Annotated in this window: 45 protein-coding genes (1 of these 45 running past the window's edge); 18 read left to right on the forward strand and 27 right to left on the reverse strand. The window is 72.5% G+C overall.

Annotated features, from left to right (window positions below):
• From alc to uraD, 9 genes are all read right to left on the reverse strand, one after another.
• A protein-coding gene (alc, locus tag ACGFIV_RS13445; RefSeq protein ID WP_358560436.1) for an allantoicase crosses the window boundary here: on the reverse strand, positions 1-191 show its 5' portion. It extends 784 nt beyond the left edge of the window; the window shows 191 of its 975 coding nt (coding positions 1-191); the start codon lies at positions 189-191; its stop codon lies beyond the left edge, outside the window.
• A 51-nt stretch (positions 192-242) separates the two neighbouring features.
• The gene (allB, locus tag ACGFIV_RS13450; protein ID WP_358560434.1) at positions 243-1,541 is read right to left on the reverse strand and encodes an allantoinase AllB; all 1,299 of its coding nucleotides are present in this window, start codon (positions 1,539-1,541) and stop codon (positions 243-245) included.
• 21 nt (positions 1,542-1,562) lie between these two features.
• A complete protein-coding gene (locus tag ACGFIV_RS13455; protein ID WP_358560433.1) occupies positions 1,563-2,711 on the reverse strand; it encodes a glycerate kinase in 1,149 nt (382 codons plus the stop codon).
• Between the two features lie 96 nt (positions 2,712-2,807).
• On the reverse strand, positions 2,808-4,187 hold the full coding sequence (locus tag ACGFIV_RS13460; protein WP_392834798.1) for an 8-oxoguanine deaminase: 1,380 nt from the start codon (positions 4,185-4,187) through the stop codon (positions 2,808-2,810).
• A gap of 2 nt (positions 4,188-4,189) precedes the next feature.
• Positions 4,190-4,663, reverse strand: coding sequence for a (2Fe-2S)-binding protein (locus ACGFIV_RS13465; RefSeq protein WP_358560431.1), 474 nt, complete (start codon positions 4,661-4,663; stop codon positions 4,190-4,192).
• Complete coding sequence (locus tag ACGFIV_RS13470) at positions 4,654-5,529, reverse strand: FAD binding domain-containing protein (RefSeq protein ID WP_358560429.1); 876 nt, start codon at positions 5,527-5,529, stop codon at positions 4,654-4,656. The genes ACGFIV_RS13465 and ACGFIV_RS13470 overlap by 10 nt, the downstream gene beginning before the upstream one ends.
• Positions 5,530-5,539: 10 nt before the next feature.
• Entirely contained in the window at positions 5,540-6,442 is a 903-nt protein-coding gene (pucL, locus tag ACGFIV_RS13475) for a factor-independent urate hydroxylase (RefSeq protein WP_358560427.1), read from the reverse strand.
• A gap of 2 nt (positions 6,443-6,444) precedes the next feature.
• Positions 6,445-6,768 carry a hydroxyisourate hydrolase gene (uraH, locus tag ACGFIV_RS13480; RefSeq protein ID WP_358560425.1) on the reverse strand — a complete coding sequence of 108 codons (324 nt, stop codon included), beginning with the start codon at positions 6,766-6,768 and terminating at the stop codon, positions 6,445-6,447.
• Between the two features lie 64 nt (positions 6,769-6,832).
• Positions 6,833-7,381: a 2-oxo-4-hydroxy-4-carboxy-5-ureidoimidazoline decarboxylase gene (gene uraD, locus ACGFIV_RS13485; protein WP_392834668.1), complete on the reverse strand. Its 549-nt coding sequence runs from the start codon at positions 7,379-7,381 to the stop codon at positions 6,833-6,835.
• A 165-nt stretch (positions 7,382-7,546) separates the two neighbouring features.
• On the opposite strand from uraD, the gene ACGFIV_RS13490 reads away from it, so the two are divergent.
• Positions 7,547-8,389, forward strand: coding sequence for a deoxyribonuclease IV (locus ACGFIV_RS13490; RefSeq protein ID WP_358559486.1), 843 nt, complete (start codon positions 7,547-7,549; stop codon positions 8,387-8,389).
• 541 nt (positions 8,390-8,930) lie between these two features.
• On the opposite strand, the gene ACGFIV_RS13495 is transcribed toward ACGFIV_RS13490, so the two are convergent.
• The 3 genes from ACGFIV_RS13495 to ACGFIV_RS13505 form a co-directional block, all read right to left on the reverse strand.
• Positions 8,931-9,743 carry a LytTR family DNA-binding domain-containing protein gene (locus tag ACGFIV_RS13495; RefSeq protein WP_358559488.1) on the reverse strand — a complete coding sequence of 271 codons (813 nt, stop codon included), beginning with the start codon at positions 9,741-9,743 and terminating at the stop codon, positions 8,931-8,933.
• A gap of 73 nt (positions 9,744-9,816) precedes the next feature.
• Positions 9,817-11,007, reverse strand: coding sequence for a histidine kinase (locus ACGFIV_RS13500; protein WP_358559490.1), 1,191 nt, complete (start codon positions 11,005-11,007; stop codon positions 9,817-9,819).
• A 54-nt stretch (positions 11,008-11,061) separates the two neighbouring features.
• On the reverse strand, positions 11,062-11,670 hold the full coding sequence (locus tag ACGFIV_RS13505; protein WP_358559492.1) for a molybdopterin-dependent oxidoreductase: 609 nt from the start codon (positions 11,668-11,670) through the stop codon (positions 11,062-11,064).
• Between the two features lie 272 nt (positions 11,671-11,942).
• Here ACGFIV_RS13505 and aroF point away from each other — a divergent pair, with 272 nt between their 5' ends.
• Positions 11,943-12,977, forward strand: coding sequence for a 3-deoxy-7-phosphoheptulonate synthase (gene aroF / locus ACGFIV_RS13510; RefSeq protein ID WP_358559494.1), 1,035 nt, complete (start codon positions 11,943-11,945; stop codon positions 12,975-12,977).
• Between the two features lie 55 nt (positions 12,978-13,032).
• Here the strand turns inward: aroF and thiI are convergent, their stop codons facing one another.
• The 3 genes from thiI to ACGFIV_RS13525 form a co-directional block, all read right to left on the reverse strand.
• On the reverse strand, positions 13,033-14,301 hold the full coding sequence (thiI, locus tag ACGFIV_RS13515) for a tRNA uracil 4-sulfurtransferase ThiI (protein WP_358559496.1): 1,269 nt from the start codon (positions 14,299-14,301) through the stop codon (positions 13,033-13,035).
• A gap of 249 nt (positions 14,302-14,550) precedes the next feature.
• The gene (locus ACGFIV_RS13520) at positions 14,551-15,576 is read right to left on the reverse strand and encodes a 6-phosphofructokinase (RefSeq protein WP_358559498.1); all 1,026 of its coding nucleotides are present in this window, start codon (positions 15,574-15,576) and stop codon (positions 14,551-14,553) included.
• Positions 15,577-15,726: 150 nt separating this feature from the next.
• Positions 15,727-16,731, reverse strand: coding sequence for a lactonase family protein (locus tag ACGFIV_RS13525; protein WP_358559500.1), 1,005 nt, complete (start codon positions 16,729-16,731; stop codon positions 15,727-15,729).
• 184 nt (positions 16,732-16,915) lie between these two features.
• Here ACGFIV_RS13525 and ACGFIV_RS13530 point away from each other — a divergent pair, with 184 nt between their 5' ends.
• Both ACGFIV_RS13530 and ACGFIV_RS13535 read left to right on the forward strand, forming a co-directional pair.
• Positions 16,916-17,827 carry a bifunctional helix-turn-helix transcriptional regulator/GNAT family N-acetyltransferase gene (locus ACGFIV_RS13530; RefSeq protein WP_358559502.1) on the forward strand — a complete coding sequence of 304 codons (912 nt, stop codon included), beginning with the start codon at positions 16,916-16,918 and terminating at the stop codon, positions 17,825-17,827.
• 268 nt (positions 17,828-18,095) lie between these two features.
• Positions 18,096-21,143: a P-loop NTPase fold protein gene (locus ACGFIV_RS13535; RefSeq protein ID WP_392834681.1), complete on the forward strand. Its 3,048-nt coding sequence runs from the start codon at positions 18,096-18,098 to the stop codon at positions 21,141-21,143.
• Between the two features lie 72 nt (positions 21,144-21,215).
• Here ACGFIV_RS13535 and ACGFIV_RS13540 read toward each other — a convergent pair whose 3' ends face one another.
• Entirely contained in the window at positions 21,216-21,683 is a 468-nt protein-coding gene (locus tag ACGFIV_RS13540) for a DNA starvation/stationary phase protection protein (RefSeq protein ID WP_358560318.1), read from the reverse strand.
• Between the two features lie 112 nt (positions 21,684-21,795).
• On the opposite strand from ACGFIV_RS13540, the gene ACGFIV_RS13545 reads away from it, so the two are divergent.
• From ACGFIV_RS13545 to ACGFIV_RS13555, 3 genes are all read left to right on the forward strand, one after another.
• The gene (locus tag ACGFIV_RS13545; RefSeq protein WP_358560319.1) at positions 21,796-22,506 is read left to right on the forward strand and encodes a MerR family transcriptional regulator; all 711 of its coding nucleotides are present in this window, start codon (positions 21,796-21,798) and stop codon (positions 22,504-22,506) included.
• Positions 22,503-24,965, forward strand: coding sequence for a VIT domain-containing protein (locus ACGFIV_RS13550; RefSeq protein WP_358560321.1), 2,463 nt, complete (start codon positions 22,503-22,505; stop codon positions 24,963-24,965). The genes ACGFIV_RS13545 and ACGFIV_RS13550 overlap by 4 nt, the downstream gene beginning before the upstream one ends.
• Before the next feature lie 314 nt (positions 24,966-25,279).
• A complete protein-coding gene (locus tag ACGFIV_RS13555; RefSeq protein WP_358560323.1) occupies positions 25,280-26,659 on the forward strand; it encodes a discoidin domain-containing protein in 1,380 nt (459 codons plus the stop codon).
• 184 nt (positions 26,660-26,843) lie between these two features.
• On the opposite strand, the gene ACGFIV_RS13560 is transcribed toward ACGFIV_RS13555, so the two are convergent.
• Together ACGFIV_RS13560 and ACGFIV_RS13565 are read right to left on the reverse strand one after the other, a co-directional pair.
• A complete protein-coding gene (locus tag ACGFIV_RS13560; protein ID WP_358560325.1) occupies positions 26,844-27,665 on the reverse strand; it encodes an SWIM zinc finger family protein in 822 nt (273 codons plus the stop codon).
• A 1-nt stretch (position 27,666) separates the two neighbouring features.
• Positions 27,667-30,675, reverse strand: coding sequence for a DEAD/DEAH box helicase (locus tag ACGFIV_RS13565; protein ID WP_392834687.1), 3,009 nt, complete (start codon positions 30,673-30,675; stop codon positions 27,667-27,669).
• 272 nt (positions 30,676-30,947) lie between these two features.
• On the opposite strand from ACGFIV_RS13565, the gene mmuM reads away from it, so the two are divergent.
• From mmuM to ACGFIV_RS13580, 3 genes are all read left to right on the forward strand, one after another.
• Entirely contained in the window at positions 30,948-31,832 is an 885-nt protein-coding gene (mmuM, locus tag ACGFIV_RS13570; protein WP_358555638.1) for a homocysteine S-methyltransferase, read from the forward strand.
• A 137-nt stretch (positions 31,833-31,969) separates the two neighbouring features.
• Positions 31,970-32,707 (forward strand): hypothetical protein, encoded by a 738-nt coding sequence (locus tag ACGFIV_RS13575; RefSeq protein ID WP_358555635.1) that lies wholly within the window; start codon positions 31,970-31,972, stop codon positions 32,705-32,707.
• Positions 32,707-34,017: an FMN-binding glutamate synthase family protein gene (locus ACGFIV_RS13580; RefSeq protein ID WP_392834691.1), complete on the forward strand. Its 1,311-nt coding sequence runs from the start codon at positions 32,707-32,709 to the stop codon at positions 34,015-34,017. The genes ACGFIV_RS13575 and ACGFIV_RS13580 overlap by 1 nt, the downstream gene beginning before the upstream one ends.
• 14 nt (positions 34,018-34,031) lie before the next feature.
• Here the strand turns inward: ACGFIV_RS13580 and ACGFIV_RS13585 are convergent, their stop codons facing one another.
• From ACGFIV_RS13585 to ACGFIV_RS13615, 7 genes are all read right to left on the reverse strand, one after another.
• Positions 34,032-35,495: an MFS transporter gene (locus ACGFIV_RS13585; RefSeq protein ID WP_358555629.1), complete on the reverse strand. Its 1,464-nt coding sequence runs from the start codon at positions 35,493-35,495 to the stop codon at positions 34,032-34,034.
• A 246-nt stretch (positions 35,496-35,741) separates the two neighbouring features.
• Positions 35,742-37,772, reverse strand: a complete 2,031-nt coding sequence (locus ACGFIV_RS13590; protein WP_358555627.1) for a bifunctional aldolase/short-chain dehydrogenase — start codon at positions 37,770-37,772, stop codon at positions 35,742-35,744.
• A gap of 2 nt (positions 37,773-37,774) precedes the next feature.
• The gene (gene rhaI, locus ACGFIV_RS13595) at positions 37,775-38,929 is read right to left on the reverse strand and encodes an L-rhamnose isomerase (protein ID WP_358555624.1); all 1,155 of its coding nucleotides are present in this window, start codon (positions 38,927-38,929) and stop codon (positions 37,775-37,777) included.
• A 129-nt stretch (positions 38,930-39,058) separates the two neighbouring features.
• Entirely contained in the window at positions 39,059-40,144 is a 1,086-nt protein-coding gene (gene rhaS / locus ACGFIV_RS13600; protein WP_358555621.1) for a rhamnose ABC transporter substrate-binding protein, read from the reverse strand.
• On the reverse strand, positions 40,144-41,208 hold the full coding sequence (locus ACGFIV_RS13605; RefSeq protein ID WP_358555618.1) for an ABC transporter permease: 1,065 nt from the start codon (positions 41,206-41,208) through the stop codon (positions 40,144-40,146). Before ACGFIV_RS13605 ends, rhaS begins: the two co-directional genes overlap by 1 nt.
• Positions 41,198-42,241: an ABC transporter permease gene (locus ACGFIV_RS13610; protein ID WP_358555615.1), complete on the reverse strand. Its 1,044-nt coding sequence runs from the start codon at positions 42,239-42,241 to the stop codon at positions 41,198-41,200. Before ACGFIV_RS13610 ends, ACGFIV_RS13605 begins: the two co-directional genes overlap by 11 nt.
• A gap of 85 nt (positions 42,242-42,326) precedes the next feature.
• Positions 42,327-43,820, reverse strand: coding sequence for a sugar ABC transporter ATP-binding protein (locus ACGFIV_RS13615; RefSeq protein WP_358555644.1), 1,494 nt, complete (start codon positions 43,818-43,820; stop codon positions 42,327-42,329).
• Positions 43,821-44,125: 305 nt separating this feature from the next.
• Here ACGFIV_RS13615 and ACGFIV_RS13620 point away from each other — a divergent pair, with 305 nt between their 5' ends.
• From ACGFIV_RS13620 to hypF, 4 genes are all read left to right on the forward strand, one after another.
• A complete protein-coding gene (locus tag ACGFIV_RS13620; protein WP_358555612.1) occupies positions 44,126-45,157 on the forward strand; it encodes a substrate-binding domain-containing protein in 1,032 nt (343 codons plus the stop codon).
• 135 nt (positions 45,158-45,292) lie between these two features.
• Entirely contained in the window at positions 45,293-46,717 is a 1,425-nt protein-coding gene (locus ACGFIV_RS13625; protein WP_358555641.1) for a rhamnulokinase family protein, read from the forward strand.
• Positions 46,718-46,916: 199 nt separating this feature from the next.
• Positions 46,917-47,909 (forward strand): Gfo/Idh/MocA family oxidoreductase, encoded by a 993-nt coding sequence (locus ACGFIV_RS13630; protein WP_358555609.1) that lies wholly within the window; start codon positions 46,917-46,919, stop codon positions 47,907-47,909.
• A gap of 4 nt (positions 47,910-47,913) precedes the next feature.
• Positions 47,914-50,232, forward strand: a complete 2,319-nt coding sequence (hypF, locus tag ACGFIV_RS13635; protein WP_358555606.1) for a carbamoyltransferase HypF — start codon at positions 47,914-47,916, stop codon at positions 50,230-50,232.
• Positions 50,233-50,262: 30 nt separating this feature from the next.
• Here the strand turns inward: hypF and ACGFIV_RS13640 are convergent, their stop codons facing one another.
• On the reverse strand, positions 50,263-50,967 hold the full coding sequence (locus tag ACGFIV_RS13640) for a lysophospholipid acyltransferase family protein (RefSeq protein WP_358555603.1): 705 nt from the start codon (positions 50,965-50,967) through the stop codon (positions 50,263-50,265).
• A gap of 204 nt (positions 50,968-51,171) precedes the next feature.
• Between ACGFIV_RS13640 and ACGFIV_RS13645 the strand changes: the two genes are divergently transcribed.
• The 4 genes from ACGFIV_RS13645 (at position 51,172) to ACGFIV_RS13660 (ending at position 56,550) form a co-directional block, all read left to right on the forward strand.
• On the forward strand, positions 51,172-51,933 hold the full coding sequence (locus tag ACGFIV_RS13645) for an alpha/beta fold hydrolase (protein WP_358555600.1): 762 nt from the start codon (positions 51,172-51,174) through the stop codon (positions 51,931-51,933).
• A gap of 62 nt (positions 51,934-51,995) precedes the next feature.
• Positions 51,996-52,454, forward strand: a complete 459-nt coding sequence (locus ACGFIV_RS13650) for a hypothetical protein (RefSeq protein ID WP_358555597.1) — start codon at positions 51,996-51,998, stop codon at positions 52,452-52,454.
• 149 nt (positions 52,455-52,603) lie between these two features.
• Positions 52,604-55,723: a BTAD domain-containing putative transcriptional regulator gene (locus ACGFIV_RS13655; RefSeq protein ID WP_392834701.1), complete on the forward strand. Its 3,120-nt coding sequence runs from the start codon at positions 52,604-52,606 to the stop codon at positions 55,721-55,723.
• A gap of 161 nt (positions 55,724-55,884) precedes the next feature.
• Complete coding sequence (locus tag ACGFIV_RS13660; protein ID WP_358558333.1) at positions 55,885-56,550, forward strand: M15 family metallopeptidase; 666 nt, start codon at positions 55,885-55,887, stop codon at positions 56,548-56,550.
• Between the two features lie 247 nt (positions 56,551-56,797).
• On the opposite strand, the gene ACGFIV_RS13665 is transcribed toward ACGFIV_RS13660, so the two are convergent.
• The coding region (locus tag ACGFIV_RS13665) for a hypothetical protein (RefSeq protein WP_358558335.1) at positions 56,798-57,154 on the reverse strand (357 nt) is incomplete at its 5' end.

The raw sequence follows: 57,154 nt of genomic DNA on the forward strand, positions 1-57,154 counted from the left end.
GGCTCGCGGCGCCGCCGGGTCTCCCAGCCGTCGTAGACCTGGCCCCGGGGGCCGAAGGTGCCGGGCTGGAACGCGGGCGCGCCGGGCCTGATCAGTGCCTGCCGCTCGGCGAAGGACTCGTCGCTCGCCGCCACGACCGACCCGCCGCAGGTGCGCAGCGCCAGGTCGGGCAGGCGCGTGAGGTCACTCACCGGCACCGCCGGTGCTCGCGGGGATCGGGTGGCAGCCGGCCGGAAGGTCGTTCAAAGAAGCACTCCAAAAGGTGGGACGGTGTCGGACACGGGCCGGCCGCGCAGCCAGGTGGTGCGCACCACTCCGGTCAGCGTGCGGCCGTGGTAGGGCGTCACCGGGTTGCGGTGGCGCAGGTCTGTGGCGTTCACGGTGAACCCGGCCGCGTCGTCGAAGGCCACCAGGTCGGCGTCGAGGCCCACGGCGATGCCGCCCTTGGCGGTCAGGCCGGCCAGCTCCGCAGGACGCGCGGACATCCACTCGGCGACGCGCGTCAGGCCGTACCCGCGCGAGCGTGCCTCGGTCCACACGGCGGGCAGGCCGATCTGCAGCGAGGAGATCCCTCCCCAGGCGGCGGCGAAGTCGGGCACCTTCAGGTCGGGGGTGGACGGCGAGTGGTCGGAGACGACGCAGCTCAGCACGCCCGCCGCGAGGCCCTTCCACAGTTCGTCGCGGTTGCCGCCGTCCCTGATCGGGGGGCAGCACTTGTACTCGGGGCCGCGCACCTGCTCGGCGGTGAGCGTCAGGTAGTGGGGGCAGGTCTCGGCGGTGATCCGCACCCCGTCGCGCCGCGCGGCGTCCAGCGGTTCGAGGCAGGAGGCCGAGGACACGTGCAGGATGTGGACGCGCGCGCCGGTCTCGCGGGCGGCGGCGATGACCCGCTCGACGGCCCGGCGCTCCGACTCCCCCGGCCGCGAGTCGAGAAATTCCGGGTATGTCGGGCCGAGGGGCTCGGTGAGCAGCGCGGGGTCCTCCGCGTGCACCACCATGAGCCCGTCGAACGCGGCCACCTCGCGCAGGGCCGTACCCAGGCCCGCGGCGTCCAGCGGCGGGAACTCCTCCACCCCGGACGGCGACAGGAAGCACTTGAAGCCGTACACGCCCGCCTCGTGCAGCGCGCGCAGCTCGGCGGCGTTCCCGGGGATCGCGCCGCCCCAGAAGCCCACGTCGACGGCGCACTGACCGGCCGCCGCCGCCCGCTTGACCGCGAGCGCGCCCGCGTTCACCGTGGGCGGCAGCGAGTTGAGCGGCATGTCGACGATCGTCGTCACGCCTCCGGCCGCCGCCGCCCTGGTGGCGGTGGCGAACCCCTCCCACTCGGTGCGGCCGGGCTCGTTGACGTGGACGTGGGTGTCGACCAGGCCGGGCAGCAGGCACACCTCGCCGAGGTCCACCCGCTCGGCCGCCGGTGCCGGGTCGTCGTAGGGCAGGAGCGCCGCGATCACGCCGTCCCGCACGGCCACGGCCAGGGGGCGCTCGCCATCGGGCAGCACCGCCCGCCGGGAGCGCACCACCAGATCGAAATCGCTCACAGTCCTCCGTCCAACCGGGTGTCAGTCATGGGCGTGGGCGGGCGCCTGGGGGAGCCATTCGGCGGCCAGCGTGGCGGAGAGCCGGGTGAGGAGCGGGCCCGCCTCCGCCATGCAGCGTCGCACGTCGTCCTCGATGCCGGTCAGCGCGAAGGCGGCCTGGATGCCCGCCGCGCGCAACTGCTCGCCGGTCAGCGCGCACCGGCCGCACACGGCGACCACGGGCACCCCCGCCTCGGCGGCCGCCGACGCCACCCCGGCCGGGGCCTTGCCGCGCAGGGTCTGGTCGTCGAGCGAGCCCTCCCCCGTGATCACGAGTCTCGCGCCGGAGAGCCGCGCGGAGAAGCCGAGCAGGTCGAGCAGAAGGCGGATGCCCGGCCTGATCTCGGCGCCGAGGAAAGCCATGGCCGCGAACCCGACGCCGCCCGCCGCCCCCGCGCCCGGGGTGTCGCGCGCCCGTACGCCGAGGTCGCGCTCGGCGAGGTCGGCCCAGCGGGCCAGGCCCTCCTCCAGCCTCGGCAGATCGGCCGGTCCCGCCCCCTTCTGCGGGCCGTAGACCGCGGCCGCGCCTTCGGGGCCGAGCAGCGGGTTGTCCACGTCGCTGGCGACGACGAACGTCGTGCCGGCGGGCGGCGCGAACCCCGAGAGGTCAAGGGAGCGCAGGCCGGCCAGGGACCCGCCCCCGGGCGGCAGGTCGCGGCCCCGCGCGTCGAGCAGGCGCACGCCGAGCGCGCGCATCATGCCGGAGCCACCGTCGGTGCAGGCGCTGCCGCCGAGGCCGAGCACCACCTCCCGGGGACCCTGGCGCAGGGCCGCCGCGATCAGGTCGCCGGTGCCGTCGCTCCCGGCCGTGAGGGGCGCGAGCCGCCCGCCGGGGAGCCGGTGCAGGCCGGACGCCTCGGCGAGCTCGACCACCGCCACGCCGTCCAGGAAGCCGTAGGCGGCGCTCACGGGCTCACCGGTAGGGCCGGCGACGACGGCCTCGACGCGGTGGAACCCGCAGGCGACGGCGGCCTCCACGGTGCCGTCCCCTCCGTCGGCCACCGGCAGTGTCACGACCGTGAGGTCCGGCCGGGCGGCGCGCAGGCCCGCCGCCACCCGGCCGGCGACCTCGACGGCGCTGAGCGAGCCCTTGAACTTGTCCGGCGCGATCAGCACGTGCCCCGGCGTCACGCGCGGGCCTCCGGGTGGGCGTGCCCCGGCGTCATGCGAGGGCCTCTTGGTGGGCGTGCCCCGACCCAGGGGCCTCTCGGCGTGCGGGTCCCGGCCTCAAGCGCCGACCTCCCTGTTCACGCTGAATCCCCTGTCGGCGGCGAGCCGGGTCAGGCGGCGGTGTGCCTCGACGCCGGCCCGTCCCGCGGCGTCGTGCGACACCGTGCGCAGCTCGCCGTCCTCCACCACGGTCTCTCCGCCGACCAGCACGCGGGCCACGGGCGGCGTCGCGCCGAAGACCAGCGCGCAGACCGGGTCCTCGACGGCCGCCGCGAAGCCGTCGACCCGCCACAGGACGATGTCGGCGAGCTTCCCCGGCTCCAGAGAGCCGATCTCGTCCTGCCGGCCGAGGCACCGGGCGCCGCCCAGGGTGCCGATCTCCAGCGCCTGGCGGGCGGTGAGCGCCGCCGGCCCGTACCTCGCGCGCTGGAACAGCAGGGCCTGCCGCATCTCGCCCGCCAGGGGCGTGAGCTCGCTGGAGGCGCTGCCGTCGACGCCGAGGCCGACGATCGCACCGCCCCGCAGCATCTCGGACACGCGGGCGATGCCCGCGCCGAGGCGGCCGTTGGAGCTCGGGCAGTGGGCGGAGCCGGTGCCGGTCTCGGCGAAGCGCCGGATGTCGCGATCGTGGAGGTGGACGGCGTGGGCCACCCAGACGTCGGGGCCGAGCCAGCCCAGCTTCTCCATGTAGTCGACCGGGGTGCAGCCCATCTGCGCCAGGCAGTGCTCCTCCTCGTCGCGCGTCTCGCACAGGTGGGTGTGGAGGCGCACGCCCTTGTCGCGGGCCAGCGCCGCCGCCTCGGTCATCAGGTCGGCGCTGACCGAGAACGGCGAGCACGGCGCCACGGCGACGCGGAGCTTCGAGCCGAAAGAGGGGTCGTGGTAGGCGTCGACGGCCTCGGCGGTGGCGGCGAGGATCTCCTCCAGCCCCTCGACCACCTCGTCCGGGGGCAGGCCGCCCTGCGAGACGCCCCGGTCCATCGACCCCCGGCACGGATGGAAGCGGATCCCGAGGTCGCGGGCCGCCTCGATCTCGGCGGCGAACAGGTCGCCCCGGCCCTTGGGGAAGATGTAGTGGTGGTCGGTGGTCGTGGTGCAGCCCGACAGCGCGAGCCAGCCGAGCCCGGCGGTGGCCGCGCCCTTCACGACCTCGGCGTCCATGGCCGCCCACACCTGGTAGAGAGCGGTGAGCCACTCGAACAGCGTGGCGTCCTGGGCGACTCCCTGGGAGGCCCACTGGTACAGGTGGTGGTGGGTGTTGACCAGGCCGGGGGTCGCCAGGCAGCCCGAGCCGTCGATCCGCGTGGCGCCGGGGACGTCGGGGGCCGGGCCCGCGCCGAGCGCGGCGATGCGGCCGTCCTCGACGTGGATGTACCCGCGGCCGATCTCGGGCCCCACCACCGGGGCGATCGCGACGTTCTCGATGAGGGTTCCCACGGTCACGCCACCCCGGCCTTCCTGGCGGCGGCGAGCCGCACCGCGTCGAGGATCTTCTCGTACCCGGTGCAGCGGCACAGGTTGCCCGCCAGGGCCTCGCGGATCTCGGCGTCGCTGGGCTCGGCGTTGCGCTCGATCAGGTCGTGCGCCTGGACGAGCAGGCCCGGCGTGCAGAACCCGCACTGCACGGCTCCGCACTCGACGAAGGCCTCCTGGATCGGGTCGAGCCGGTCCCCCTGCGCCAGCCCCTCGACCGTGCGCACCTCGCGGCCCTCGGCCTGCCCTGCGGCGACCAGGCACGCGCACACCGGCAGGCCGTCGAGGTAGACCGTGCAGGAGCCGCATTCGCCCTGCTCGCAGGCGTTCTTCGAGCCGGGCAGGCCGACGCGCTCGCGCAGGACGTAGAGCAGGCTCTCGCCCTCCCAGACGCCGTCGACCGCCTCGGGCCTGCCGTTGACGGTGAAGTTCACGCGCATGCCGCCGCCTCCTCGCGATAGTCGTTCCAGGCCCAGGTGAGCGTGCGGCGGGCCATCACCGCGACCGCGTGGCGCCGGTAGTCGGCGGTGCCCCGGACGTCGTCGATGGGTGAGGCCGCCTGGGCCGCCAGCTCGCCGAACCGCGCCAGCAGCGCGGCGTCGAGGGGGCCGGACCCGGTCCAGTCGAGCTCGGCCGCGAGGAACTCCTCCGCGGCGAGTGCCCGGCGCGGGGTCGGGGCCGCCGAGCCCACGCCGGTACGGGCGCGGCGCTCCTGTGGGTGCAGCGCTATCGCGAAGGAGCACACGGCGATGACCATGGCGTTGCGGGTGCCGACCTTGGAGAAGTACTGCGGGCCCTCGGCGGGCGCCATCCAGAAGGCGCGGATCAGCTCGTCGGGTTCCAGCGCGCTGCGCTTCACCCCGAGGTAGAACTCGGCGGCCGGGATCATGCGCGTGCCCCGCGCGGCGGACTCGACCTCGATCACCGCGTCGCCGGCGAGCAGGGGCGGGTGGCTGTCGCCCGCGGGGGAGGCGGCGCCGAGGTTGCCGCCGACCGAGCCCCGGTTGCGGATCTGCGGGGAGCCGACCGTGCGGGAGGCCTGGGCCAGCCCGGGGAGCCGGTCCCCCAGCTCGGAGATGATCCGCGCGTACGGCACCCCGGCGCCGACGCGGAGCCGCCCGTCGGACATGGGCTCCCAGCCGGCGAGGTCGGTGACCTGGTTCAGGTCCAGCAGCGCCACCGGGCGGCGCACGTCGAAGTTGATCTCGACCATGACGTCGGTGCCGCCCTGGATGGGCACCGCGTCCGGCCGTTCCGCCTTGGCGGCCAGCGCCTCGCCCCAGGTGGTGGGTCGCAGGAACTCCATCTGTACTCCCCTAGTCCCAGGCCGGGCCGGCGTCCGGCGCGTCGTCGTGGAGCACGGCGCCCTCGATCAGCCCGTACGGGCGATCGGCGGCGAAGTAGACCTCGTTGTCGTTGTCCAAGCCGAAAGGAGTGAGATCGACAAGGAAGTGGTGCTTGTTCGGGAGCTCCAGCCGCACCTCGCAGACCTCCTCGCGCGTGGCCAGCACGCGGCCGCCCATGGAGAAGAGCGTCTGCTGCAGTGACAGGCTGTGGGTGTCGGCGAACGCCTCCAGCAAGGATCTCCGCACTTCATCGTACGATTTCCCGAAATCATACGAATTGGCGAGTTCGGACGCGCCGGCGGGATCCGGGAGCGCGGGCGGCGCGGTGTGGCGCCAGCGCGCGGTCACGGCGGTGGCGAGGACGCGGTCGGTGGCCGGCGGCAGCGTGGTGTACTCGTCCTCGATGAACCCGTGGAACTCCGAGCCCGTCGAGTTCAGCAGCACCAGATCGCGCAGCCCCGACACCACCGTGGAGGTGCCGTCGCGGTCGTGGTGGACCACGCACGTGCGCGTCTCGGCGGCCGAGCGCAGGAAGGAATGCGGCCCCCGGCGCTCCCAGGAGTACTCCTCCACCGCCACCCGGGCGTGGTGGATCGTGGGCTGCGAGCCGACGAAGTGCCGGGCGAGCAGCAGGGCGAACTCTTCGATCTGCCCGATGCCGTGCTTCTTGGCGAAGGCGTAGACCGTGTTCTTCTGCGAGTCGGTGGGCAGCACGGCGGCGTTGCCGCCGTTCCTGTGCACGTCCTCCATCGCCCCGGAGAGCGAGATGGAGACGTTGCAGTCCTTGAGGTGGTGGACCTCGCCGTCGCGGGTGACGCGGACGACGCGGGTCTCCGCCTTGCCGTAGCGGTTGGGCCCGAGGACGACGGTCATCGCTAGCTCCCTCGGTAGGTCGAGTAGGCGAACGGGCTCAGCAGCAACGGCACGTGGTAGTGCGCCTCCGGGTCGTCCACGAAGAAGGTCACGACGACCTCCGGGTAGAACGCCGTCACCCCCGACCGGGCGAAGTAGGCGCCGGTCTCGAAGACCAGGCGGTGGACGCCCTTGCCCGGCTCCCCCTCGGGCAGCCAGTCGCGCAGGCGGCCGTCCTGGTCGGTCACGCCCTTGCCGGCCAGGCGGTCCCCCTGGAACAGGCTCACGGCCATGCCCTCGGCCGGGCGGCCGTTGCCGGAGTCCAGCACATGGGTGGAAAGGCTCATCTCTCCTCCTCTGCGCGGCCGGCCCGCGCGCGCATGGACGGGGTGGACGGGGTGATCAAGTTGGTCATGCGCCGCCCTCGCCCCTGCCCTCGCCCTCCGCGAGGAGTTTGGCCACCCGCAGGCGCGTGATCTTGGCGAGCTCCTCCCGTACGACGGCCCGCTCGGCCTCCTCGTCGTTCAGCAGGCGGCCGGCGAGCCGGTCGAGCATCTCCCCCGCCGACAGGCCCGTGGCGCAGATCAGGTAGACGTGGCCGAACCGCTGCTCGTACACCGCGTTGCGGGCGGCCAGCTCCGCGAGCACCCGCCGATCGGCTCCCGCCGTACCGGACTGCTCCTCGCGCGACCACGAGGACTCCCGGCCCGCCCCGGCGGCGCGATCGCCGATCCGCGGGTGTGCGCTCAGCGCCTCCAGCACGTCCGCCCAGCCCAGCGCGAGGACGGCCGCCTCGGCGGCGTCGCCCAGCCCGCCGGGATCGTCGTACGGGCGCAGGGCGGCGACGCGGCGGGCGAACGCGCGCGAGGCGCAGCAGCTCAGCAGCTCCTCCTCGGCCTCCGGAGGGCTGAGCGCGTTGAAGCCTGCCAGGCCGCGTCGAGCGGGTGTCACTTTCGGCATGCCAGCAAGTAGACCGCCACCGGCGGGCGTGGTCCAGCGGCGGGAGCTCCCAAGTGGCCCAACGCATCGTCACGACTTTTCGTGTCATGCTCCAAGTGGTCCGGCCACGAGCCCGGAAAACGGCTTTCCGGACATCCGGCGACCTCCCCTAAGCTGGGTATCACCATGACCGAAACCTCACTCATCGGCGGGCACGCGCTGGTCACAGGCGGTCTGGCCACCGGCGGCCTGCGCTACGCCGCCGAGATCGAAGCGGAGATCATCCAGGTCTTCGTGACCAACCCCCGCGGCTGGGCGCTCGCCGAGGGCAGGGCCGCCGAGGACGCCGCGCTGCGCGAGTCGGGCGTCCCGATGTTCATCCACACGCCCTATCTGGTCAACATGGGCTCCCCGAACGCCGACACCCTGGAGCGGTCCGTCCTGACCATCCGGCACTCGCTCCGGCGGGGCGCCGAGACCGGCGCGCGCGGGGTCGTCGTGCACACCGGCTCGGCGGTGACCCAGCCGAGGGACGCCGCGATGCGCCAGCTCCGCGAGCACCTGCTGCCGCTCCTGGACGAGATCCCGGAGGACGGTCCCGACCTGCTGCTGGAGCCGATGGCGGGCCAGGGCCAGATGCTCTGCGCCACCGTCCAGGACCTTGAGCCCTACCTGTCGGCGCTGGAGTTCCACCCGCGCGCGAACCTCTGCCTGGACACCTGCCACGCCTTCGCCGCCGGGCACGACCTGGCGGCCCCCGGAGGCATGGGGCTCATGCTCGACGCCCTCCACGCGCTCGCTCCGGGGCGGCTCAAGCTGCTCCACGTGAACGACTCCAAGGACGTCTGCGGGTCCAAGAAGGACCGTCACGAGAACATCGGCGCCGGGCACATCGGCGTGGGCGCCTTCGCCGAGCTCCTGCGCCACCCGGTCGCGGCCGGGGTCCCGCTCTGCATCGAGACCCCCGGCAAGGCCGAGAAGCATCGCGAGGACATCGCTCTGCTGAAGAAGCTCCGCGACGGGGGCTGAGCCGCACGGGGGACCCGTACCGCGATGGCGGGGTGCTCGCTCAGGGGATCCGGCCGCCCCCCTTTGGGCCGGATCACCTGTGGGGCCTCGCGGCCGTCCGGCGAACACCCCGCCTCGCCGAGGCCGACGGGCCCTACCCCCCGGTAAGGGCCCGGCGACCTTTGGCGACCGCCGGATGCGCGCGTGGGCGCGGAAGTCCGGCGATCGCCATCGGTTCCGCGTATCCAAGGTCTTTCCGGCCCATGGGGCGGGTGTCCCCCCCGGTTACGCAGTGTGGCTCTTCGACGCGGATGACATTACGGTGGGTCATCGGGGTCATGTGGCCCGCTTGGACGGCCTCTCGCCAAGCGGTCAGTAGCCAGCGATATGCGGAACGTGCCGGCGCGACGAGCGGCGCCTCCGCACCGACGAGCGGCACACCGGGGGCTCGCGTCGGACCTTCTCACAGGCCCGGAGGACGCGGACGTCCTCACGGGTCGCGGGAAAATCGGTCACGGACCCGGGGAGACGCGGACGTCCTCACGGGTCGCGGCGGAGACGGTCACGGGCCCGGTGCGACCGGGTGGGCGCCGAACGGCAGGGCGCCGGCCGCGAGCGCGTCTGCACCCATCGGCAGGGCGGCGCGGGACTGCCGTACGAGCTGCTCGCGGACGCGGCGGGTGTGCCTCCGGCTCACGGGCAGGGTCGTGGCGCCGACGCGGAGCACGATGCGGCCCTCGTCGAAGCGCATCTCGGTGACGTGACGCGCCGACACGAGCGTGCTGCGATGGATCCGGATGAAGCCCGATGAGCCCCAGCGGCGCTCCAGTGCGGCCAGGGACATGCGCACCAGATGGGTGCCCTCGGCGGTGTGCAGGCGCACGTAGTCGCCGCTGGCCTCGGCGTAGGTGACGGCGTGCTGGGGGACGAAGCTGGTGCGCCCGCTCAGCTCGACCGGGATCACGTCGTCCATCGCGGCCTCGGCCGCCGACGGGCCGTACGTGGCCGATTCGAGGCGCCTGACGGCCTCGGCGACCCGGTCGGGCCTGAGCGGCTTCAGCAGATAGTCGACGGCCTCCAGCTCGAACGCCTGCACCGCGCGGTCGTCGTGCGCGGTGACGAACACCAGCTTCGGCGGGCTCGGGAAGGCGCCGATCAGCCTGGCCAGGTCGAGGCCGTCGAGACCGGGCATGCGTATGTCGAGGAACACGCTGTCGAGCCGCTCTCCGGCGCCGATCATGGCGACCATGTCCTGCAGCGCGGCGACGCCGTCTGAGGCCGTGAGCACCTGCTCGACGCGGTTGTCCTGCCGGAGCAGGTAGGCCAGCTCCGACAGCGCGTGCACTTCATCGTCAACCGCCAGGACACGGAGCATGAGGACAACGCTGCCGCCCGGAGCACCTCCCGGGCAAGCCCCATCTCAACATTGTGTGATGGTCTGAATCCGTTTAGTTGTGTCTTGGTCGGATTTTCGGGACGCGCATGCGGACCGTCGTCCCCTCGCCGGGAGCGGTGTCGATGACCAGCCCGTACTCCTGGCCGTAGATCTGGCGCAGCCGCACGTCGACGTTCGCCAGGCCGATTCCCCCGCTGTCGCCGCTCGGCGGCTCGCCGTCGAGCATCTCCCTGATCCGCTCGGGGTCCATGCCCGCGCCGTCGTCCTCGACGGTGATGTGGACCTCGTTGCCCACGTCGCGGACCACCACGCTCACCTCGCCCGACCCGCCGCCGCGGCGTATGCCGTGGGTGATGGCGTTCTCGACGAGCGGCTGGAGGCACAGGAACGGCACGGGCACCGGCAGCACCTCGCGCATGACGTCCACGACGAAGCGCAGCTTGTCGCCGAACCGCGCCCGCTCCAGCAGAAGGTAGCGGTCGACGCAGGTCAGCTCGTCGGACAGGGTGGTGAAGTCGCCCGCGCGGCGCAGGGCGTGCCGCGCGAAGTCGGCGAAGTCCAGCAGCAGCTCGCGGGCCCGGTCGGGGTCGGTCCTGGTGAACGAGGCGATCGTGGCCAGCGAGTTGCAGACGAAGTGCGGCGAGATCTGCGCCCGCAGGGCCCGTGTCTCGGCGTCCAGCGCCCGCCGCCGCGTGGCGTCCAGCTCGGCGAGCTCCAGCTGGCCCGACGCCCACTGCCCCACCTCGGTCGCCGCCCGTACGAGCGCCGCGCTCACCTGGGAGTCGTAGGCGGCCAGGGAGCCGATGACCCGCCCGTCGACGGTGAGCGGCACCACGACGCCGCTGCGGATGGCGCAGTCCTCCGCCTCGCAGAACAGCTCGTCGCCCGCGACCAGGTGCGGCCTCCCGCCGGCCAGGACGCCGTGCACGTGGCCCAGCAGGTCGCGGGTGCGCGCCTCGCCCGGGGCCTCCCAGGCGCCGTCCCAGGCCAGCACCTGATCGGTGGTGGTCACGGCGAGGCCCTCGGTGCCGAGAAGGGCGCGCAGGTGGCGTACGGCCCTGCGGGCGGAGTCGCGGGCGAGACCGGCCCTGAGGTAGGGCGCGGCCATCGCGGCGAGGTGAAGAGTGGTGAAGGTGGCGTTGTCGGCCTGGTCGTCGTGCCCGGCGTCGGCGCCGCGGCGGCCCAGGGCGTACCCCGCGAGACCGCTCAGAACGCATAACAGTGCCCAGCCGGTAAGGAACATGCGGGCAACCGTAATAGGTCACCTGATGTGATCGTGCCCGAACTCTGCGGAACCCTACGAAGGACCGTCTCCGGGGTCCTCCTGGTAGGCATAACGCTGTTCACGCCACGGATCGCCCAGGTTGTGGTAGCCGCGCTCCTCCCAGAACCCCCGGCGGTCGGCCAGCAGGTACTCCACGGCACGCACCCATTTCACGCTCTTCCAGGCGTAGAGGTGGGGGACCACGACGCGGACCGGAAACCCGCGCTCGGACGTCAGCGGCTTCTCGTCGAGCTCCATGGCGAAGATCGTGGAATCGCGGTCGAAGTCGTCGATGCGGAGGTTGGCGCTGTAGCCGTACTCCCCCCAGATCATGATGTGGCTGACCCCCGCCGCCGGAGGGGCCGCCTCCATCAGGGTCTTGGCCGACACGCCGCCCCATTCGTTCCCCATGATCGAGAACTTGGTGACGCAGTGGAAGTCGGCGACGACGGTCACGCGGGGCAGGGCGGAGAACTCGGGCCAGGTGAACCGGATCTCCTCGCCCGAGGCGGTGGCCCCGAACACCGACATGTTCCAGCGCTCGGGCCGGAACTGCGGAACCCGGCCGTAGTGGATGACCGGGCGGCCACGTGGGATGTACTGCCCGGGGGGCAGTCGGGTTTCCTCGGTTGGATCCGGCACGCAGCAATCCTGCCACCGCGCTCTTGACCGCGTGTCATCGGCACCCCGCGGATTCCCGGCGCCGGGTGCGCGATTTGGGCCGATGAGGCATGCGCTATGATTTTGGCGATGCGTACTGTATTCGAGTTTTGGTATGGCGACGGACCCGTGGAGCGGACCGTTCGCCGTCGGATGCTGCGCTGACAGGCAAACGTCGACGAAGGCCCCGGGTCCCAAAGGACCCGGGGCCTTCGTCGTTCTCCAGGCGGTTCTCATCGAGAAGGGGCACCATCATGGTCATCGTCATGTCTCCCGAAGCCGGTCAACGGGAAGTCGACGCCGTCGTCGACCTGGTCGTCACGGCGGGAGGCGAGGCCTTCGTCAGCCGTGGCGTGAACCGCACGATCATCGGCCTCGTCGGGGACATAACGCAGTTCGGCACCCTGAACCTGGGAGGCATGCCCGGCGTGGCCGACGTCATCCGCGTGTCGGTGCCCTACAAGCTGGTGAGCCGGGAGAACCACCCCGACAGATCGACCGTGCGGGTGGCGGGGGTGCCGATCGGGCCCGACACCGTCACCCTGATCGCCGGCCCCTGCGCGGTCGAGACGCACCAGCAGACGCTGGAGGCGGCGCGCATGGCCAGGGCGGCGGGGGCCAGCCTGCTGCGCGGCGGCGCGTACAAGCCCCGCACGTCCCCGTACGCCTTCCAGGGGCTCGGCGAGGCGGGCCTGCGGATCCTCGCCGACGTGCGCGAGGAGACCGGCCTGCCCATCGTCACCGAGGTCGTGGACGCCCACGACGTCGAGCTGGTCGCCTCCTACGCCGACATGCTCCAGGTCGGCACCCGCAATGCCCAGAACTTCGCGCTGCTGCAGGCCGTCGGGGCGGTCGGCAAGCCGGTCATGCTCAAGCGCGGCATGAACGCCACCATCGAGGAGTGGCTCATGGCGGCCGAGTACATCGCCCAGCGCGGCAACCTCGACATCGTGCTGTGCGAGCGCGGCATCCGCACCTTCGAGACCGCCACCCGCAACACCCTGGACGTCTCCGCCGTGCCGGTGGCCCAGCGGCTGTCGCACCTGCCGGTCATCGTCGACCCATCGCACTCCGGCGGTCGCCGCGACCTGGTGCTCCCGCTGACGCGCTCCGCGATCGCCGTCGGGGCCGACGGGGTGATCATCGACGTCCACCCGCGTCCCGAGCAGGCCCTCTGCGACGGCCCTCAGGCGCTCGTGGACGGCGACCTGGAGGAGCTGGCCCGCGTCATGCGCGACTTCCCGCCCCTGATGAACCGCGTGGCCGCCGCGCTCACCCCGGTAGCGTAGGCGTCCGCCCCGCGAGGGGGCGGCCCCGGGGCGCCCTCCCGCGCCGCTCGCCGCGCTAGGCGCCGTCCGCGCCCATGGCCACAGCGGCCCCGGCCAGCTCGGGCCTGGGGCCGGAGTCCTCGATCTTGTACTCCTGGACGGAGTCGGCGAGCTGGACCGCGAGCTCCTCGGCGTCCAGGCGCTTCTCGATCTGCCGCAGGTCGGCGATGCGGGCGTGGGTCTCGACCCGGCGCGGGGTGAGCAGGGTGCAGCAGTCCTCGTCGGGGAGCTCGGAGATCTCCAGGGTGCCGATGCGGCGGGCCTCCGCCATGATCTCGGACTTGTCCATGCCGATGAGGGGCCGCAGGATCGGCATGCTCACGGCGTCGTCGAGCGCGGTGATGTTCTGCAGGGTCTGCGAGGAGACCTGGCCCAGCGAGTCGCCGGTGACCAGCACGGCGCGCCGCAGGCGGTGGGCGACCTCCTCGGCGGTCTTGAGCATGAGACGCCGCTGGGCGACCACCTGGAGGCGGTCGGCGCCGGAGGTCTTCAGCGACTGCTGCGCCTTGCCGAACGGCACCACGAACAGCCGGGCCCTCACCTGGTACTTGCTCAGCGCGCGCACCAGGGCGTACGCCTTGTAGATCGACTCGGACGTGGTGAACGGGATGCCCGAGAAGTGCAGGAAGTCGACCTGGAGCCCTCGGCGGAGCATGCGGTAGGCGGCGACCGGCGAGTCGATGCCGCCCGACATCAGCACGAGGCCGCGCCCGCTGGTGCCCACCGGAAGACCGCCCTGGCCCGGAAGGCCGTCGGTGAAGACGAACACCTCGTCCCTGTCGACCTCGATGTGGACGGTGAGCTCGGGGTTCTTCAGGCGGACGGGCAGGCCGTACTTGTCGTTGATCTCGCCGCCGACCATGCGGTCGAGCTCGTTGGAGCGGAGGGGGAAGCGCTTGTCGCGGCGGCGCGAGCGCACCGCGAACGTCGCCTTGCGCTCGACCTCGGGGCGGCCGGCGACCAGTTCCAGGGCGGCGGCGGTGACGGCGTCGGGGTCCTTGGCGACCCGCCAGGCGCGGTGGATCCACACCAGGCCCATCACGTCGGTGAGCCGCGCGGCGATGGCGTCGGCCGTCTCGACGCCCGTGCCCTCGGGCAGCAGGATCGCGATGACACCGTGGCGCTGGCGGACGTCGACCTTCACGCCGGAGCTCTTCAGCGCGGACTTGATGTTCATCTGCAACTGCCGCTCGAACAGCTCGCGGTTCTTGCCCTTGAGGACGACCTCACCCAGTTTGAGCAGGACGCAGGGCTCGCCCAGAGCTGACGGGGGCACGACGGACATGGGGTTGCCTCCGGGCGGTGGTGGGAGTCGGAGTCGGGCTGCGTGCCGCGCGGAAGGTCGTTCCTGCGCAGGGCACCCTTCAATTTATCCCGGATGGCGGGGTCCCGGACCCCTCACACCGGATCCGCGCCCCCGCGCGCCCCTTCCTCGCCCCCCGGAAGACCCCGCCGTCAGGCCCGTACGCCCGAGGGCCCGGAGCACCGCCCCCGGCCGTCACGGCACGGGGGTGGTGCGGATGAGGCGGGACGATCAGCCGAAGAAGACCTCGGCCTCCTCGTAACGGGACGGGGGCACGGTCTTGAGCTCGGAGGTCGCGGCGTCCAGGCTCACCCGGACGATGTCAGTGCCGCGCAGCGCGACCATCTTGCCGAAGTCGCCGTCGTTGGCGGCGTCGATGGCCTGCAGGCCGAAGCGGGTGGCGAGCACCCGGTCGAACGCGCTCGGGGTGCCACCACGCTGGACGTGGCCGAGCACCGTGGTGCGGGCCTCCTTGCCGGTGCGCTTCTCGATCTCGTGGGCGAGCAGCTCGCCGATGCCGCCGAGGCGGACGTGGCCGAACGCGTCGAGCTCGCCGGCCTGGAGCGCCATCTGGCCCTCGATCGGGTGCGCGCCCTCGGCGACCACGATGATGGGCGAGTAGCGGGTCTTGAAGCGGCTCTCGACGTACTCGCAGACCTTGTCGATGTCGAAGGGCTTCTCGGGGATCAGGATGACGTTGGCGCCACCGGCCATGCCGGCGTGCAGCGCGATCCAGCCCGCGTGGCGGCCCATGACCTCGCAGATCAGCGCGCGGTGGTGCGACTCGGCCGTGGTGTGCAGGCGGTCGATCGCCTCGGTGGCGATGTTGACGGCCGTGTCGAAGCCGAAGGTGTAGTCGGTCGCGTTGAGGTCGTTGTCGATCGTCTTCGGCACGCCGACGACGTTGACGCCGAGGTCGAACAGCTGCTTGGCCACGCCCAGCGTGTCCTCGCCGCCGATGGCGATCAGCGCGTCGACCCCGCCGTCGGCGAGGTTCTTCTTGATGCGGTCGACGCCGCCCTCGATCTTGATGGGGTTGGTGCGCGAGGAGCCCAGGATCGTGCCGCCGCGCGGGAGGATGCCCCGCACGGTCTGGATCTCCAGCGGCATCGTCTCGCCCGAAAGGGGGCCGCGCCAGCCGTCGCGGAACCCCACGAACTCGTGGCCGTAGACGCCGATGCCCTTGCGGACGACGGCACGGATGACGGCGTTGAGCCCGGGGCAGTCGCCGCCCCCTGTAAGCACTCCGATACGCATGGCGGGTTCCTCCCGATGGGGTACACAGTCAGACTATGTTGAGCTCCGCGGGCTCCAGAATGCTTTCGTCGCATCGCCGGCGCGGCCACCAACGCAGAGCATTGTGCCCCAGCGGCCAACATTGGTCTAGACCAAGTGGTGGAGCGGCGTCTACACCGCCACGGCGAGCACGCACGAGGGGCTGCCGACCTTGAACGTCTCACCGGTGGGGGTGGGGACGCCGTCGTCGATCTGGAGCGTCGCCACGGCGTCGGAGCGCTGGTTGGCGACATACATGTGCTCCCCCGCGACCGCGAAGTGCCGGGGCCACAGCCCGCCCGAGTCTACCTCGGCCACCCGGGACGGCACGGCGTCCTCCACTCCGAAGACGGCGATGGTGTCGGGGCCGCGGTTGGCGACGTAGAGGTGGCGGCCGTCCGCCGACATCTCGATGTGGGAGACGTGGTTCGGGCCCTTCGCCTCGCTGGCCGGCACGCGTCCGATCGCGCGCCACTCGGCGTCGTAGACCGTGATCATGCCGTCGAGCTCGCCCGCGACGTACCACCGGCCCTCGTGGTGGACCATGTGGCGCGGGCCGCTGCCGGGCGCCAGCCGTGCCGGGCCCTCGGGATGCAGGTCGGGCTCGGTGCCGAGAAGGTAGCGGCGGACCTCGTCGGTGCCGAGGTCGGAGACGTGGAGCGCCCGGCCGGGGCCGAAGACGGCCTGGTGGGCGTGGGGCTCGGCCTGACGGGAGGGGTCGGGCCCATGACCCTGGTGGGGGAAGAGCCTCGGCCGCCCGTCGAACAGGCCCGAACTGCCGAGCCGGTACATCGCGAGCGTGCCGTCGCCGTAGTTGGCGACCGCGAGCCAGGTGCCGGTGGGGTCGACGGCCAGATGGCAGGGATAGGACCCGCCGCTCGTGCCGTCGGCGAGCAGGCCGGGGCCGTACGGGTCGGCGGAGTAGGCGGCCACGCCGCCCTCCTCGCGCTCCAGCACCGCGTACAGCACGGGCAGCCGGGGGTGCAGGGCGAGGAAGGACGGGCCGGGCGCGGCGGTCTCGGCCAGCGCCTTGAGCACGCCGCCCTCCTCCCTGCGGACCACGGTCAGCCCGGTACCCGACCCGCCGGTCTCGGGTGTGTATCCGCCGATGTAGAGCACGTCGTACCCCGAAGTCATGTGATCGACAATAGCGCCTTGGACCTACTTCGATCTTGACAGGGGCGCGCCGGGGCCCTCGCCACGGTCCCGATTCTCGGTGCGGGGGCCCAAGTGGCACAAGTCGCCCGGTCCGCGTCACGGTCTGGATCTTCGAGCCCGGACATGCTTGACTGAGGCAACAAATCAGTTGATCGGAGCAACGATGGACGAGCTCGTCACCGGGATCCGCGCCTTCAACCGCTTCTACACCCGCGTCATCGGGGTGCTCGGGGCCGGGATGCACGACACCCCGTACTCCCTGACGGAGGCGAGGGTCCTGTTCGAGCTGGACCGGCGGGACGAGATGGAGACCGGCGAGCTGCGGCGGCTGCTCGGCCTGGACGGCGGGCACCTCAGCCGGATGCTCGCCCGTTTCGAGGCCGGCGGGCTGGTTACGCGGGAGCGCTCGGCCGCGGACGCCCGGCGCCAGGTCGTCCGGCTGAGCGAGGCGGGCAAGGTCACCTTCGGGGCGCTCGACGAGGCCTCGGCCGCCGCGGTCCGCGACATGATCTCGCCGCTGGGCGAGGAGGACCGCCGCCGCCTGATGTCCGCCATGACCACCGTCCAGGAGATCCTCGGCGAGGCCCCCAAGCCGGAGCCGTACGTCATCCGCCCGCCGCGCGCGGGCGACCTCGGCTGGGTGGTACACCGGCACGGCGTGCTGTACGCCCAGGAGTACGGCTGGGACGAGACGTTCGAGGCCATGACCGCCCGCATCGTCGCCGACTACGTCCACGGCCACGACCCGAAGCGCGAGGCGGGCTGGATCGCCGAGGTCGGGGGCGAGCCCGCCGGGTCGATCTTCTGCGTCCGGAGGGACGACCGCACGGCCCAGCTCCGGCTGCTGCTGGTCGAGCCGTCCGCGCGTGGCATGGGAGTCGGCGGACGGCTCGTCGAGGAGTGCCTGGCGTTCGCCGGCAGGGCCGGGTACGAGCGCGTCGTCCTCGTCACCGTCGACGTGCTGGCGGGGGCGCGGCGCATCTACGAGCGGGCGGGCTTCCGGCTCGACGAGCAGCACACCGAGCACGACTGGGGGGCTGAGCTGACGATCCAGACCTGGTCCCGCGACCTCTGAAGCACCTGGCCGGGACCCGAAGCACCACGGCGAGCCCCCGAAGCACCGGAAGCGGGACTCGGAGCGCCACGGCGAGGCTCCGCGGAAAGACCGGGCAAAGGGCGGGTCTCGCCCGTTCGCGGCGCGCCCGGGACCGGCCCGGCGTCTGAGACCATCCAGCGAGCCCCGATCAGCACGGCACCAGCACGAGACCAGCCAGCAGGGCGGGCACCGCGCCGGCACGGCCCGGCGGTCGAGGGGCGCGGAGCCCGGCCAGGGGAGCCCGCCGATGACCTCGATGATCGTTTCCGCTCCGCCCGCTCCGGCGATCAGGAAGCGCAAGGCCCTCGTCTTCCTCGATCGCGAGAGCGGGCCTGGACCGGGACCGGCGGGCGGGCCCGACCGCAGGCTGGTCCACGCCCTCACCGCCCAGGGGTACGCGGTCGAGACCGCCGGCTGCGACGCGGGCGACCACCGGCGGGTCGGCTCCTTCCTGGACGCCGTCGAGCCCGGCGACCTGCTCCTGGTCCGCTGGTCCACCGAGTCGGGGTGGGGGCGGCGCGAGTTCGGCGCGCTGATGGGCGAGTTCTCCCGCCGGGTCGAGCGGTCGGACGGCGCGGCGCTGCTGCTGGTCGTCGACTTCGGGTGGCTGATCACGGCGAACCCCGGCCGGCCCCACGAGACCCGGGGCCGCCTGCGGGTCAGCGGCGAGCCCGTGGCGGCCGCCGCCGCCCTGACCACGAGCGCGACCATGCCGGGGGAACGGCCCGGCCGCACGGTCTCCCTCACCGAGATCATGGCCGACGGCATCCTGTCGGGCGAGGCGGACCTCGACCGGGACGGCACCGTCTCGGTCGGCGACCTCTACCGGTACGCGGAGGAGCGGTGCGCGGAGCTCGGCGCCGACCGGCGGCCCTACCTGCTCACCTACGGCGAGGGCGAGCTGATCGGCGTCGCCTCCGCGCGTGAGTCCGTAAACGACCTCGGCGCCGCCTTCGGGACCGCTCTCGCCCGCCTCGCCGTCGCGGGCGACGCCGTGCCGCCCGTCTCGGCCGCCGAGCTGGTGAGCAGGATCTACGACGTCCACCTCGGCGAGGACGCCAGGCGGCTGCTGCGCCGCGCGACCCTGCTGGCCGAGGACGAGCCGCTCACGTCCGAGATCGCCGCGTTGCTCGACGAGGGCGCCGCCTCCGGCGAGGCGGTGCGGGAGCTGGCGCGGTGGGGCCTGCTCGGGCAGGGCCGGCCGTTCTCCGACCCCGCGGTCCGCGGGGCCGTCACCGGACGGCTGGACCCCGAGGAGCTGTCGCGGGTGTCCGGCCTGCTGCGCCGGTGGCGTGCCGCCCGCCGCGGCGCGCGGCCCCGCACCCGGCTGACCGGCGACCGGTGGACCATCAACGACAGGCTCGGCCATCGGGTCCACGCCGAGGCCATCGCGGCGTTCGTCCGCCATCCCGACACGCGGCCCCCGCTGACCATCGGCATCAAGGGGCCCTGGGGGGCGGGCAAGACCTCGCTGATGCGCATGGTGCAGGATCTGCTGGATCCGGGCGCCGCCGAGGACCGGCCCGCCGAGATCCACCTCAACCGGCACCGCCGTACGCCGGAGGAGGTGACCAACGCGGAGGTGCTCGCGCGGTCCAAGGTCCCCGAGGAGGGCCGCGCGGAGTACGCGGTGCCCGGCGAGCTGCCGCTGCGGCACGCCGACTGGCGGCCGACCGTCTGGTTCAACCCGTGGATGTACCAGAGCGGCGAGCAGGTCTGGGCGGGGCTGGCCCACGAGATCATCACCCAGGTCACCGGCCGACTGCCCCGAGGCGAGCGCGAGCGCTTCTGGCTGACGCTCAACCTGTCGCGGATCGACAGGGAGGCCGTCCGGAGGCGGGCCTACCGGCTGGCCGCCACCCGCCTGCTGCCGGTGGCCCTGGCGTTCTGCGCCACCCTGCTGTTCTGCGCCGCCGCCCTGGCCGCCGGGGCCCTGGTGCCCGCGCTGGGCTCCTTCCTGCGCGGCACGGCGGCGGCCGTCGGGTCCGGGGGCTCGCTGGTCCTGCTGGCCGCGACGGCCGTACGGCTGGCGCGGTTCCTCGGCGAGTCGGCCGACACCGCGTTCCGCAGGCTGGTCCGCCAGCCGGACCTGCTGGGCGTGTCCCCCGAGCTGGTCAAGGAGCTGACCCCCGACCCTGGCTACCGGTCCAGGACCGGGTTCCTGCACCTGGTGCAGACGGACATGCGCAGCGTGCTCGGCATGGTGGCCACCGAGGAGCGGCCCCTGGTGGTGTTCGTGGACGACCTCGACAGGTGCTCGCCCGGTACGGTCGCGCAGGTCATCGAGGCGGTGAACCTGTTCCTGGCCGGGGAGTTCCCCAACTGCGTGTTCGTGCTGGCCATGGAGCCCGAGGTCGTGGCGGCGCACGTGGAGGTGGCCTACCGCGACCTCGCCCGCACGCTGCCCGCGGCCATGGAGGAGCGTTCGGGTCTCGGGTGGCGGTTCCTGGAGAAGATCGTGCAGTTGCCGCTCAGCGTGCCGCTGCTGGACGACGGGGAACGGGTCCCCGCCTTCCTCCGCACCCTGCTCGACGTCCCCGCCGCGCCGTACGGCGGGCGGGCGGGCGCCCAGGACGGCGGCGAGGGCCCCGCCGGGCAGGCCCGTCCCCCGCAGCCCGATCCGGAGCTGGTCGACCGCCTTGAGGCGGCCATCAGGGCGCAGGGCCCGACCGCCGACGACCTCGACGCGGTCGCGCGCACGGTCCAGGAGACGGTGGCCGCCGCCCCCGCCTCACCGGGGCGGGCCGGGTACGACGACGCCATCGGCGGGCTGTCGGCCGCCGCGCGGCTCGCCGCCGACCGCGTCTACGACGAGCTCTACAGCGACCAGAACGCGTACGCCGCCATCGAGCGGGCTCTTCCCGCGCTCACGCTGAGCAATCCGCGGGAGCTCAAGAGGTATGTGAACGTGTTCCGGTTCTACTCCTTCGTCACCTACAGGCGCGCCCTGGCCGGAGCGCCACGGGCGAGCGACGAGGAGGTGGCCAAGCTCGCGGTGCTGACGATCCGCTGGCCGCATCTGCTCTCCCTGCTGGCACGGGAAGCGGACAGCGTGGGACACGCGCGGCCGCAGGCCTCCCCCGAGCCGGGCGGGCCACAGCGCGGGAGCGGTCAGACGGTGCTCGACCGGCTGGAGCGCGCGGCGGCCGGCGCGAGAGATGACGAATGGGCGGGCGCCCTCACCGAGGCGGGGCTGCTGAGTAACGCGAGGGCCGGCACGGCCCGCTGGGACGCGCTGCGCGCCCTGCTGTCCGCCCGGCCCTCGATCGCCTACCTCGCGCGCGACCTGCTCTGACGCCCTGCTCCGGCGCTGCCGGAACGGATGGACGGCCTCCGGGCCTTGACCACCCGGAGAGCCCGAAATCGCTCAGCGCTGCGCCTGGATCATCCAGTGCTGCTTCTCCAGGTCCTGGGTGATCTCGATGAGGAGGTCCTGCGTGACCGGATCGGCCTCTTCCGTCGTGTTCACACGCTCGCGCATGCGCGAGATGACGGCTCCGAGGATGTCGGTGAACGCCGCGACGACCTTCCCGTCGTCGATGTAGCCCGCGTCGAGCGGGTGGATCTGGGTGTCGCGGGCGACGGTGGCCACGCGCCCGTCGGGGTTGACCCCGAGGGCCACGGCACGCTCCGCCGCGTCGTCGGCGCGGTTCCTCGCGATGCCGACGATCTCGTCCAGCTGCAGGTGCAGCGACCGGAAGTTGCGCCCGATCAGATTCCAGTGAGCCTGCTTGCCCGCCAGCGAGAGGTCGAGCAGGTCGATGAGCGCGCCCTGGAGGGCCTCACCGGTGATCTTCTGGTTGTCGCCTGAAAGAGGGCTGGTGATCTGGGCCATGAAGTTTCTCCCCCTCAAGAGTCGTTTATGGCCTTCGTACCTAGAACGCCCTAACCGGTCTGCGTCGTTCTAAACGTTGACACTGTAATGATTGCAGTGTCATTATCGAGGTATGAGTGACACCTGGACCATCGGCGAGCTGGCGGAGCGGGCGGCGACCACACTGCGCCCCACGCAGCGGCCCAACGGCCGGGTTCGCGACGTGCCCAACGAGCGGCTCATCCGGTGGTACACGACGATCGGCCTGCTCGACCCGCCGCTGACCCGCCGGGGCAGGGTCGCGCTGTACGGCAGGCGCCACCTCCTCCAGCTGATCGCGGTCAAACGCCGGCAGGCCGACGGTCGTTCCATCGCCGACATCCAGGCCGAGCTGGCGGGCGCGGCCGACTCCACGCTCGAAGCCATCGCGAACATCCCCGCGGACGGCCTCCCGCCCGGTGGCACCGGCCCCGACGGCGACCTCGACGGGAAGCCGGGCCTTCCGGCCGCCCGCCCGCGCTTCTGGGCGCAACGGCCGGCGGCCCCCGCCGAGGCCGCCCCGGAGCCCGCCGCCGCAGCCGTGCCCGCGGGCCTGCCCGGCCTCGACGGCGACGCCCCTCCAGGCGCGCGCCTCCCCGGGCTCGTCCACGGCGTGCGGCTCGCGCCGGGGGTCACTCTGCTGCTCGAAGGGCGGGCGGCCGGGCCCGGCGACATCGCCGCGATCCAGGAGGCCGCCGCGCCACTTCTCGCCGTACTCCGCGACCGGGGCCTGTCCGGCTCGGCCGCCGCCCATCCCGTCAACCCCGACCTCGACCGATCCCCGTCCGAAGGGATGCAATCATGACTGTTCAGATCACCGCGTTGAAGCCCGGTGAGTACACCCCGCTGCCCGACGCGGGGCTGGGCGCGCTGCGGACCGGGAAGGGGAACCTCCCGCTGGAGAGCGTCGAGGTGGACGCCCGGATCACCGCCCTCACCTGCGGCGTGGAGGTCGCCCAGGGATTCCGCAACCCCTACGACGTGCCGCTTGAGGCGACCTACGTCTTCCCGCTGCCCGACAGGGCGGCGGTGACCGCCTTCCGCATGGAGGCGGACGGGCGGGTGGTCGAGGGCGTCCTGAAGGAGCGCGGCCAGGCCCGGCAGGACTACGACCAGGCCGTTTCCGAGGGGCGGCGGGCCGCCATCGCCGAGGAGGAGCGCCCGGACGTCTTCACCATGCGGGTCGGCAACATCGTGCCCGGCGAGCGGGTGACGGTGCGGCTGACGCTCAGCCAGCCGCTTCCGTACGAGGACGGCGCCGCGACCTTCCGCTTCCCTCTCGTCGTGGCGCCCCGTTACATCCCGGGCACCCCGCTCGACGGCCACTCGGCGGGGGACGGCGTGGCCCCCGACACCGACGCCGTGCCGGACGCGTCGCGGATCACTCCCCCGGTGCTGCTTCCCGGCTTCCCCGACCCGGTGCGGCTGTCGCTCACGGCCCGCGTGGACCCGGGCGGGCTCGACCTGCGGGAGATGCGGTCCAGCCTGCACGTGGTCACCGAGGAGGAGGGCGTCGTCCGGCTCCAGCCTGGCGAGCGGCTCGACCGCGACTTCGTCCTGCGCCTGGAGTTCACCGCCTCCAGCTCGCTCACGCTCGTACCGGACCGCGAGACAGGCGGACCCGGTGACGGCGACGGTGACGGCGACGGCACCTTCACGCTCACCGTGCTGCCGCCGGAGCAGGACGGGCGGGCGGCGCGGCGGCCGAGGGACGTGACGCTGCTCCTCGACCGCTCCGGCAGCATGGGCGGATGGAAGATCGTCGCCGCCCGCCGCGCGGCGGCGCGCATCGTCGACACGCTGACCTCGGTCGACCGGTTCGCGGTGCTGTCGTTCGACAGCGTCGTCGAACGGCCCGACAGCCTCGACGCCGGGCTCGTCCCCGCGACCGACCGCAACCGCTACCGCGCGGTCGAGCACCTCGCCCGGCTGGAGGCCCGGGGCGGCACCGAGATCCTGGAACCGATGGAGCAGGCGCTCGGCCTGCTGGACGACTCCACCAGGGAGCGGGTGCTCGTCCTGGTCACCGACGGCCAGGTCGGCAACGAGGACCAGATCCTCCAACTCCTCGGCACGCGGCTGGCCGCCGTGCGGGTCCACACCGTCGGCATCGACCGGGCCGTCAACGCGGGCTTCCTCGGCAGGCTCGCGGGCCTCGGCTCGGGCCGCTGCGAGCTGGTGGAGTCCGAGGACCGCCTGGACGAGGCGATGGAACACATCCACCACCGGATCGGCTCCCCGCTGGTCACCGGCCTGTCGCTCAAGGCCGACGGGCTCGATGTGCTCCCGGGCACGGTGACCCACCTCGGGTCGCTGTACTCCGGCGTGCCCCTGACCGTGTCGGGGAGGTTCCGGGGTCCCGCTCGCGGGGCGGTGACCGTGCACGGCCTCGCCGAGGACGGGCAGCCGTGGGAGCGGCGGCTGGAGGGGGCGGCGGCCGAGGGAGACGCGGCCAGGGCCATCTGGGCGCGGGCGCACCTGCGCCGCCTGGAGGACCGCTACGCGACCGGCGAGCACGGCCTGGAGCGGGAGATCGTCGAGACCTCGCTCAGGCACGGGGTGCTGTGCCGGTTCACCGCCTTCGTGGCCGTGGACACGCGCGTCGTCGCCGACGGCGGGCCGGGGCACCGGGTCATCCAGCCCGTGGAGCCGCCGAGCGGCTGGGACATGCCCGGCCCGGTCACCGCCGCTCCGATGATGGCCGCCGCCCCGGTCGCGTACACCAGGGACGCCGCACCGGCGATCCTCACTCTCGGCGCGCACGAGAGCGGTCCCGTGGCGGCCGGCGGCGCGCCCGGCGCTCCCAAGGCGTTCCCCCGCCCGGCTCCCCGTGGCGGTCTGTTCGCCCGCGCGGCGAGCCCGAAGATGGCCCCGACCGCCCCGCCGGTCCCGCATTCGCCCGACCTGGTACGGCCTCAGCTGGTGGAGGAGCTCGCGCGGCTGCGCGAGCGGGAGTCGCTTCCCACGCCCGAGCGGCGGCTCTACCTGGCCGACCTCGGCAGCCGCCTGGCCGCCCTCGCGGCGTACGTCGGCGGCGGCGACACCGAGCTGTCGGTCCTGGCCCGCGAGCTGTCGGCGTGCGAGGCGCCGGGCGCGGACGTGGACCGCCTGTGGCTCCGCGCGGTCACGGTGCTCGGCGAGCTGACCGGCACCACGGCGGGTTCCGCTGACGCGGCGGGCTCCGGTCACGCGGCGGGCTCCGGTCACGCGGGCGGGCAGGACGCGCCGCACGGCCGCCGTCCGCCGTTCTGGAAGCGTTCCTAGCGCTTTCGGGGCCCGGGGGCCGGGCGCCCCCGGGCCCTTCTCCGTTTCACCGAGGTGAACGGGCCGATTCACGCTCGGCCTGTTTCCGGAAAGTTACGGACCTATTGACGAGCCGTCGTGAAGTGATGATACTTCTCGGCGGAGAGCGCTCTCTCACTGTAGTTCGACCGATCTGCTACCCCCGGCACGCACCGGTGATCGATGGCCGGTGCGCTCATCCCCCTCGTCCCTGTCTCGGCGGACAGAAAACGCGACACCACCTGGACCCGGGACCGCCGTCGTTCGCCGATCGGTCTTCCACCAAGGGAGAGACGATGTTAGGCAAGCGCACAAGCAGAGACGTGGGAGGCGGTGCGGGCAAACGCCTGTCGCCGCGCCTCAAGGCCGCAGGCTCCGCCCTGGCACTGCTGCTCGGCACGGCCGGGGTCGCGACCCTCGGCGCCGTGACCGTTCCCGGCACCGCCAACGCCGCCGCCCCGGCACCCCCGCCCGGTTTCACGCTGACCTGGAGCGACGAGTTCAACGGCGCGGCGGGAACCGGCGTGAACACCGGGAACTGGAAGTACGACACCGGTCCCGGCAGCAACTTCGGCACCGGCGAGATCGAGACGATGACCAACAGCACGGCGAACGTCTTCCACGACGGCGCCGGGCACCTCGTGCTCAGGGCCCTGCACTCGGGCACGGCCCCGCGCACGGGCTGGACGTCGGGCCGCATCGAGACCCAGGCGGCGACGTTCGGGGCGCCCGCCGGGGGCGTCGTGCGCATGGAGTCGGTCATCCAGCAGCCGAACGTGACCACCGCGAACGGCGCCGGGTACTGGCCGGCCTTCTGGATGCTCGGCGCCGACCTGCGCGCCGGGGTCCCGTGGCCGACCAGCGGTGAGATCGACATCCTGGAGGACATCAACGGCCGGAGTTCGGTCTTCGGCACGCTGCACTGCGGCACCAACCCCGGTGGCGTGTGCAACGAGTCGACCGGCATCGGCAGCGGCGAGCGCGCGTGCGCCGGCTGCCAGACGGGCTACCACAACTACGCGGTGGAGATCGACCGCTCGACCAGCCCCGAGCAGATCCGCTGGTACCTCGACGGGAACAACTACTTCACCCTCCCGGCGAACCGCGTGGACGCCGCCACCTGGACCAAGGCGGTGGACCACCCGTTCTTCATCATCTACGACCTGGCGATGGGCGGTGGGTTCCCCGACGCCTTCGGCGGCGGGCCCAACGCCAGCACGGTCTCCGGCGGCCAGATGAACATCGACTACGTCGCCGTCTACAACAAGGCGCCGGGCGGCGGGGGCGGCGGAACGAACATCGCCCAGGGCAAGCCCACCACGGCGTCCTCGACCGAGAACGCCGGCACGGCCGCCGCGAACGCGACCGACGGCGACGCCGGCACCCGGTGGTCGAGCGCCTTCAGCGACCCCCAGTGGCTGCGGGTCGACCTCGGCCGGTCGTACGCCATCAACCACGTGAAACTGACCTGGGAGGCCGCCTACGGCAAGGCGTACCAGATCCAGACCTCGCCGGACGGCAACACGTGGACGAACATCTACTCCACCACCACCGGTGACGGCGGGACCGACGACCTGGCGGTGACCGGCACGGGCCGGTACATCAGGGTGAACGGCACCCAGCGCGCCACCCAGTACGGCTACTCGCTATGGGAGTTCGCCGTCAACGGCAGCTAGTGGACCACCCTCTCCGGTGAGGGCCGCCGCGTGCCTATGGACGGCACGCGGCGGCGACCGGGCGGACAAGAATCCAAGAGAGCGCTCTCTTAATTACGTCATCGATTGTTCTCCGTGGACGACCGCCATTTCGATCATCCGGCGCCCGGCGGCACGAGAAGAATTCCCTCGGGACATTCCCGTTTCAGGAACCCGGGCCGAGCTCCCGGTAGGCCGGGCGGAGGATGTCCAGCAGGGGGATGTGACGCACCTTGACCGGCGGGGGCGGAAGGGCGCGCAGCAGGAGCTCCGGGGGCGCGGCCGGGTTGCCGGACCGAGGCCTCAGGCGGCTCAGCGGCACCGGCGATGAGTAGAAGTCGCCGGCCCGATCACCGAGAGGCACGTCCTCCACGTGCAGCGGATCCGGCGACTCCTCCTCGACCGCGATCCCCCGCAGGGCGTCCAGCAGTTCCTCCTTGCCCCGCCCGCGCCAGGCGAGCACCAGGAACGGGTCCCGGTCGAACGCCTCGGCCAGCAGGTAGAGCACGGCAGACAGGTGCTTGCAGGGGAAACCCCAGTCGGGGCACGAGCACTCCATGTCCAGCTCGGCGGGGAAGAGCGGCAGCGCGAGCGCGTCGAAGACCTCCACGATCTCGGTCGGCATCTCCCCGGCCAGCAGCTTGGCGCGGTACAGCGCCTGCCCGGCCAGCGACTCCTCGATCCCCGCCCAGTCGGCCGGGCCGTACGCGGGAATCCTGACCGACACCCGGTACGGCTCGGGCCGCGACCCCTGCACCCTGGCCTTCACCACGCCGGGCGAAAGGTCGATCTCCAGCACCTGCCCCCTCCTGGCGTACGACCGGCCGCGGGCGAGCCTGCCCGCGTCGCAGACGCGTTCGAGCAGGTCGATGAACCGCCGGGACCACCACTGCTCGCCGATGGACCCGCGCCTGCTGCGCGCCTGGATGCCGCCCTCCACCCGGATGGGCGCGGAGGCCTCGAACCACCCGTCCTTCCCGACCGGCATGTCAGCTCACCGCCTCGGGGCCGAGGCGGAACAGCTCGCGCAACTGCTCGGTCGACAGGCCGGTGATCCAGTCCTCGCCGGTGCCGACGACGCTCTCGGCCAGGGCCTTCTTGCGCTCGATCATCTCGTCGATCCGCTCCTCCAGCGTTCCCACACAGATGAACTTCCTGACCTGCACGTTCCTGGTCTGGCCGATGCGGAACGCCCGGTCGGTGGCCTGGTCCTCCACGGCCGGGTTCCACCACCGGTCCACGTGGATCACGTGGTTGGCCGCGGTGAGGTTCAGCCCGGTCCCCGCTGCCTTGAGGGACAGCAGGAAGATCATCGGCTCGTCGTCGTTCTGGAAGCGGTCGACAAGCTCGTCACGCTTCCTCTTGGGCAGCCCGCCGTGCAGCCACAGCACGGGACGGTCGAGGTGGGCCGCGAGGTAGGGCTGGAGCAGCGACCCGAACTCGGCGTACTGCGTGAAGACCAGCGCCTTGTCCCCCTCCTCGACGATCTCCCCGGCCAGCTCCTCCAGCCGCGCGAGCTTCCCGGAGCGCCCGGCCAGCCGCGAGCCGTCCTTGAGCAGGTGGGCGGGATGGTTGCAGACCTGTTTGAGCCGGGTCATCGTCGCCAGCACGTTGCCGCGCCGCTCGATCCCCTCACTGTCGTCGATCTTGGCCAGCATGTCGTTCACGACCGCCTGGTACAGGCTGGCCTGCTCGGTCGTGAGCGTGCACCAGACCTTCATCTCCAGCTTCTCGGGCAGGTCGGAGATGATCGTCTTGTCGGTCTTCAGCCGGCGCAGGACGAACGGCCCCGTGGCCCGCTTGAGCGCCCTGGCCGCGTCCTCGTCGCCGCGCGCCTCGATCGGCTCCTGGTAGCGCTCCCGGAACCGCCTCGCCGGGCCGAGCAGGCCGGGGTTGCAGAACTCCATGATCGACCAGAGCTCCGCGAGGTGGTTCTCCACCGGGGTGCCGGTCAGCGCCAGCCGCGTGCGCGCCGGGATGGACCGTACGGCCTGGGCCTGGCGCGCGTCGCTGTTCTTGATCGCCTGGGCCTCGTCGCAGACCACCCGTCCCCAGGGGAACCCCGCGAGGACCCCGGCGTCCCTGAGCGCCGTGCCGTAGGTGGTGACGACCAGATCGGCCTCCCGGACCACCGCCGCCAGCTCCTCGTCCCGCTTGCGCGTGCCCCCGTGGTGGACGTACACCCGCAGCGAGGGCGCGAACCGCGCCGCCTCCTTCTGCCAGTTGCTCACCAGTGACATCGGGCACACCAGCAACGTCGGCGCCACCGCCCCCTCGCCACGCTCCTCCAGCAACAATGACAAGGTTTGGGCGGTTTTTCCCAATCCCATGTCGTCCGCGAGGATTCCTCCGAGGCCGACCTTGGACAGGAAGCTCAGCCACGACAGGCCGCGTTCCTGGTAGGGGCGCAGGCTGCCGTTGAAGGTGTCCGGGGTGGCGACCGCCGCCAGGCGGCGGTCGGCCTCTCCCGAGAGCAGGTCCCCGAGCATGCCGTCGGCGTCCACGCCGACCAGCGGCAGGTCCTCCTCGCCGCCGTTCACGACCTCCTGGAGCACCTCGGCCACGGTCATCTCGCCCGCCCGGCGTCGTTCGATCGCCGACAGCGCCGCCTTGAGCTGGCGGTCGTCCAGCTCGACCCACTGGCCGCGCACGCGCACGAGAGGGACCTTGAGCCTGGCCAGCTCCTCCAGCTCCTCCTCGCTGATCGTGTGATCGCCGACGGCCAGATCGACCTTGAAGTCCACCAGCTCGCCCAGGCCGAACCCCTGCCCCGCCGCCGCGCGGGCCGTCGTGCCCGTACGGGAGCGCGTGGTGAGCTTGAGGCCGAGCCCCTTGCGTCCCGCCCACGCCGGCAGCAGTACGCCGTACCCGGCGGCCTGGAGCAGGGGCGCGGCGCGGCGCAGGAACCCGAACGCCCAGGCGGTGTCCACCACCATGCGGGAGGGCGCCTGGGTGTGCAGGGCCGTGTACAGGTCGGGGCAGAGCCGTACGGCCCGGCCGAGGCCGGCGAGCAGGGTCTCGTCCGGGCGTCTGGGCAGGCCGGGCACGCGCCTGCCCTCCCAGATCAGCGAGGCCGGCACGTACAGGCTCGGGTCGTCGACCGATTGGAGGGCGAACTCCAGCTCCCAGGCGTCGTCGTCGCCCTCGGGCTCGCTGAGGCGGAAGCAGACCCTGATGGGCCCGTCGAGCTGGTGCGCCGACTCCATCCAGTCGCGGAGCGCCTTGCCGAGCCGCCTCACCTCGCTCGGCTCGGCGTCGGGGAGCGCGGCGTCCTCGCCGGTGAGGCCGAGCAGCCATCGGTCGGCCAGGGGGCTTTTGGGGCCGGCGCGGTTGCCGCGCAGCAGCCGTTCTGGCAGCGACCGGCGCGTCACGCCGTCGGCGAGGCCGCCGAGGGCCTCGTGCAGGACGCGCGCCGCCGGGCGTCCCTCCCCCGCCGCCCGGCAGGCGGGCGGCATCGCGGTGGCCAGCTCGCGGAAGGCGGTCGCGTCCACGCCGGTGAGCACGGGACGCCAGCGGGCGGCGTGCACGCCGTCCTCGATCACGAGCTGGGGCAGCACCCGGCCGCGCGCGACCAGCGTACGGGCGTGCTCGGCGACGACCGCGAGATAGCGGAGCGAGGTTCCCGGCCCCCACTCGGGCGCTCCGGGGGCGCCCGCGGGCGGATCGGACAGCGTGCCCAGCAGCCCGAGTGCCCCGGTGGGACCGAAGAGCAGCGCGGGGACGCGCCAGGCGGAGATCTTCGGGGAGCGCGCCGTGCTCTGGAGGCCCGACTCCGGCGAGGGCAGCGGGCCCTTGGGCGAGCCGGGAAGCTGGAGGGTCAGCTCGGTGGCCACGGAGCCGGCGGCGGCGTGCCCGAGGGCCGAGGCGATGGTGGCCGCCGGGGCGGCGAAGGGGTGCGCGCGGTGCCCGTCGCGGGAGGCGGGTTCGCCGGGCGGCGTGGTGTCCTCGGCCCACAGCGCCAGCCCGCCGTCCGTCCAGGCACCGTGAACAACGAGCACTCGACCACCCCCGCCTGCCGCCGTCGGACCCCTGCGAGATCGGTCACCGCCGCGGCTTCGTTACGTGTCGCCGGACTCTCGTTCCCGCCCCTGCACGGTACCGGTCCCGGCGGGCCGTGGCCGCGCCGCGAGCGGGCGGGAGGTTCCCCGCGGGCGTCCGCGCGTGCCCGGATCCCCTGTGGGGGCGGGCGTTCCGTCGTCGTGAGGACGGCCGCAAGATTTCATGGCATCGGGTGGCTACCGCCTGATCTGACCCCACATAGGGTATATGGGTGAGTTCCCAGCCCGATGAGACCGAAGTTGTGATCCTTGACGGCGGCCTCGCCACGCACCTCGAAGCGCTGGGCTGTGACCTGCGCGACGAGCTGTGGTCGGCCAAGCTGCTCATGGAGAATCCCGAGGCGATCCTCCAGGCCCACCGCGACTACTTCGCCGCCGGCGCCGACGTCGCGATCACGGCCAGCTACCAGGCCAGCTTCGCCGCGTTCGTGCGGCGGGGGCGCGTGGAGCACGAGGCGCAGGCCCTGATGCAGCTGTCGGTCGAGCTGGCGAAGGAGGCGCGGGACGAGGCGGGCGGGGGCATGGTCGCGGCCAGCATCGGGCCGTACGGGGCGTACCTGGCCAACGGCGCGGAGTACACGGGCGACTACGACCTGGACGAGGACGGCCTCTACCAGTGGCACCGGCCCCGCTGGGACGTGCTGGCGGACAGCGGCGCCGACCTGCTGGCGTGCGAGACGATCCCCTCCTTCGCGGAGGCACGGGCGATCGCGCGCCTGCTGGAGGCGACCCCGAACGTCAACGCCTGGGTGAGCTTCTCGTGCAGGGACGGCGAGCGCGTCAACGACGGGACCCCGCTGGAGGAGTGCGCCGCCCTGTTCGCCGGCAATCCGCAGGTGGTGGCCGTGGGGATCAACTGCACCGCGCCGAGCCACGTCAAGAGCCTGATGAGCCGCGTCACCGGGTCCCCCATCGCGGTCTATCCGAACTCCGGCGAGAACTGGGACCCGGAGAACCACCGCTGGCTCGGGCTCGCCGACCCGGTGGAGTTCGGCGCCGCGGCCCGGGAGTGGCGGGAGGCGGGAGCCTCGTTCATCGGCGGCTGCTGCCGTACGACCCCGGAACACATCCGCCAGATCCGGGCACAGCTGAGCTGATCCCCCTCTCCCGGGAGACCCGGGACGGGATAGTGGCCCGCCGGTAACACCGTGGTCATCCGCGAGCACCACACCGGCAACATTCTCACGGTTCACTCCTGACAGACACCGATCCACGGCTGTCAACAGGAGGCGCGATGACGTCCCTGCCTCATCCGCCTGGCCGGCAGGCAGGAAGGCAAGGAGGTCTCCCCGATGCCGAGGTGACGCTGGACGCCGCCGCCATGAGCACACGGGAGATCAACCGATCGCTTCAGGCCCTGCCGTACGGCAGGGCCGTCGTGGTCAACCCCGCCGGGCGCCACAACCTGGCGGTGGGGCTGGACGCGCCTGTGCGGGTCGAGATCGACGGCCCGGCGGGGTTCTACCCCGGCGGCCTCGGCCAGCGGGCCCGGATCACGGTGAACGGCCCGGCCGGGTGCGGCGTGGCCGAGAACCTGATGTCCGGCGAGGTCCACGTACGCGGCTCGGTGGGGCAGAGCGTGGCGGCCTCCGCCCGAGGCGGGGTCGTGGTGGTGGACGGCGGCTGCTCCTCGCGCGCCGGCATCTCGCTCAAGGGCGCGACGCTGGCGATCGGCGGGAACGCCGGCGCGTACTGCGGGGTCCTCGCCCAGTCCGGCGTCATCCTGATCGGGGGCGACGCCGGCCCCTGCCTCGGGGACTCGCTGTACGAGGCGGTGGTCTACGTCGGCGGGAAGATCACCGGCCTCGGCGCCGACGCCGCGATCGAAGAGATCACCGAGCACGACGTGACGTTCGTGAAGCTCCTCGCCGAAGGGTGCGGGTTCGACCACGTCTCCCCCGCCGACATCACCAAGGTCGTCTCCACACGGCGGCTCTACCAACTCCACAGCCACGACCACGGGACTTTCTGATGAGCCACACCTTCTCTCCCCGGGCCATCGCGGAGATCCAGGAGCGGGCGAGGCTCGGGGGGTGCGAGGTCCGGGGCGGGGGCGCCAGACGTGCCGTCCCAAGCTTCGACGACCTGCTCATCCTGACGGCGGGCCTGTCCCCCGCCCCGCTGGAGGGGTACCGCGAGCGGTGCGAGACCCGCACGGTCCTCGGCACGCGGTACGCCGAGGAGCCCGTCGTGCTGGACATCCCTGTCACGATCGCCGGCATGTCGTTCGGCGCGCTGTCGGCCGGGGCCAAGGAGGCGCTCGGCCGGGCGGCGACCCTGGCCGGCACCTCGGCGACGACCGGCGACGGCGGCATGGCCCCGCAGGAGCGCGACGCCGCGAAGACGCTCGTGTACCAGTGCCTGCCCTCGCGCTACGGCTTCGACCCCGACCACCTGCGCTCGGCCGACGCCGTCGAGATCGTGCTCGGCCAGGGCGCCACGCCGGGCGGCGGCAGCATGCTGCTCGGGCAGAAGATCACGACCCCGGTGGCGTTCATGCGCGACCTTCCGGAGGGCGTTGACCAGCGCTCCGCGAGCCGACACCCCGACTGGACCGGGCCGGACGGGCTGCGCATCAAGATCGAGGAGCTGCGCGAGGTCACGTCCTGGCGGATCCCGGTGTATGTGAAGATCGGCGCCACCCGGGTCGCCTCGGACGTCCGGTACGCGGTCGAGGCGGGCGCGGACGTGATCGTGGTCGACGGCATGCAGGGCGGCACCGGCGCCGCGCAGGACGTCTTCATCGAGCACACCGGCATCCCGACGCTCGCGGCCACCCGGCTGGCGGCCGACACCCTGCGCCGGCTGTCGGTCGAGGACGAGGTCCAGCTCGTCGTCTCCGGAGGCATCCGCAGCGGCGCGGACGTGGCCAAGGCGCTCGCCCTGGGCGCCGACGCCGTGTCCGTCGGGGTCGCCGCGCTGATCGCGCTGGGGTGCAACTCCAGCTCCGACGACACCGGCGCGGACGTGAGCCTCGGGTACCGCGCCCTCGGCACCGTGCCCGGCTCCTGTACGGCCTGCCACACCGGCGGCTGCCCGGTCGGCATCGCCACGCAGGACGACATGCTGGCCGACCGCCTCGACCCTGACTTCGGGGCCGAGCGGGTGGCGAACTACCTGCGCGCCCTGGCCATGGAGACGACGATGCTCGCCCGGGCGTGCGGCAAGTCGTCGGTCCACCAGCTCGACACGGACGACCTCGTGGCGCTGACCGTGGAGGCGGCGGCGATGGCCCGCGTCCCCCTCGCCGGCACCTCCTGGATCCCCGGCGTCACCGGTTAGCCGGGCCACGCGGGTCAGCCCGTGGAGCGGGCCAGGTCGTCGGAGATCGCACCGCCGGGCCGCGCGGGCCGCCCGCGCCCCGGGATGAAGTTGGTGATCAGCGCGCCCACGATGGCCACCCCTCCCGCGATGATGATCGCCACCTGGAGCCCCCTTAGCGAGGGCAGGACGATCGCCCCGAGAGAGACGGTCATGTGCGCAAGCACGACGCTGACCACGGCGCTGGAGGCGGAAGTGCCGATGGAGCGCATGAGCGCGTTCAGCCCGTTGGCGGCGGCGGTCTCCGACGCGGGCACCGAGGTCATGATCAGCGCGGGCATGGCGGCGTAGGCCAGGCCAACCCCGGCGGCGATGACCGAGGAGCCGATGACGACCTGCCAGGCGGAGTGCATCAGGCCGAGCGTGGCGGCGTACCCGGCCGCGATCACCACCGTGCCGAGCAGCAGCGCGACCTTGGGGCCCCATCGCCGCGAGACGCGGGCGGACAGCGGCGAGAGGAGCATCATCACCAGGCCGCCGGGCGCGAGGCACAGTCCCGCCTCCACCAGCGACAGGCCGAGCCCGTACCCGGTCGCCCTCGGGGCCTGGAGTAGCGTGGGCAGCACCAGGGACATCCCGAACATCGCGAAGCCGATGACCACCGAGGCGAGGTTGGTCAGCAGGACCTGGCGGCGGGCGGTGGTCCGCAAGTCGACGAGCGGGTCGCGGACGCGCAGCTCCATCAGGCCCCACAGGAGCAGGATCGCCACGGCGGCGGCGAACAGGCCGAGGGTCAGCCCGCTTCCCCAGCCCCAGTCACCACCCTTGGTGATCGCGAGGAGCAGGCAGATCAGGCCGGCGGTGAGCCCTATGGCCCCCGGGACGTCGAACCGCCCGGCCGCGCGCAGCGGCGACTCGGGGACGACGAACGCGACCAGCAGCAGGTCCAGCGCCCCGACCAGGGCCGCCATCCAGAAGAGGGCGTGCCAGTTGGCGTGCTGGGCGATGAACGCGGCGAGCGGCAGCCCGATCGCCCCGCCGACGCCGAGGGTGGCGCTCATCAGGGCCATCGCCGAGCCCAGTCTCTCGGGCGGCAGCTCGTCCCGCATGATGCTGATGCCAAGGGGGATCACGCCGATCGCGCACCCCTGGAGCACGCGCCCGATGACCACGGGGACCAGGCCCGCGGACAGGGCGCAGACCACCGATCCGATCACCATGAGCCCGAGGCTGGTCAGCAGCACGCGCCGCTTGCCGTACAGGTCGCCGAGCCTGCCGCTGACGGGGTTGCAGACGGCGGCGGCCAGCAGCGTGGAGGTGATCACCCAGGACGCGTCCGACGCGGAGGTGTGGAGGAGCCGCGGCAGATCGGGGATGAGCGGCACCACGATGGTCTGCATCAGCGACACGACGATGCCGCACAGCGCGAGCACCGAGACCACCAGTCCGGGCCCCTTCACGGTGACGGGAACCCCGCCGGACGAGGGTGTTTCGGTCACTTGGCGGGCCTCCGAAAGTCGATCACCGTGACCTATGAACGATACATAGCCTTTTAGATCACGACATGCTCCGGGTCCTCGGGTTCGTCCCACCGGGCGGGACCTGGGGCCCTGGCCCGCGCTCGCGTGCCAGGACCCGGGGCCCGGACCACGCTCGCGTGCCAGGACTGGGCCGGACCGCGCTCGCGTGCCAGGACCTGGGCCCGGACCGCGCTCGCGTGCGGATCCGGCGGTCCGGGGGAGGGGTCAGCGGAGGAAGGCGGCGGGGACGCCGGCGTCCACGGGGATGTGGAGGCCGGTGGTGAGGGACAGGTCTCCCCCGGTGAGGGCGAAGACGGCGGCGGCGATGTGCTCGGGCAGGACCTCGCGCTTGAGCAGGGTGCGCTGGGCGTAGAACTCGCCCAGCCGCTCCTCGGGCACGCCGTACACGGCCGCGCGGTTCGCGCCCCAGCCGGAGGCGAAGATGCCGGAGCCGCGGACCACGCCGTCGGGGTTCACCCCGTTGACGCGGATGCCGTGCGCGCCCAGCTCGGCGGCGAGCAGGCGGACCTGGTGGGCCTGGTCGGCCTTGGCCGCGCCGTACGCCACGTTGTCCGGGCCCGCGAACACGGAGTTCTTGGAGGAGATGTAGATCAGATCTCCACCCATCGCCTGATTTATCATGACCTGGGCGGTTTCGCGGGAGACGAGGAACGAGCCCCTGGCCATGACGTCGTGCTGGAGGTCCCAGTCGGCGGCCGTCGTCTCCAGCAGCGATCTCGACAGCGACAACCCGGCGTTGTTGACCACCAGGTCGACCCCGCCGAAGGCGAGGACGGCCCGCCGCACGGCCGCGCCGATCTGCTCCTCGGAGGTCACGTCGGCCTCGACGGCGATCGCCACGTCGCTCGAACCCAGCTCGGCGGCGACCTTCTCCGCCGACCCGAGGTCGCGGTCGGCCACCACGACGCACGCGCCCTCGGCGGCCAGCCTGCGGGCGGTGGCCGCCCCGATGCCCGAACCGCCCCCGGTCACCAGCGCCACGCGGGTGGCCAGCGGCTTGGGCTTCGGCAGCCGCCTGAGCTTGGCCTCCTCCAGCTCCCAGTATTCGATGCGGAACTTCTCGGACTCCTCGATCGGCCGGTAGCCCGACAGCGCCTCGGCGCCGCGCATGACGTTGATCGCGTTGACGTAGAACTCGCCCGCCACGCGCGCGGTCTGCTTGTCCTTGCCGAAGCTGAACATTCCGACGCCGGGCACGAGCACGATCGCCGGGTCCGCGCCGCGCATCGCGGGCGAGCCGGGGACGGCGTGCCGCTCGTAGTAGGCGCGGTAGTCCTCGCGGTAGGCGGCGTGCAGCTCGCGCAGCCGGGTGACGACCTCGTCGAGCGGCGCGCCCGGCGGCAGGTCGACGACCAGCGGCGCGACCTTCGTACGCAGGAAGTGGTCGGGGCAGGAGGTGCCGAGGGCGGCCAGGCGCGGGTGCTCGGCGCGGGACAGGAAGTCGAGCACCTCGGGGGTCGCGGTGAAGTGGCCCACCCGGCGGGCGTCGGTGGAGCACAGCCCCCTGATCACCGGGAACAGCGCCGCCGCGCGCTCGGCCCGCTCCCCCTCCGGGAGCGGCTGGTGGATCACCGGGCCAAACGGCTCGGGCCGGCCGTGCTCGGCGATGTGACGCTCGGCCGTACGGATGATCTCCAGGGACCGGGCCTCGCACTCCTCGCTCGTGTCGCCCCAGGCGGTGATGCCGTGGCCGCCGAGGACCACGCCGATGGCGCCGGGGTCGGCCTCCTTCAGCGCGGCGATGTCCATGCCGAGCTGGAAGCCCGGACGCCGCCAGGGCACCCACAGCACCCGGCCGCCGAAGATCTCGCGGGTGAGCGCCTCGCCGTCGGCCGCCGTCGCGATCGCGACGCCGGCGTCCGGATGGAGGTGGTCGACGTGGACGGCGTCGACGAGCCCGTGCATGGCGGTGTCGATGCTCGGCGCCGCGCCTCCCCTGCCGAAGGCGCAGTGGTCGAACGCCGCGACCATCTCGTCCTCGCGCTCGACCCCGGGATAGACCCGGGTCAGCGAGCGCAGCGGATCGAGCCTGAGCACGGCCAGTCCCGCCTCGGTCAGCGTGCCGAGGTCTCCGCCGGAGCCCTTGACCCACATCAGCTCGACGCCCTCCCCGGTGACGGGATCGGTCGCGGTGCCCTTGGCGGAGGCGTTGCCCCCGGCGTAGTTGGTGTTGCGGGGGTCGGCGCCGAGGGCGTGCGCCCGCCGCAGGAGCTCGTCGACGGGTCCGGTGGTCATGGTCAGGCCCCCCATCCGGCCTGCGCGCCGCCCACGCGCTCGGCCACGATCTTCTCGGCGTACCCCGAGCGGCGGTAGGCGGCCATCGGGTCGGGATCGAGGCCGGACTCCTCGCGCAGCCCGGCGAGCAGCGGCCGCACGTCGGTGTTGTAGGCGTCCATGAACACGGCGTTGGCGCCGAGGACGTCGCCCTCGGACTGGGCCTTCCCCAGCGACTCGCCGTCGACCAGCAGCGCCTTGGCCGTGGCCTCCTGGACGTTCATCACCGACCGGATCTGGCCGGGGATCTTGGCCTCGATGTTGTGGCACTGGTCGAGCATGAACGCGATGTGCTCGGCGTAGCCGCCGCCCCTGATCACCTCGTACATGATGCGGAAGAGCTGGAACGGGTCGGCCGCGCCCACCATCAGGTCGTCGTCGGCGTAGAAGCGGGAGTTGAAGTCGAACCCGCCGAGCTTCCCCTCGCGCAGCAGGAACGCCACGATGAACTCGATGTTCGTGCCCGGGGCGTGGTGCCCGGTGTCCACGACCACCTGGGCCTTCTGCCCGAGCCTTTGGCAGTGCGCGTACGCCGTGCCCCAGTCGGGCACGTCGGTCACGTAGAAGGCTGGCTCGAACAGCTTGTACTCAAGCAGGAACCGCTGCCCCTCGCCCAGCCGGTCGTACACCGCCGCCAGCGCCTCGGCGAGCCGGTCCTGGCGGGAGCGGACGTCGTCCTGCCCGGGGTAGTTGGTGCCGTCGGAGAACCACAGCTTGAGCGTGCTGGAGCCGGTGAGGTCCATGATGTCGACGCACTCCAACAGGTGGTCGAGCGCCTTGCGCCGCACCCCCGGGTCGGGGTTGGTGACGCTGCCCAGCATGTAGTCGTCGTCCTGGAAGACGTTGGAGTTGATCGCGCCGATGCCGACGCCGAGCTCGCGGGCGTACCGGGCCAGGCCGGCGTAGTCGTCCACCTTGTCCCACGGGATGTGCAGGGCGACGGCCGGGGCGACGCCGGTGAACCGGTGCACCTGCGCCGCGTCGGCCAGCTTCTCGTACGGATCTCGCGGCACGCCCTTCTGGGTGAACACCTTGAACCGGGTGCCCGAGTTGCCATAAGCCCAGGAGGGCGTCTCGATGCGCTGCCGTCGCAGCTCCGCCTTGATGTCCGTTGCCATGAGGGTCCCCGATCAGTCGAGATGGAAAACTCCGTCGAGCGTGAACATGCCCTCGCCGGGACGGCCGCCTTCGAGCTCCACGAAGGACGGCGCCCCGCGCGAGCCGTACACGGTGGTTCTGGGTGAGGTCTAGAAGTCGAACTGGTCGATGTTGGAGGCCTCGAAGGTGAAAGGCGGGCCGAGGATGATCTCGCCGTCTTCGCCGATCGTCTTCTCGCCGAGCTTGCCGGCCTTGAAGGTCTCGCCCTCGGCGCCGGTGATCTGCCCGGAGGACAGCGCGGCGGCGGCGTAGGCGGCCAGGTAGCCGAGGTCCTTGGGGTTCCACAGGGCGAACTTCTGGACGGTGCCGTCCTTGACGAACTTGCGCATCTGGTTCGGCGTGCCGAGCCCGGTCAGCACGACCTTGCCCTTGTACTTGGAGCCGGAGATGTAGCGGGCGCCCGCCGAGATGCCGACCGTGGTCGGGGAGATGATGCCCTTCAGGCCGGGATACGCCTGCAGAAGACCCTGGGTCTGCTGGAACGACTTCTGGTCCTCGTCGTCACCGTAGGCGACCTTGACGAGCTTCATGTCCTTGTATTCGGGCTTGGTCAGCTCGTCCTTCATGAACTCGATCCAGGTGTTCTGGTTCGTGGCGTTCGCGGTGGCCGAGAGGATGGCGATGTCGCCCCTGTGGCCGATCATGTCGGCGAGCAGCTTGACCTGGCTGCGGCCGACCTCCTCGGAGCTGGCCTGGTTGATGAAGATGTCACGGCACTCCTTGGCGGCGTCGGAGTCGTAGGCCACGACCTTGATGCCCTTGCCCATCGCCTGCTTCAGCGGGCCGCACACCGCGTTGGCGTCGTTGGCCGCGATGAGGATCGCGTCCTGGCCCTGCTGCGTGAGCGTGTTGATGTAGGAGATCTGGGACGACGCCGACGCGTCGGAGGGGCCGACCTCCTTGGCCGTGCCGGAGAACTCCTTGGCCGCCTCGATGCCCGCGTTGTCGACGATCGTCTCGTACGGGTTGTTGATCGCCTTGGGGAGGAAGGCCAGCTTCAGCCCCTGCTTGACGGGCGCGTTCGGGTCGGCCTTGGCCGACGACGCCGGGGGCGCGGCCGCGGGCGCGGACGACGTGGCGGAGTCCTTCGTGGTGCCGCCGCAGGCCGCCAGGCCGAGCGCCAGGACGCTCGTGGCGAGGACCGCGGAGGCGAACCGCCGTGAAGAGTTCGTCATCATCGATTTCCTTCTTCCGTGGAGGTGCGGGGGGTGCGCGAAGACGGGGAGCGGCGTCGTTGTCGCAGGACCGCCGCGAGGCGCGGGGTGAGGACCGAGACGATGAGGAGAAGGCCGGTGACGATCGACTGGATCTCGGTCGCCACGTCGTTGAGCATGAAGAGGTTGCGCAGCAGCCCGATGAGCAGCACGCCGGCGATGACCCCGCCGAGCGTGCCCTTGCCGCCGTCGAAGTCGACGCCGCCCAGCAGCACGGCCGCGATGACGGCCAGTTCGACGCCGAAGCCGTTGTCGGCCCTGGCGCTGCCGTACCTCAGCGTGAAGATCACGCCGGCGAAGGCCGCCACCGTGCCGGAGACCACGAACAGCACCAGCTTGACGCGCTTGACCCGGATGCCGGCGAAGAAGGCCGCCTCCTCCTGCGCGCCGATCGCGAACAGCGCCCGTCCGGCCCCGGTGGCGTGCAGGACGACGCCCGTGACGATCGCGAGGAGGACGAACAGGGCCACGGGGTACGGGACGGGGGTGCCGGGCACGTCGCCGGTCACCAGGTCGGTGTACCGCTGGGGGAACTCCGCCACCGCCCTGTCGCCGAGCACGACGTACGCGAGGCCCCGGTAGAGCGCGAGCGTGCCGATCGTGACCGCGAGCGAGGGCAGGCCGAGCCGGGTGACCAGCAGGCCGTTCACCAGCCCGCACACCGCGCCCACGACCACCACCAGCGGGATGATGGTCTCGATCGCCCAGCCGCCGTCCCACAGGGCGCCGAGCAGGGCGCTCGACAGCCCGAGGACCGACGCCACGGAGAGGTCGACCTCGGCGGCCACGACCAGGAGCGTCATCGCGAGCGCGATGAGCGCGATCTCGCCGAGGTCCCCCAGGGCGAACGACAGGTTGCCGGCGCCGGCGAAGTCGGGCGAGCCCGCCGCGCCCGCCAGGAACACGGCGATCAGCAGCGCGGTGACCAGCACGTCCCAGCGCGCGAACCGGCCGAGCGCGGACCGGGCGGCCGGGGGACGGGGCGCCGTGTCACTGCCGGCGGTGGTCATCAGGTCAGGCGCCATGGCGGACGCTCCTCCTGCGCAGCAGCCGCGTGACCCGCACCGCGAGCACCCGGTCGACGGTGATGGCCAGCAGCAGCAGCGCGCCGGTGAGCGCCTGCTGCCAGAAAGAGTTCACCTTCAGCACGACCAGGGCGCTGCCGATGGTCGTCAGCAGCACCGCGCCGAGCACCGCGCCGTACACCGTGCCGACGCCGCCGACGATGGCCACCCCGCCCACCACGACGGCGCTGACCACGAGCAACTCCCAGCCCCGGGCCGAGTCGGCGACGACCGTGCCGAACCTCGCGAGCCACAGCACCCCGGCGAGACCGGCGAGCGCGCCGCTGAACAGGTAGGCGGCCAGGACGCGGCGCCGTACGGGCACCCCGGCGAGGCGCGCGGCCTCGGGGCTCGACCCGATGGCGTAGAAGTCGCGCCCGGAGGGATAGGAGCGCAGGTAGTAGCCGACGGCCAGCATGACCACGACCGTGATGACCGGGAGGTACGGAACGCCGAGCACGCCCTCGTTGCCGAGGTCGAGCAGGGCCGTCGGGAGGTCGACGGCGTTGATCTGCCGCCCGTGGGCGATGTAGTGGTCGAGGCCCTGGATGACGTACAGCGTGCCGAGGGTGACGACCAGGGCGGGCACGCGGCAGAAGCTCACCAGCAGGCCGTTGAGCAGCCCGCACGCCGCGCCGGTCGCGACGCCGAGGACGAGCGCCACCACGACGCCCCGCCCGCCGGGGTCGGCGGCCAGGAACTCGCCGGTGGAGAAGGCGACCAGCCCGACGACCGACCCCACGGACAGGTCGATGTTCCTGGTGATGACGACCAGCGACTGCCCCACGGCGAGCAGCGCCAGGATCGAGGTGTTGAGGAAGATGTCCGTCACGCCCTGGCCGGACAGGAAGTTCGGGTTGACGGCGGCGGTGACGACGACCAGGACGGCGATGGCGGCCACCAGGCTGAGCTCGCGTGCCCGCAGGACCAGCTCGACCAGGCTCCGGGCGCCGCGCTCCGCCGCCGGCCCCTCGCCGGCCGTGACGGCGGTCACGCGACGCCCTCCGCGCCCGCTCCTGAGCCGCCGGTTCGCGGGGTGGTCAGGCGGCGCGGCCGTTGGCGGCCGGTTCGCGGGGCGGTCACGCGGCGGCCCCCGCGGCGCGGCCGGTGGCGGCCGACATGACGCTTTCCTCGGTGGCCCTCTCACGCGGGATCTCCGCGGTGAGCCGTCCTTCGTGCATGACGAGCACGCGGTCGGCCATGCCCAGCACCTCCGGCAGGTCAGATGAGATCATCAGGACGGCGATGCCTCGCCCGGCCAGCTCGGACAGCAGCCGGTGCACCTCGGCCTTGGTGCCGATGTCGATGCCCCGGGTGGGCTCGTCGACGATCAGCACCGCGGGGTCGGTGGCCAGCCATTTGGCCAGGACGACCTTCTGCTGGTTGCCACCGGACAGGACGTTCACCGCGTCGCCGAGCCGGGTGAACTTGAGCTGGAGCCGTGTGGCCCAGTCGCGCGCCCGGTCGCGCTCGGCGGCCCGGGAGATCACCGGGCCCCGCCGCACGCTCCTGAGGCCGGTCAGGCCGATGTTGCGCTCGATCGACAGATCCATGATTAGGCCCTGCTGGCGGCGGTCCTCCGGGACGAGCGCGAGGCCCGCGGCCATGGCGGCTGCCGGGCTCCCGGCCGGCAGGCGGCGCCCGCCGACGCGCACCGAGCCCGCGTCCCAGCGGTCGACGCCGAAGATCGCGCGGGCGACCTCGCTGCGGCCCGCCCCGACCAGGCCCGCCAGGGCGACGATCTCGCCCCGCCGCACCTCGAACGAGACGTCGGTGAACACGCCCTCGCGGGTGAGACGGCTGACGGTCAGCGCCACCTCGCCCGGCGTGGTCTCCTGCTTGGGGTAGAGGGTGTCGAGGTCGCGGCCGACCATGCGCCTCACCAGGTCGTCGGGGGTGAGCCCGGTGACGCGCTCACTGGCCACCCAGGCGCCGTCGCGCAGGGTCGTGACGCGCTGGCAGAGCTCGAAGATCTCGTCGAGCCGGTGGGAGATGAACAGCACCGCGCAGCCCTGCCCCCTGAGCGCCTCGACGACGGTGAACAGCCGGGCGACCTCGTTGCCCGACAACGCGGCGGTGGGCTCGTCCATGATGAGGACGCGCGCCTCGCGGGACAGCGCCTTGGCGATCTCGACGAGCTGCTGGTCGGCGATCGACATGCCGCGCGCGGGCCTGCCCGGGTCGAGCGCGACGCCGAGGCGCCGGAACAGCCCGGTGGCCTCGCGCCGCATGGCGCGCCGGTCGATGCGGCCGAACCGGGCGCGCGGCTGGCGGCCCATGAAGATGTTCTCCTCGACGGACAGATCGGGGAAGAGCGTGGGCTCCTGGTAGATCACGGCCACTCCCGCGTCCTGCGCGGCGGCCGGGCCGCCGAACTCCACGGGCTCGCCGTCGAGCAGCACCTCGCCCTCGTCGGGGCGGTGGACGCCCGTCAGGGTCTTGACGAGGGTGGACTTCCCCGCGCCGTTCTCCCCCGCCAGCGCGTGGGCCTCGCCGGCGAACAGCTCCAGCGAGACCTCCCTCAGCGCGCGGACCGCGCCGAACGACTTGCTGACCTGCCTCAGTGCGAGCACCGGCGGCGCCGCGCCGGAGACCGGCCCCCCCGGGGCCTCGACCTCGCCCGGATCCCTCACAGACCCGCCCCTTCCCTGGCGCTTGGCATGCGGAGCCAAAAACGTTTTAATGGCCTTGCCCGGACGCTACGGCCGGTCCGGCGACCATGTCAATGGGGGGTGAAGTCGCTGTTTCCAGAGCGTTACCGGGCTCCTCGCCGCTTCCCCGGCACCGGTCCCGCGTCCTCTGTGCGATATTCGTACGAGGCCTGGTGCGCGCCGCCGCTGGCACGTTTTAATAAACGCCGACCACAGAAGGAGTACGGATGACCACGGGGAGCACCGGAAGCACGGTGAGTATCAAAGAGGTCGCCGCGCAGGCCGGGGTCTCGCCCGGCACGGTGTCCAACGTGCTCAACCGGCCCCAGAAGGTGGCGGCCGAGACGCGCTCGCGCGTCGAGCAGGTCATCAGGGAGCTCGGCTTCGTGCGGCACGGCTCGGCGTCCACGCTGCGCGCGGGCCACAGCCGCACCATCGGCCTGTCGGTGATCGACATCGGCAACCCGTTCTTCACCGACGTCGCGGCCGGCGTCGAGGACATGGCCAGTGAGCTGGGCTACGCCGTGATCCTCGGCAACTCCTCGGGAGACCGGGTGAAGGAGGAGCGCAACCTGCGCGTCTTCGCCGAGCAGCGGGTGCGGGGCCTGCTGATCACGCCCTCCGACGAGGATCCCGGCCGGCTCGACGTGATCCGCGACCGCGGCATCAGCGTCGTGCTCGTCGACCACCCCGCCCACCGTCCCGACCAGTGCTCGGTCGCCGTGAACGACATCACCGGCGGGCGCACGGCGGCGGGCCACCTGCTCGACGGCGGGGCCGCCCGGCTCGCGTTCGTCACCGGTCCGCTGACCATCCGCCAGTGCCTCGACCGCATGAGCGGCGCCGAGCAGGCGATCGCGGCGGCGGGGCTCGACCCCGCGTCCGCCCTGGAGGTCGTCGAGATGCCCGCCATGAACGCCAGGGCGGGGCAGCGGGCGGCCGAGAAGCTGGTGGGCGGGCCCCTCCTCCCCGACGCGATCTTCTGCGCGAACGACCTGCTCGCCCTCGGCCTGCTACGCGGGCTGCTCCAGGCGGGCGTGCGCGTGCCCCACGACGTGGCCCTCATCGGCTACGACGACATCGACTTCGCCGCCGCCTCCGCCGTGTCGCTCAGCTCGATCCGCCAGCCGACCTACAAGCTCGGCCGCATCGCCACTGAGCTTCTCCTCGACGAGTGCGACAACCCGGAGAGCCATGCCCACCAGCAGATCATGTTCCAGCCCGAGCTCGTGGCCCGCGAGTCCACCCGGCGCGAGTGACATGAGCCCGCGCGCGGCACGGCCGCCGGTTGATCCGGTCCAGCGGGTCCAGCGGGTTCAGCGGGTCCAGCGGGTTCAGCAGGTTCAGCGGGTTCATAGGGGCGTCCGGCGTGTTCGCGAGGTGGTGAGGTGGCGGTGAGCACGGTCGCGGCCGTCGACCTCGGGGCCTCCAGCGGGCGGGTGATGACGGCGCGGATCCACGCGGGCGGGGTCGAGCTGAGGGAGGTCCACCGGTTCGCCAACCGGCCCGTCCGGGCGTCGGGCACCCTCCACTGGGACATCCTGTCCCTCTACCAGGGCGTTCTCGACGGCCTGCGCAAGGCGGGCCCGGTCGACTCCATCGGCGTCGACTCCTGGGCGGTCGACTACGGCCTGCTCGACTCCTCCGGCCGGCTGCTCGGCAACCCCGTCCACTACCGCGACGAGCGCACCTCCGGGGTCATGGAGGGGGTGGTCGCCGAGCTGGGCGCCGCCTCGCTGTACGGGGTGAGCGGCCTGCAGTTCCTGCCCTTCAACACCGTCTACCAGCTCCTGGCCGACCGCGAGGCCCTCGCGCGGGCGAGGACGCTGCTCATGATCCCCGACCTGCTCACCTACTGGCTGACCGGGTCGATCGGCGCCGAGACCACCAACGCCTCCACCACCGGGCTGTACGACGTCCGCGCGGGCGACTGGGCACGCCCGCTCATGAGCCGCCTCGGCCTCCCCGGCGAGATCTTCCCCGATCTGCGCCCGCCCGGCTCCCCCGCCGGAGTCCTGCGTCCCGACGTGGCCGCCGAGATCGGGAACGGCGGCGAGCCCGTGCCCGTGGTCGCGGTGGCCTCCCACGACACCGCCTCGGCCGTGGCCGCCGTGCCCGCCGCCACCCCGCGGTTCGCCTACATCTCCTCGGGCACCTGGTCGCTCGTCGGCGTCGAGCTTCCCGCGCCGGTGATCACCGACGAGAGCCGCGAGGCCAACTTCACCAACGAGGGCGGCCTCGACGGCACCACGCGCTACCTGCGCAACGTCATGGGGCTCTGGATCCTCCAGGAGTGCCTGCGTGCCTGGGGCGACCCCGGCCTGCCGCGACTGCTGGCCGCCGCCGAGCGCGCGAGCCCGTTCGCGGCGCTGATCGACCCCGACGACCCCTCCTTCCTGCCTCCCGGCGACATGCCCCGGCGCATCGCGGCCTACTGCGAGCGCACCGGCCAGCGTCCCCCCACCGGCGAGCCGCAGATCGTCCGCTGCGTGCTCGAAAGCCTCGCCCTGGCCTACCGGCGTGCCGTGCGCGACGCCGCGCGCCTCAGCGGCCACGACGTGGAAGTGATCCACATCGTCGGCGGCGGGGCGCGCAACGGGCCGCTCTGCCAGATGACCGCCGACGCCACGGGCCTTCCGGTGCTGGCCGGGCCGGTGGAGGCCGCCGCGCTCGGCAACGCGCTGGTCCAGGCCCGCGCCCACGGCGTGGTCACCGACATCCGCGAGCTCGTACGCCGGGGCGAGCCCATCACCGCGTACGAGCCGCGGGGCGACCGGTCCCTCTGGTCCGCCGCCGCCGACCGCCTGCCCGTCCCCTAGGCCCCAGAAGCCCCTGGACCTCTGGACTGCTTGCGCTCTGGACCGCCGGACCGCGCCTGGAAGGCAGGCCGCCGGGACACAGGTGACCGCGAAGAGGTATCTCCCGGGCAAAAGGTACGTGCATTCTGGACCCGGACAAGCGAAGCGCGCCGAGCCCGTACGGACCGTACGGCGGCGGCCGCGCCTGGAAGGAGCTTTCGTGCTGTCGTGGGGTATCGCGGCCACGGGCGGCATCGCCCGCACGGTCGGACAGGTGATCGCGCGGGAGCCGGGCATGCGGGTGGCCGCCGTCGGCTCCCGCGATCTCGGCCGGGCGCGCGGGCTCGCCGGCGAGCTGGAGGCGCCCCGCGCGTACGGCTCGTACGAGGAGCTGGTGCTCGACCCGGAGGTCGACGTCGTGTACGTCGCGACGCCGCACTCCCACCACCTGCCGGTCGCGGAGCTCGCCATCGCGGCCGGGCGCGCGGTGCTGTGCGAGAAGCCCCTGGCCGCCACGGCCGCCGACGCCGAGCGCATGGTGAAGCTGGCGCGCGAGGCGGGGGTCTTCCTCATGGAGGCCATGTGGATGCGGTTCAACCCGCTGGTCACGCGGCTGCACGGGCTCGTACGCGACGGGAGCTTCGGCACGCTCAGGTCGGTGTCCGCGTCGTTCGGGTTCCCCATGGCCTACGACCCCGCGCACCGGCTATGGGATCCCGCGCTCGGCGGCGGGGCCCTGCTCGACCTCGGCATCTACCCGATGGGCCTGGCCCAGCTCCTGCTCGGCGAGCCCGGCGCGATGACCGTCACCGGCACCCTGTCGCCATCCGGGGTCGACGCCGAGGCCGGGCTGCTGATGTCCTGGAACGACGGCGCGCGGGCGCTGCTGGACACCTCCCTGCTCGGCCCGCTGGCCAACACCGCCTCGGTGACCGGCACGATCCTGCGCGCCGACCTCGACGCCCCCTTCTTCGCCCCCACGCGCATGGTCCTGCACGGCTCCTCCGGCGAGCCGGAGGAGCACGTGATCGCCGCGTCCGATGACGGGTACGCCGGGGAGCTCCGCGAGGTGCGCGACGCCCTGGCCGAGGGCCGCACAGAAAGCGCCGTCATGCCGCTTTCGGACAGCCTCGCCATGATGCGCCTGATCGAGGAGGCGCGGGGGCACGTCGCGCGCCTTCGTTGCCTGTCGCCGGTGCCCGCCGGAGACTGATCATGTGAGCCCTAGCGTCCGTGCCGAGATCCGGGTCGACGGTGTCGTCCAGGGGGTGGGATTCCGCCCTTTCGTCCACCGGCTCGCGACGCGGCTGGGGTTGTGCGGAGTGGTCGGCAACGACGAGCATGGCGTGTTCATCGAGGTCGAGGGCGTCTCCACCGCCGTTGCCGAGTTCCTGGAGACCGTACGGCATCGGCCGCCTCCGCTGGCGATCGTCGACCGCGTCACCTCGCGGGAGGTGCCCGTCACGGGCGAACCCGGGTTCGGCATCGCGCCGAGCACGGGCGCGGGCCGAGGGCGGGCCCTCATCTCCCCCGATGTCGCCACCTGCGCCGACTGCCTGCGGGAGCTGGAGGACCCCTCCGACCGCAGGTACGGCTACCCGTTCATCAACTGCACCGCCTGCGGGCCGCGCTTCACGATCGTCCGGGCCTCTCCGTACGACCGGGCAGGCACCACGATGGCGGCCTTCGCGATGTGCGACGCGTGCTCGGAGGAGTACCACGACCCGGCCGGCAGGCGGTTCCACGCCCAGCCGGTGTGCTGCGCGGCGTGCGGCCCGCGCCTGCGACTGGTCGACGGCGCGCTGCAGGAGATCCCGGGCGACCCCGTTCGGGAGGCGGCCCGCCTGCTGCGGCGGGGACGGCTCCTCGCGGTCAAGGGGATCGGCGGGTACCACCTGGCCGTCCGCGCCGACCTGGAGCGTGCGGTCACGGCGCTGCGCGCCAGGAAGCACCGGGAGGAGCGCCCGTTCGCGCTGATGGTGCCCGACCTGGCGGCGGCCCGCCTGCTCTGCGCCATCGACCCCGACGAGGAACGGCTGCTCACCGGCCGCCGCCGCCCCATCGTGCTCCTGCGCCGCCGGACCCGGCACGCCGGCGGTGGGATCGCGGAAGGCGGGGTCGCGGAGGCGGTCGCGCCGGGGGCGCGGTCGCTCGGGGTGATGCTGCCCTACTCGCCCCTGCACCACCTGCTGCTGCGCCAGTTCCCGCAGCCGATCGTGCTGACCAGCGGGAACGTCTCCGACGAGCCGATCGCCTACCTCGACGACACGGCGCTCGCACGCCTGGACGGCATCGCGGACGCCTTCCTGACCCACGACCGGCCGATCCACACGCGCGCCGACGACTCGGTCGTCCGGGTGTTCCGGGGCAGGGAGCTGCCGATCCGCCGCTCGCGGGGCTACGTCCCCGCGCCGTTGACCCTCGCGGAAGGGGTCCGCCGTCCGGTGCTCGGGTGCGGAGCCGAGCTGAAGCACACCTTCTGCCTGGCCGAGGGGCGCCGCGCGTTCGTGTCGCACCACATCGGGGACCTGGAGAACTTCGAGACCCTGCGGTCGTTCACCGAGGGCGTCCGGCACTTCCAGCGGCTGTTCGGCGTCAGGCCCGAGCTGGTCGCCCACGACCTGCACCCGGAGTACCTCTCGACGAAGTACGCGCTGGCTCGGGAGGGCGTCGAGCTGGTGGGCGTGCAGCACCACCACGCGCACATCGCGTCGTGCATGGCCGACAACGGCGTGGCCGGGCCGGTGATCGGCGTGGCCTTCGACGGGCTCGGGTACGGCCTGGACGGCACGCTGTGGGGCGGCGAGTTCCTGGTCGCCGATCTGGCCGGGTTCGAGCGGGCCGGGCATCTGGAGCCGGTGCCGATGCCCGGCGGCGCGACGGCGATCCGGCAGCCGTGGCGGATGGCCGCCGCCTATCTCGGCGCGGGGGCGCCGGAAGGACTCGGGGTGCGCGAGCGCAACGCCGGGCGATGGGACGCCGTCGCCGCCATGGCCGCACGCGGCGTCAACGCGCCGCCGACCTCCAGCGCAGGACGCCTGTTCGACGCCGTCGCCGCCCTGGTGACGGGCCGCGACACGGTCACCTACGAGGGACAGGCCGCCATCGAGCTGGAGCGGATCGCCGCCCCCGGCGAACAGCGGGCGTACCCCTGCCGCATCCTGGACCCCGCCGCCACCGGAACCGGGGGCGCGGACGGGGAGCGGCCGTTCAGGGTGGTGGGGCTCGATCTGGTGGAGGCGGTCGTGGAGGACGCGGGGGCCGGGGCGGCGGTGATCTCCGCGCGCTTCCACAACGGGGTCGCCCGGCTCGTCGCGGAGGGCTGCCTGCGGGTACGGGAGCGCACCGGCCTGTCCACGGTCGCGCTGTCCGGCGGGGTGTTCCAGAACCTCTACCTCGTCGAGCGGGCGGCCGCCCTGCTGGAGGAGCGCGGGTTCACGGTGCTGCTGCACTCCCGTGTGCCGCCCAACGACGCGGGCATCAGCCTCGGACAGGTGGCGGTGGCGGGAGCCACACCACCGGACCGGGCGAACTGACGGCCCCTGACCGGCCGCCGCCGAGGACGGCTAGGACGGTGCGGCCTTCTTCGCCGCGCGGGCCATCTCGACCTTGGCGCTGGCGGCGTACTTGTCGACGTACTCCTGGCCGGACAGCTCCATCAGCGCGTACATGATCTCGTCGGTGACGGCGCGGAGGACCAGCCGGTCCTCCTCCATGCCGTAGTAGCGGGAGAAGTCGAGCGGCTTGCCGTACTTCACGCCGGGGCGGATGCCGAGCTTCGGGAACCTGCGCCCGGGAGGCATCATCTCGAAGGTGTTCACCATCGCCCAGGGGATGACCGGCACCCGGGACTCCAGGGCCAGCCGGGCCACGCCGGTCTTGCCCTTGTAGAGCCGCCCGTCGGGCGAGCGGGTGCCCTCGGGGTAGATGCCGAGCACGTGGCCCTCCCGCAGGATGCGCAGGCCGGTGCGCAGCGCCGCCTCGCTGGCCTTGCCGCCTGACCGGTCGATGGGCACGGTGCCGACGCCGGTGAAGAACGCCCGGCTCAGCAGCCCCTTCACACCGCGCCCGGTGAAGTACTCGGCCTTGCCCAGCGAGATGACCTTGCGGGGCAGCGGAAGCGCGCCGAAGAAGTGGTCGGCGAACGACAGGTGGTTGCCCGCGAGGATCGACGGGCCCTCCTTCGGGACATGCTCGGCGCCCTCTGACCAGGGACGGAACACCAGATGGAGGAACGGCGAGAGAATGGCCTTCACCACCCAGTAGAACACTCGGGCACCCCTTCGCTGGCTTTCCTCTGAGTTCACACCGCTGTAACCGCGTGGCGTCATCTTCGCATGCCGGGCGCACCTCACCTACACCTCACCTTCAACCAACACCGTCCACCCAACCGCGACACCGGGCTCGCGGATCTCGCGGGACGGCCCTCGAACGTGCGACGATCGGGCGAGCCATCATCAGGAGAGGAATCCAACATGCCGCTCATGCCCGGCTCCGAGCCATATCAGCACGAAGGTGGCCAGGTCGGGGTCCTGCTCTGCCATGGGTTCACCGGGACGCCACAGTCGTTGCGCCCCTGGGGGCGCTACCTGGCGGATGCGGGCCTGACGGTGTCGGTGCCCCGCCTGCCCGGACACGGCACCACCTGGCAGGAGATGAACCGCACCCGCTGGGAAGACTGGTTCGCCGAGCTTGAGAGGGCCTTCGAGAGCCTCAGGAGCACGTGCGCCGAGGTCTTCGTCATGGGCCTGTCCCTCGGGGGGTGCATGGCGCTCCGGCTGGCCGAGGTGCACGGCTCCTCGGTGCGGGGCCTGGTGGTGGTGAACCCGTCCATCGTGAACGACGTCCCGCTGATGAAGCTCGCGCCCGTGCTGAAGTTCGTACTCCCGTCGGTCGCGGGCGTCGCGAACGACATCAAGAAGGAGGGGGCGACCGAGGTGGGCTACACGCGCACCCCCGTCAGGGCGGCGGCCACGCTCCCGAAGCTCTGGTCACTGGTCCAGTCGGAGCTCGGCCGCATCACCCAGCCCGTGCTCGTGTACCACAGCCCCGAGGACCACGTTGTGAAACCGGCGAGCGTCGAGCTGCTGCGCCAGGCGCTCGGCGGCAACCTGACGGTGCGCGAGTGCGCGAACAGCTACCACGTGGCGACGCTCGACAACGATGCGCCCGAGATTTTCGAGGGTAGCCTCGACTTCATCAGGGCCCACGCGTCGGTACCCTTGCAGAGAGACTGATCCCGCTGCGGAGAAGACTGATCCGACCTCATCATGAGCAGAGGAACGAATCGAAGTGACCGGTGACGCCCCAGAGTGATGAGGACGAGGTCTGGCGTCAGATCGTCGCCTCTTTCAACGAAACCGCCGAGGCGACCTCGGCCGGCCAGCCATGGCCGGATCGCGAGAACGTCCCCGTCGAAGACGCCCCCCAGCAGGTGATGGCGGAGATCCCCGCGGAGACCCGTGAGGAGGAGCGGGCCGCCTCGGCCCCCTCCCCCGAAGAGGACGACGGCGACCACTACGTCCCGCCTCCCCCGCCGCCGCTCCCGAAGATGGACGCGGGCACCAAGATCGCCTGGTTCGCGCTGTTCGGCGGTCCCGCGTACCTGCTGCTCGCCGCGCTCCTGTCCTGGCCGATGGACGGGTGGATCGTGTTCGCCGCCATCGCCGCCTTCATCGGGGGCTTCGTCGCGCTGATCGTGCGCATGGGCGACGGGCCGCCTCCCGACTCGGGCTGGGACGACGGCGCGATCCTCTGAGGCCGTCCCTCCGGCGACCGACGGCTCTCCCACCACCGGCGAGCCCTTCGCGTCGGATGATCGAATGATCTCGCACCCAACGGGTTCCGTTTCGTGGGCGGCAGTGCTATCACTTGCCTCTAGGCGGCCTGGGAGCCCACGGAGGACGGTTGGAATTTCGTCTGCTCGGTCCGGTTGAAGCGTCGCACCGCGGGGAGCGGCTCTCGCTGGGCGGCCCGAAGCCGCGTGCCCTCATGGCGGCCCTGCTCCTCAGCTCGGGCAGGGTCGTCTCCGGTGAGCGCCTCGTCGACGCCCTGTGGGGAGACCGTCCGCCGAGCAGCGCCAACGCGCTGATCCAGACCTATGTGTACGGGCTTCGCCGCGCGCTGGTGCGGGCCGGGCACGATCACCTGCTGGAGACCAGGCCGCCGGGATACCTCATCCGGCCCGAGCCGGGGCAGCTCGACCTGCGGGCGTTCGAGCACAGGGTCGCGGAGGGCCGCCGCCACGCCGCCGACGACCGTCATGACGCCGCGGCCGAGGAGCTGCGGGCCGCGCTGGCCATGTGGCGGGGGTCGGCCCTCGGCGGCATCGGCAACGCGCTGCGCGGGGAGGCCGAGCGGCTGGAGCAGACCCGCCTGTCGGTCCTTGAGGAGCGGATCAGCGCGGAGCTCGCCGCGAACTGGGAAGTGGAGCTGGTCGGCGAGCTGACCGAGCTGGTCTGGGCGTATCCCACCCGCGAGCGGCTGCGCGGCCAGCTGATGACGGCGCTGTACCGGCTGGGCCGCCAGGCCGACGCCCTGACCGTCTACCACGAGGGCCGACGCTCCCTGGCCGACGAGCTGGGCGTGGACCCCGGCGCCGAGCTGCGGCACCTGTTCGAGGCGATACTGCGGGCGGACCCGTCACTGTCCCGGCCCAGCGTGCCGCGAGCCGCCGGCCCACGGCCCTCCCCGGTGGACGCCTCCTCGGCGACCCCGTCCCCCGCGAACACCACGGCGGACCCGTCTGTAGCGCCCGCACAGCCTTCCGGCCAGGGGGAGCAGCGGCAGGAGGTCGTGCCGGGACACCTGCCGCGCGGCGTCGCCGACTTCACCGGGCGCGGCACACAGATCGCCGAGCTGACCGCGTGCCTGACCGCCCCCAGCGACACGGTCACGGTGGCGGTGATCTCCGGCAAGGGCGGCGTCGGCAAGTCGGCGCTCGCGGTCAAGGTCGCCCACCAGCTGACCGAGGCGTACCCGGACGGGCAGCTGTACGCCGGCCTGCGCGGCGTCAGCGACTCCCCCGCCCCTCCCCTGGAGGTGCTCGGGCGGTTCCTGCGCGCCCTCGGCGTCCCTCCCGCCGCGATACCCGGCACGCTGGAGGAGTGCGTCGACGCCTACCGCAGTATGCTCGCGGGGCGGCGCGTGCTGGTCGTCCTCGACGACGCGGGCACCGAGCGGCAGGTCCGCCCCCTGCTGCCGGGCAGCCACACCTGCGCGGTGATCGTCACCGCCCGCAAGCGGCTGGCCGGGCTGGCCGGGACGAGCCTCACCGACCTCGACGTCCTCCAGGCGGACGCGGCCGTGGAGCTGCTGTCCCGCATCGTCGGCCACGCACGCGTCGACGCCGAGCGCGAGGCGGCACAGCGCATCGCCCTGCTCTGCGGCCACCTGCCCCTGGCCCTTCGCACGGCCGGCGCGCGGCTGGCCGCCCGTCCGCACTGGTCCCTCCAGACCCTGGCCACGCGTCTGGCCGACGAGCGCCGCAGGCTCGACGAGCTCACCGCCGGCGACCTCGAGGTACGGGCCAGTGTCGCGCTGAGCTACCGGGGGCTCGACGCCCAGGCCCAGAAGGCCTTCCGCGCGCTCGGGCTGCTCGGGGTGCCCGACTTCGCCTCATGGGTGGTCGCGGCCCTTCTGGGAGTACCCGAGCAGGAGGGCGAGGAGGTGACCGAGCGGCTGATGGACGCCCAGCTCGTCGACTTCGTCACCGTCGACAGCGCCCAGCAGGAGAGGTACCGGCTGCACGACCTGCTGCGCGTGTACGCGGCCGAGCGGGCGGAGGCCGAGGACCCCGAAGAGGAACGCGCCGCCGCCATGACCCGCGCCCTGGGCGGCTGGCTGTGGCTGATCACGCGCACAGCGTCCAGGAGCCCTTCGGGCGCCCTCCCCTTGCGCAGGCGATACACAAAGGCCCTGCCCCTGGGCGCCGAGGCCACGGAGCGCGTCACCGCCGGCATGACGGCGTGGTTCAACGCCGAGGCCCCGGCCCTGGTCGTCGCCGTCGAGCGGGCCGCCGCGATGGACCTGCACGAGGTGGCCTGCGAGGTGAGCGCGGCGCTGTGCTCCTCCTCGTTCTCGGTGGACGCCCGGTTCGACGAGTGGCGGCGCACCCACGAGGCGGCGCTCGCGGCCGTACGCCGGGCCGGCGACGTGCTCGGTGAGGCGACCCTGCTGGTGGGGCTCGGCCAGTTGCGCAACAGGCAGGACCGGTACCTTGAGGCGCGGCGGTTCTTCCACGAGTCGCTCCCCCTATTCCGCAAGGGCGGAGACGCCCACGGGGAGGCGATCGCCCTCGCCGGCATCGGCACCGCCTGCCGCGAGGAGGGCGACCTGGACCAGGCGCTGCCCCACCTGGAGCTGGCCGGGGCGGCCTTCGAGGAGCTCGGCGACGACTCGGGGACCGGCTACGCCAAGAGGCTGGCCGGATCGGTGTTCCTCGATCGCGGCGACTACGCCGCCGCCTCGGCGCTGCTCAACGACGCGCTGGCCGCCTTCAGACGGCTAGGTAGCAAGCGCGGGGAGGCCCTCACCCTTCGCACCGCCGCGCTGCTGCATCGCGCCTCGGGCGACCTGCGCCAGGCGGAGTCACTGAGCGAGCGGGCGGTCGAGCTGCTGCGCGAGTCCGACGACGTGCTGATGGAGGCCTACGCGGTCCAGTCGCTCGCCAAGACGCGGATCCGGCTGGGTGAGCACGCGGCCGTCCTGCCCGATCTGCTGGACGCCCTCGGCGTCTGCACCGGCCAGGCCGACCGGTTCGGGGAGGCGCTGATCCTGCGCACGATCGGCGAGCTGCACCTCGCGCGGGGCGACTACGCCGCGGCCGGGGAGCAGCTCCGCCGTTCGATCGCCGTATGGGACGACCTGGGCCTGCCGCTGTTCCGTGCCCGCTCGCAGCGTGACCTGGCCAGCGTCCGGGAGGCGACCGGCGACGCGGCGGGGGCGCGGGCGCTTCGCGAGGAGGCCCTCGCGGTCTTCGCCGCCCTGGGGACTCGGGAGTACAAGGAACTTCTCTCCGTTCTTTAGCGCGTTTTTGGAGAGAACTTCTAGAGGTGCGGCCGAACCTGGCGGCAAGGGCCGACAGCGTGAAGCCCGGCCGCCTTGACAGGCCCGCTCAGCGCACGGCCGTCGCGGGGCCCACATGCCGCAGGCGGTCGCTCCGCCTGGCACAGTGCTAAGGAGAGACCGTGTCAGAGATCATTCTCATGTCCGATCCTCGCGTGGCCGCGATACCGGTCGAGGAGTCGGGCGAGCCGCTGGTGGACCTCCGCGAGAACCCCGAGATCCTCCTCGACGAGCGCCTCGCCGACCCGGAGGGCGCATTCGCCCACCTCCGCGAGGAGGCGGCGCAAAGGCTCCTGCGGGCACAGAAACTGCTGCCGGACGGGCTGCGCTTCCTCGTGGTCGAGGGGTACCGCCCGTACTCGCTGCAGGAGCAGTACTTCACCGGGTACATGGGCAGGCTCCGGGCGGCCAACCCGGAATGGCCCGAGGACCATCTCTACGTGCAGGCCAGTCGCTCCCTGTCCCCTCCGCACATCGCCCCCCACGTCTGCGGCGCCGCGGTGGACGTCACGCTGTGCACGACGGCCGGGGAGGAGCTGCCCATGGGCACCGAGGTCAACGCCAGCCCCGAGGAGAGTGACGACGCCTGCTACACGGCGGCGGCCAACATCTCGGTGGAGGCCAGGGCCAACCGGGAGATCCTCTCCAAGGTCCTCGAGGAGGCCGGGCTGACCAATTACCCGACCGAATGGTGGCACTGGTCCTACGGTGACAGATATTGGGCGCTCGCCACCGGCTCTGGGGCCGCCCGCTATTCCCATGTGAACCGGCCACCCGCCGGCCGGTGAGAACCTGAACCGGTAACGAAGAGAAACGATCCCGGGAAGACCCCTGAAACACAGGGATTCCTTCCCGGGATTTCTTCGTGCCCGGGGCCGGCCCGCCATATCGCGGCGGGCCGGCCGATGAGCGTCGAGGCCCTCACCACATGACTTGAGGGGGCGGACGTTCGTCCGCCCCCTCAAGGGTCACAATCGGTTCGTTCTCCGGAGGGCGTCTGACGGTCACCGCCCCTGCCGGCCGGATCTTCGGTGACTAGCGGGCGAGGCCCTGGGTGTCGATGCCGTCGCCGTTCCAGTCGCCGATGACGGGCAGGTCCCCGGTGGTGTTGCCGTAACCGATCGCCCTGGTGTTCTCGATGGCGCCGGTCACCGCACCGGTGCGCATGTAATAGGTGGCACCCATCTTCACCCCGATGTTGTCCTTGCCATCACCGTCCCAGTCGCCCACCAGCGGAATGGCGTTGGGGTCACCGTAGGCGATCACGTACTGCGCCACACCGTTGGCTGGGTTGTCGCTGAGCAGGAAACGCCCGTTGGCGGGGTTGTAGGCGCTGATGGTGTCCTTGCCGTCACCGTTCCAGTCACCCACCACCGGAAGCCAGGGAGCGTC

It is taken from the genome of Sphaerisporangium sp. NPDC049003 (genome assembly GCF_043197795.1).
Lineage (GTDB): Bacteria > Actinomycetota > Actinomycetes > Streptosporangiales > Streptosporangiaceae > Sphaerisporangium.

What these genes read in the sequence shown, in the direction of transcription:
- ACGFIV_RS13465 (WP_358560431.1), bottom strand. Translation starts at nt 4,663, where the DNA reads ATGCGCGTGAACTTCACCGTCAACGGCAGGCCCGAGGCGGTCGACGGC.
- ACGFIV_RS13470 (WP_358560429.1), bottom strand. Translation starts at nt 5,529, where the DNA reads ATGGAGTTCCTGCGACCCACCACCTGGGGCGAGGCGCTGGCCGCCAAG.
- pucL (WP_358560427.1), bottom strand. Translation starts at nt 6,442, where the DNA reads ATGACCGTCGTCCTCGGGCCCAACCGCTACGGCAAGGCGGAGACCCGC.
- uraH (WP_358560425.1), bottom strand. Translation starts at nt 6,768, where the DNA reads ATGAGCCTTTCCACCCATGTGCTGGACTCCGGCAACGGCCGCCCGGCC.
- uraD (WP_392834668.1), bottom strand. Translation starts at nt 7,381, where the DNA reads ATGCCGAAAGTGACACCCGCTCGACGCGGCCTGGCAGGCTTCAACGCG.
- ACGFIV_RS13490 (WP_358559486.1), top strand. Translation starts at nt 7,547, where the DNA reads ATGACCGAAACCTCACTCATCGGCGGGCACGCGCTGGTCACAGGCGGT.
- ACGFIV_RS13495 (WP_358559488.1), bottom strand. Translation starts at nt 9,743, where the DNA reads ATGCTCCGTGTCCTGGCGGTTGACGATGAAGTGCACGCGCTGTCGGAG.
- ACGFIV_RS13500 (WP_358559490.1), bottom strand. Translation starts at nt 11,007, where the DNA reads ATGTTCCTTACCGGCTGGGCACTGTTATGCGTTCTGAGCGGTCTCGCG.
- aroF (WP_358559494.1), top strand. Translation starts at nt 11,943, where the DNA reads ATGGTCATCGTCATGTCTCCCGAAGCCGGTCAACGGGAAGTCGACGCC.
- thiI (WP_358559496.1), bottom strand. Translation starts at nt 14,301, where the DNA reads ATGTCCGTCGTGCCCCCGTCAGCTCTGGGCGAGCCCTGCGTCCTGCTC.
- ACGFIV_RS13520 (WP_358559498.1), bottom strand. Translation starts at nt 15,576, where the DNA reads ATGCGTATCGGAGTGCTTACAGGGGGCGGCGACTGCCCCGGGCTCAAC.
- ACGFIV_RS13525 (WP_358559500.1), bottom strand. Translation starts at nt 16,731, where the DNA reads ATGACTTCGGGGTACGACGTGCTCTACATCGGCGGATACACACCCGAG.
- ACGFIV_RS13530 (WP_358559502.1), top strand. Translation starts at nt 16,916, where the DNA reads ATGGACGAGCTCGTCACCGGGATCCGCGCCTTCAACCGCTTCTACACC.
- ACGFIV_RS13535 (WP_392834681.1), top strand. Translation starts at nt 18,096, where the DNA reads ATGACCTCGATGATCGTTTCCGCTCCGCCCGCTCCGGCGATCAGGAAG.
- ACGFIV_RS13540 (WP_358560318.1), bottom strand. Translation starts at nt 21,683, where the DNA reads ATGGCCCAGATCACCAGCCCTCTTTCAGGCGACAACCAGAAGATCACC.
- ACGFIV_RS13545 (WP_358560319.1), top strand. Translation starts at nt 21,796, where the DNA reads ATGAGTGACACCTGGACCATCGGCGAGCTGGCGGAGCGGGCGGCGACC.
- ACGFIV_RS13550 (WP_358560321.1), top strand. Translation starts at nt 22,503, where the DNA reads ATGACTGTTCAGATCACCGCGTTGAAGCCCGGTGAGTACACCCCGCTG.
- ACGFIV_RS13555 (WP_358560323.1), top strand. Translation starts at nt 25,280, where the DNA reads ATGTTAGGCAAGCGCACAAGCAGAGACGTGGGAGGCGGTGCGGGCAAA.
- ACGFIV_RS13560 (WP_358560325.1), bottom strand. Translation starts at nt 27,665, where the DNA reads ATGCCGGTCGGGAAGGACGGGTGGTTCGAGGCCTCCGCGCCCATCCGG.
- ACGFIV_RS13575 (WP_358555635.1), top strand. Translation starts at nt 31,970, where the DNA reads ATGACGTCCCTGCCTCATCCGCCTGGCCGGCAGGCAGGAAGGCAAGGA.
- ACGFIV_RS13580 (WP_392834691.1), top strand. Translation starts at nt 32,707, where the DNA reads ATGAGCCACACCTTCTCTCCCCGGGCCATCGCGGAGATCCAGGAGCGG.
- ACGFIV_RS13590 (WP_358555627.1), bottom strand. Translation starts at nt 37,772, where the DNA reads ATGACCACCGGACCCGTCGACGAGCTCCTGCGGCGGGCGCACGCCCTC.
- rhaI (WP_358555624.1), bottom strand. Translation starts at nt 38,929, where the DNA reads ATGGCAACGGACATCAAGGCGGAGCTGCGACGGCAGCGCATCGAGACG.
- rhaS (WP_358555621.1), bottom strand. Translation starts at nt 40,144, where the DNA reads ATGACGAACTCTTCACGGCGGTTCGCCTCCGCGGTCCTCGCCACGAGC.
- ACGFIV_RS13605 (WP_358555618.1), bottom strand. Translation starts at nt 41,208, where the DNA reads ATGGCGCCTGACCTGATGACCACCGCCGGCAGTGACACGGCGCCCCGT.
- ACGFIV_RS13620 (WP_358555612.1), top strand. Translation starts at nt 44,126, where the DNA reads ATGACCACGGGGAGCACCGGAAGCACGGTGAGTATCAAAGAGGTCGCC.
- ACGFIV_RS13645 (WP_358555600.1), top strand. Translation starts at nt 51,172, where the DNA reads ATGCCGCTCATGCCCGGCTCCGAGCCATATCAGCACGAAGGTGGCCAG.